This window comes from Streptomyces sp. NBC_00236 (assembly GCF_036195045.1).
Classification (GTDB): domain Bacteria; phylum Actinomycetota; class Actinomycetes; order Streptomycetales; family Streptomycetaceae; genus Streptomyces.
The window spans coordinates 970,433-1,028,103 of the sequence record NZ_CP108100.1 but is presented as its reverse complement, the minus strand read 5'-3'; the positions used below and the strand labels follow the sequence as shown (position 1 = coordinate 1,028,103).

The following is a 57,671-nucleotide window of genomic DNA, read 5'->3' as shown; positions in this document are numbered from 1 at the left end:
AGCAGACTTCCTGCTGTCCCGCGGATGCACGGCGATATTCATGGCGCCGGAGCGCAGAACCGCCAGCCTCTCGGCCAGCACCTCTTCGAGCTCCTCGCGTGTGCGCCGCTCCATGAGCATGTCCCAGTGCGTACGCGCAGGCTTGCCCTTCTTCTCCTCGGGGCCATCCCCGTCCACCAGGAGTGCCTGGGCGCCACACGCCTTGCACTCCCACTCCGGCGGAATTTCCGCCTCTACCGAGAACGGCATCTCAAATCGATGTCCGTTCTGGCATGCGTACTCCACCGCCTGGCGCGGGGCCAGATCGATGCCGCGGTCCGTCTCGTAGCTGGTAACCACGAGTCGCGTGCCGCGGAGAGCTCGCTCACTCATGAATCGTGCCTCCCGGGCTTGTCGCCCACAGGACAAATGTCGCTGTCGTCGTCATCCGGTCAACGTCCGGTCGGCGGCAAAGATTCCCGTTGCCGGTCATGCGTCGCCCGTCGTGCCGCTGCTTTTTCAGGTTTGCGAGTGTTGAAGTACCCGCCAATGCCCGGTTTGTCACATCTGGCGGAAGTTGTCACCCAACGGTTTGGATTCTTCCACTCGCAGTAACGGTCCTCCGGGCAGGCCAAAGGCGTACACTACCGGCCTTTCACTTCAACGTCTAAATCCGTTCGGGAACAGGGTTACCGGCAGCCGCCACGGCCTGCCGTACCGGCACCCTCGCGAGCAGCACGGAACCGACCACGAAGAAGACCACCAACGACATGATCGCATCCCGATAACTGCCGGTCAGCTGGTACGCGAGCCCGAACACCAGTGGCCCCAGCCAGCTCAGCCCGCGGTCGCTCATCTCGTACGCGGAGAAGTACTCCGCCTCCTTGCCGCGCGGCACCAGATGCGAGTAGAGGGACCGGGAGAGCGCCTGGCTGCCGCCGAGGACCAGGCCGATCGCCGCGGCCAGCGCGTAGAAGAAGACCGGCGAACCGGCGGGCAGGAAGTAGCCGGCGACGAGGATCAGCGTCCAGACCACGAGAGACGCGAGAATCGTGTGCTTCGCCCCGTACACCCGGGCCATGCGTCCCATGCCGAGCGCCCCGGCGACCGCCAGCACCTGGACCAGCAGGACGGCCGTGATCAGCGTCGTCTGGCTCAGGCCCAGTTCCTCGGAGCCGTACACGGACGCCTGGGAGATGACGGTCTGCACACCGTCGTTGTAGACGAGGTACGCCAGCAGGAACGAGAGCGTCAGCGGGTGGCGGCGCATGTCGCGCAGGGTCGCCCGCAACTGCCGCCAGCCGGATCCGACCGGCTCGGCGCCGGCCCCCTTCGTGCTCCGGTCCCGGAGCCGGCGCAGCGGAATGACGGTGAAGGCACCCCACCACACACCGGCCGAGGCCAGACAGATCCGCACGGCGTCCGACTCGGAGAGACCGAAGGAGTCGTGCCCCGTGTAGAGGACCAGGTTGAGGACGAGGACCAGTGCCCCGGACGTATAGCCGAACGCCCAGCCGCGTGAGGAGACCGCGTCCCGTTCGTCGGGCTCCGCGATCTGTGGCAGATAGGCGTTGTAGAGCACCATCGACACGGAGATCGAGGCGTTCGCCACGATGAGCAGGAAGGCGCCGAGCAGATAGCGGTCGCCGTCCAGGAAGAACATCGCAGCCGTCGCGGTCGCGCCCGTGTACGCCGCGGCTGCGAGCAGCGGCTTCTTGCGGCCCGTACGGTCGGCCGCGGCGGCCGCCATCGGCATCAGGATCACCGCGAGCACGAGGGAGGCCGAGATCGTGTAGGCGAACAGTGATCCGGCGCGGACCGGGATGCCCAGCGGATGGACGTAGCCGTCGGTGTCGGCGGCGGCCTTGGCGACGGACGTCAGATACGGGCCGAGGAAGACGGTGACGACGCTCGTCGAGTAGACGGAGCAGGCGAAGTCGTAGAAGTACCAGCCACGCTGCTGGCGGCGCCGCTCGTCGGGGCCGTCCGGCCCGGCCGTCCCGTCCGCCGGCTCGGCGGTGTCCGCGGTCTCGGCGCTCATGCGCACCCCTCGTCTCTCCCCGTGAAGACGTCGCCGGCCCGCGTCAGGCCCAGGCCCCCCGCTCGCTCAGCACCGTACGCAGCGTCTCGATGTGATCGGTCATGATGCCATCCACTCCGAGGTCCAGGAGCGCGGTCATCCGCTCCGGTTCGTTGACCGTCCACACGTGCACCTGGAGTCCGCGCGCGTGCGCCTCCCGTACGAAGCGCCGGTCGACGACCCGGACGCCGCCCTGGCTCTCCGGAACCTGTGCGCAGACCGCACCGGCGCGCAGGGCCGCCGGGATTCCGTACGAGCGCAGCCGCAGCCCCAGGACGCCCCGCACGCCGTAGGACGTGGCGAGCCGCGGGCCCGCGAGCCGGTGCGCCCTGGCCACCCGGGCCTCGGAGAAGGACCCGACGCACACCCGGTCCCAGGAGTCCGTCCGGCGGATCAGATCCACGAGCGGCACGAGGGCCGGCCCGGCCTTGATGTCCACGTTCCAGCGGGCCTCGGGGAACGCCTCCAGCAGTTCCTCGAACAGCGGCAGCGGCTCCTGCCCGGCCACCCGGGCCCGCCGTATCTCGCTCCACGGCAGCTCCGCTATCCGTCCCCGGGAATCGGTGAGGCGGTCCAGGGTGGGGTCGTGGAAGGCGACCAGCCGGCCGTCCGCCGAGGCGTGCACATCGGTCTCGAAGTACCGGTACCCGGCGTCGGCGGCCCGGCGGAACGCGGCCGCCGTGTTCTCGATCCCGTCCGCCGCCCCGCCCCGGTGGGCGAAAGCGAGAGGGGCGGGGTGGTCCAGATAGGGGTGGCGTACGGAAGTCACTGCGGCAGTATGGCCTGCCCGGATGTCCGGTCGGCGACCGTGGTGCCACCGTTGTCCGTGATCGTGAAGAAGCGCAGGAAGAACTGGGCGAGCGGGCCGATGGCCAGGGCGTACAGGACCGTGCCCGCGCCGAGGGAGCCGCCGAGCAGGAACCCGGTGACCACGACCGCGACCTCGATCGCCGTACGGACGAGCCGGATCGAGCGGCCGGTCCGCTGGTGCAGCCCGGTCATCAGCCCGTCGCGCGGCCCGGGACCGAACCGGGCAGCGATGTAGAGCCCTGTCGCCACACCGTTGAGGACGATCCCCGCCACCATCACCCCGGCCTGCGCCACGAGCCCGTGCACCTCGGGGACGAGGGCGAGCGTGCCGTCCATCGCGAGACCGACGGCGAAGACGTTCGAGACGGTGCCCAGGCCGGGACGCTGGCGGAGCGGGATCCAGAGGAGCAGCACGATCGCCCCGATGATGATCGAGACGACTCCGATGCTGATCCCGGTGCGCTCGGCGAGTCCCTGGTGCAGGACGCCCCAGGGCTCCAGGCCGAGTCCGGCGACGACCAGCAGGGCCGAGCTCGCCCCGTACAGCGCCAGGCCCGCGTAGAGCTGGATCAGCCGTCGGGTGAGGTGAGCCCCGCGCGGAACGGCGGTGATGGACAAGTGGTGCCCCCTGGTGTGGTGGTGGTGGACTGCTGCATGTCACTCTGTGGCAGGGGATTGGCTGCCAACTATGGCCAATCCGAGGAAGGTGGACTGATTCTCATGGCGCAGTGGACTTCGGCCGTCGGCGCGGCACAGCTCGCCCGGCAGCTCCACGCCCAGCAGCCCCGGCCCGCAGGCCCCGGCACCCGCAGGCCGCCCGCCTACCGTGCACTGGCCGACGGCATCCGGCTGCTCGTCCTCGAGGGCCGGGTCCCGGTCGCCGCCCGCCTCCCCGCCGAGCGCGAACTCGCGCTGGCCCTCTCCGTCAGCCGTACGACGGTCGCCGCGGCCTACGAGGCACTGCGGGCCGAGGGCTTCCTGGAGTCCCGGCGCGGGGCCGGCAGCTGGACGGCGGTCCCCGCGGGCAACCCGCTGCCCGCCCGCGGACTGGAACCGCTGCCGCCCGAGGCGCTCGGATCGATGATCGACCTGGGCTGCGCCTCGCTGCCCGCCCCCGAGCCATGGCTCACCCGGGCCGTCCAGGGCGCCCTGGAGGAGCTGGCTCCCTACGCACACACCCACGGCGACTACCCGGCCGGTCTTCCCGCGCTGCGGCAGATGATCGCCGACCGGTACACCGCGAGCGGCATCCCGACGATGCCCGAACAGATCATGGTCACGACCGGGGCGATGGGCGCGATCGACGCGATCTGCCACCTCTTCGCCGGCCGCGGCGAACGGATCGCGGTGGAGTCCCCGAGCTACGCCAACATCCTCCAGCTGATGCGGGAGGCGGGTGCCCGCCTCGTGCCGGTGGCCATGGAGGAGGGGCTCGGCGGCTGGGACATGAACCGGTGGCGCCAGGTGCTGAGGGACGCGGCGCCCCGGCTCGCGTACGTCGTCGCGGACTTCCACAACCCCACCGGCGCCCTGGCCGACGAGGCCCGCCGGCGCGCGCTGGTGGACGCCGCGCGTTCGGCCGGCACGGTCCTGGTGGTCGACGAGACGATGCACGAGCTGTATCTGGACGACGACGTGGACATGCCGCGCCGGGTCTGCGCCTTCGACCCCGCCGGCAGCACCGTCCTCACCGTCGGATCGGCCAGCAAGGCCTTCTGGGCGGGCATGCGTATCGGCTGGGTCCGTGCGGCTCCCGACGTGATCCGCAGCCTGGTGGCCGCCCGCGCCTACGCCGACATGGGGACCCCGGTCCTCGAACAGCTCGCCGTCAACTGGCTGATGCGGACCGGCGGCTGGGAAGAGGCCGTGCAGATCCGCCGGCAGCAGGCGCGGGACAACCGTGACGCGCTGGTCGCGGCGGTGCGCCGGGAGCTGCCGGACTGGGAGTTCGCCGTGCCGCGTGGCGGGCTGACCCTCTGGGTGCGCACCGGCGGGCTCTCCGGATCGCGGCTCGCGGTGGCCGGGGAGCGGGTCGGGGTGCGGGTGCCGTCCGGGCCCCGGTTCGGGGTCGACGGGGCCTTCGAGGGCTATGTACGGCTGCCGTTCACGGTCGGCGGCCCGGTCGCGGACGAGGCGGCCCAGCGGCTCGCCGCCGCCGCCCAGCTGGTCGGTTCGGGGGCGGGCGCGGGGGCGGAGGCGCCCCGGACGTTCGTCGCCTGAGCTGCCGCGTCACAGGACGAGGGGCCCGCGGATCAGTCGATCCGCGGGCCCCTCGTCATGGCCGGGTCAGTCGCTGAGCGCCAGGCCCTCGACGGCGACGGACGCCGTCACGGTGTCCGCCATCACGGGTTCGGGCCTGCTCGCCTCGACGGCGGTGCGCCGCTCGGGAAGCAGGTCGAGCACCGCCTGGCGCTGCGCCTCGCTCGTCGCGTCGTCGTACGGGTCGGGAGTGGCGGGCACCTGGATGCGCAGCACCTGGCCGGTGCCGAGCCGTGCGTACCCACGGCCGGGCGGGACATCCGGAGTGGGGGTGGTGTGCGGCTCCAGGCCGAGGACGGACTCGATCTGGCCGGGCGAGCAGTGGCCGAGCACGACCCGGGCCCTGGTGTGGGTCCGGACGGTGTCGCTCAGGCCGTCCAGGCTGTCGAACTGCTCGGTCATCACGACGGTGACGTTGGCGGCCCTGCCGTGGCGCAGGGGCACCTGGAGGAGCTCCTGCGGATCGGGGCCGCCGTCCGCGGCGGCGAGGTGGCCGAGCACGCTCGGCCGGTCCAGCAGGATCCAGAGCGGGCGCCTGATGTCCTCGGGCGCGGCCTGACCGGACTGCCGGGCCCGGTTGGCCTCGATCAGCCGGCGCTCCGTCTCGCTGGCCGCCCATTCCAGGGTGGACAGCGCCCCGGCCAGTCCGCATTCGACGGCCAGGACGCCCTCGCGGCCGGTGAAGCACGCGTACTCGCCGGTGCCGCTGCCTTCGACGATCAGGATGTCGCCCTGCTGGAGTGCCTGGAGAGCGATGGAGCGCAGGAGTGTGGTGGTGCCGCTGCCGGGCTGTCCGGCGATCAGCAGATGCGGTTCGGTGGAGCGTGCGCCGGTCCGCCAGACGACACCGGGCGCGTCGCGCGTCTCGTCGCCGTCGCTCACCGGCACGGTGCGCTGTACCGCGTCGTCGTCGGTGAACCCGAGGACCGTCTCGCCGGGGGCGGTGACGAAGCGCTGGGCGGTGAGGGTGGTGGGCAGGGCGTCGAGCACGTTCATGAGGAGCTGGTTGCCCTCCTCGTCCCAGCTGAAGAGGTACTCCCGGCCGCGGCCCGACTTGGCGTGCAGCAGCTGTTCGATCCGGGCGCGGGAGGCGGCCTCGCTGTCGGTGAAGTAGGCGGGGTAGGTCACCCGGAGACTGCTGACCCGGCCGTCTCCGTCGAACTCGTACCCGCTGAAGACCTTGTCCCAGTCGCCGCCGTGGGTGAACAGCGGACTGGGGTCGTCGGCCGTCGAGAAGTACGGCACGAGGGCCTCGTACAGAGCCTGCAGACGCCCCGTCTCCGCCTCGTCCGGGCCGGTCTTGACGGGGGTGCGTTCCCGTCCCTTCCACGCGGCGGCGCCCATCACCGCAACGAGGGCCAGCAGCGGCCCGTACGGGATGAGCGCGACCACGAGTACGCAGGCCGCGACGAGGAACAGCGTGGGACCACGCCGGTCCTTGGGCGTCGCGGCCCACTTCTGCCGTCCTGCACCGGCCAGCAGCCGCAGACCACGAGTGATCATGATCAGCGGATGGAGCACGTCGGTGGCGCTGTCGGCGGCCGTGCGCGCGAACTCTCGACTGCGAGCGATCGAAGCGCTGCCGCTGCTCAGAATGCGGGGGAGTGGTCGCCGGGCCACGTCGGTCTCCTGAAGGGGGTGGGAGCGGTAGCGGAAGATCAGAACTTGATCCCGCCCAAGAGGCCGGCGAGGCTCGCCCCGCCCGCGGTGATGCTCGGTGCGATGGCGGTGCCGGCCAGGTAGAAGCCGAACAGGGCGGTGACGAGGGCGTGCGACGCCTTGAGGCCGTCCTTCCTGAAGAACAGGAAGACGATGATGCCGAGGATGACGACGCCTGACATGGAAAGGATCATGAGTGGTTCTCCTGGTTGGGGGGACAGTCACCATGAGTCCTTCCAAGCTCACCGGAAGTATCTATATGATAAAAGCTGCAATTGGGTGAAAAGTCTGTTTTTTCACTTGACTGGCGTACAAGGGGGCGCCGTCGGGAGGGGTTTCGGGGGTCTGGTCCCTCCTCGTCGTCACTCGACGTGATCTTTTGCCATGGGTGGGCCCGGGCATGTGCGCCCCCGGGCAGTACCCTGTCGATTCACTCGTACGGCCCACGCGGCACGCGCCCCGGCAGGCCGGAACCAGCGCGAACGGTTACTGGAAGGCGGTCCCCCGATGAGCGAAACCCCTGATCCCGAGGTGGTCGAGCTGGCGACCAAGGTCTTCGACCTGGCGCGCCACGGCGACGCCGACGCCCTCGCGGCCTACGTCGACGCCGGCGTCCCGGCCAACCTCACCAACGACCGGGGCGACTCGCTGCTGATGCTCGCGGCCTACCACGGGCACGCCCCGGCGGTCGTCGCCCTGGCCGGCCGCGGCGCCGACCCGGACCGCGCCAACGACCGAGGGCAGACGCCGCTCGCCGGAGCCGTCTTCAAGGGCGAGGACGCGGTCGTCAGGGCCCTGCTCGACGCGGGAGCCGATCCGGCGGCCGGAACACCCTCCGCACTGGACACGGCGCGCATGTTCGGCAAGGCCGACCTGCTGGAACTCTTCGGCGCCCGTTGAAGGGGCTTCGCCGTAAATGTGGTCGCGGTGGCGAAATGGCTGGGTCATCATGACGTCGCGGGCCCGATTCGGGCCACCGACGAGAGGCAGGGAAGATGGTCTGCACCAGGCAGAAGACGGCGGTCGGCCGATCATGTTGCTGCGCGGTCTAGGGGGCGTTTCGTCCACATGGAACTGCACAGTCCCGGTTGCGTCGACAGCTTGATGTGAGGCTTTTCCCATGTTTGATCCGTTCATAGCGCCGAGCGGCACTCTGCTCGGCCTGCTGCAGAGGGGCCGCGGCGACGGCACGCTCCACGCACTCGCCGCACCACGCCCCGAGGCCCTGGCGGCTCTCAACCACTGCGTCCTGAGCGACCCGCGTCACGACTGGCAGGTGGAGAACCGCTCCCTCTACTACGCGCGCCTGTATCTCGACCTCGACGGCGGGATCGAGGAGATCGAACGGCACCTGTGCGACGCCGACGACCACCTCGACACGGACGACTCGCGGACCGGCCTCGCCCTGGCGGTCCTCGGCCACCTCGCCTCGTACGGCCGCGACGACGCCCTGGCCCTGCTGCGGCGCTACGCCGCGACCGGCTCCAACTGGGCCTGGGCCCTGGACGAGCTCGCGCTGCGTGACGACGACGCCGGGCTGCGGTCCCTCGCCGTGCCCGTGCTCGCCCGCTTCCCGGAGAACGCCGAGGGCCGTGCCGAGCTCGCCGCCACCGTGCGGGACGCCTACGAGCCCCGCCCCTGGCGGCTCTGGGCCGACGACCCGCGCCCATCGGTGGGCGCACGGGTGAGAGCCGCCTCCGAACAGGGCTCCTTCGACCGCTGGCAGCGGCAGATGCGACCCGGCGGTCCGCGCCCCGGCTGGGGCGTCCGGGCCGTCTTCGACTGGGCTCAGGAAGGCCTCGACCGAGGCAGCGTCCTGCACGTACCGGCCGCCCGCTGCCTCTCCGCGGTGGCGGGGCCCGAGGACCGGCCCGTGATCGTCGAGGCCGCCCGCAGCGGTTCCGACGGAGCCCGCTGCGCCGCGCTGCACTACCTCGCCGCCGAGGTCCGCGACCCGGTCGTCCTCGACCTGATCGAGGCCGCGACGCTCAGCGCGTCACCCACCGTCTCCGAAGCGGCCGTCGCCGCCTTCGAGCGGATGTGCGGCGAGGCGGCCGTGGAGCGTGCCCGCCGCTGGGCCCTGCGGCCCGACGCGCTCGGTGCCTCGGCGGCCGGCGTGCTGGCCTGCCGCGGCGGCGCACAGGACGCCCCGCTCGTCCTCGGCGCCCTGCGGGACGCCGTACGGGGCGAAGGACCGGACGCGCCCCGCCTGTGGACCCTGGTCGACGGCGCCGGCCGGCTCGGCATCGTCTGCGCCGCGCCCGTACTGCGGCACGTCTACCGCGAGACGTCCTCCTCGCACCTGCGGGGCAGGGCCGCCCGGGCCCTCGCCGCCACCGACCCCTCCTTCGCCACCGGATTCGCCGTCGAATGCCTGTGGGACTGCGAGGAGACGACCCGCGAGGTCGCCGCACGCCATGCGGAGACCGGTGACATCAGGGTGGCCGAGCGCCTGCGCAGGCTGGCCGCCGATCCGGCCGAGGAGGCCGAGGTCCAGTCGGCCGTACGCAGCAGGATCGGGCCGGACGCACCGGCGGTCTGACCAGGCCGGAGTCGCAGCCGGAGCCCGCACGACCGGGACACCGCGGGAGAGCGCAGCGCGTCGGGGGCGCGCCGCGCCGTGGAGCCCCGCACCGGACGCCCTCGCGTCCTGCGCGCCTCCCGAAGGGCCGCGCGCCACTATGGAGGAATGACCGGACGCTGGGAGTTCTGGATCGACCGGGGCGGCACGTTCACCGATGTGGTGGGCCGGGACCCCGACGGACGGCTGGTCACCCGCAAGCTCCTCTCGCACGACCCTGACCGCTACCGGGACGCCGCCGTCGCGGGGATCCGGCTGCTGCTGGGACTCGGGCCGGACGAAAAGGTCCCCGCCGACCGCGTCGCCGCCGTCAAGATGGGCACCACCGTCGCCACCAACGCCCTGCTGGAGCGGCGCGGGGAACCCACCGTCCTCGTCATCACCGAAGGCTTCCGCGACGCCCTGCGCATCGCCTACCAGAACCGTCCCCGGCTCTTCGACCGCCACATCCTGCTTCCGGAGGCCGTGTACGAGCAGGTGATCGAGGTCCCCGAGCGCGTCGACGCCCGGGGGCGGACCGTCGTTCCCCTGGACCGGGCAGCGGTGGCGGAGCGGCTGCGGGAGGCACGCGACGACGGACTGAGCAGCGCCGCCGTCGTCCTCATGCACGGCTACCGCCACCCGGACCACGAGAAGGCGGTCGCCGCCGAGGCCCGCGCGGCAGGGTTCACCCAGATCAGCTGTTCCCACGAGGTCAGCCCGCTGATCAAACTGGTGCCACGCGGCGACACCACGGTCGTCGACGCCTACCTCTCACCGATCCTGCGCCGGTACGTCGACACGATCGCCGCCGAACTCGACGGGATCCGGCTGATGTTCATGCAGTCCAACGGCGGTCTGCGCGAGGCAGCCCGCTTCCGCGGCAAGGACGCGGTCCTCTCCGGGCCGGCCGGTGGCGTCGTCGGCATGGCCCGCACCTCCGCGCAGGCCGGATACGACCGGGTCGTCGGCTTCGACATGGGCGGCACCTCCACCGATGTCTCGCACTACGCGGGCGAGTTCGAACGCGAACTCGGCACCGAGGTGGCGGGCGTGCGGATGCGCGCACCCATGATGAACATCCACACCGTCGCGGCCGGCGGCGGATCGGTCCTGCACTTCGACGGCCGGCGCTACCGGGTCGGCCCCGACTCGGCCGGAGCGGTGCCGGGCCCGGCCTGCTACCGCAGGGACGGTCCGCTGACCGTCACCGATGCGCAGGTGATGCTCGGACGGATCCAGCCGGCCCACTTCCCCGCCGTCTTCGGGCCGGACGGCGATCTGCCCCTCGACGCGGACATCGTGCGCAGACGCTTCGAGGAACTCGCCGACGAGGTCGCGCGGGCCACCGGAACCCGCCGTACGGCTGCCGGGACCGCCGCCGGATTCCTGGAGATCGCCGTGCTCAACATGGCGAACGCGGTCAAGAGGATCTCCGTGCAGCGCGGGCACGACATCACCCGGTACGCCCTCACCGGCTTCGGCGGCGCCGGCGGCCAGCACGTCTGCGCCGTCGCCGACGCCCTCGGCATCGACACGGTCCTCGTACCCCCGCTGGCCGGTGTGCTGTCCGCCTACGGCATCGGGCTGGCCGACGCGACCGCGATGCGCGAACAGTCTGTGGAGGCACCGCTCGACATCTCCGCCCGGGACCGCCTGGGCCAGGTCTGTGACGCGCTGGCCGCCCGCACCCGGGCCGAACTGCGCGCCGACGGCGTCCCCGACCGCGCCATCGGCACCCGGGCACGGGTGCTCCTGCGGTACGAGGGCACGGACGCGAGCCTCTCCGTGGACCTGGACACGGTGGCAGCCATGACCGAGGCGTTCACGGACGAGCACCGCGCCCGCTACGGCTTCGCGATGGACCGGCCGCTGGTCGTCGAGGCGGCATCCGTGGAGGCGACCGGTGCGGCGGGGGAGCATCCGGCGCCGAGGCCGTCCGGGCCGGAGCGGAGCGGGGCCACCGCGCCGCGACCCCACGACGCCGCGCGGATGTTCGCCGGAGGCGGCTGGCAGGATGCCGCCCTGCACCGACGGGCGGACCTGCGGACCACGGACACCGTGACCGGCCCGGCCGTCATCGCCGAGGACGGCGCGACCACCGTCGTCGACCCCGGCTGGCAGGCCGCGCTCGCGCCCTCCGGCCATCTGATCCTGACCCGGGCACGCCCGCGCCCCGCGAAGCAGGCCGTCGGCACCCGGGTCGACCCGGTCATGCTGGAGGTCTTCAACAACCTCTTCATGTCCATCGCCGAGCAGATGGGCGTGCGCCTGGAGAACACCGCCCACTCCGTCAACATCAAGGAGCGGCTCGACTTCTCCTGCGCCCTCTTCGACGCGGACGGCAACCTGATCGCCAACGCACCGCACATCCCGGTGCACCTCGGCTCCATGGGGGAGTCCATCAAGGAAGTGCTGAGCCGGAACCGCGGCACGATGCGGCCCGGCGATGTGTACGCCATCAACGATCCGTACCACGGCGGCACGCACCTGCCCGACGTGACCGTCGTGACGCCGGTGTTCGACGAGCGGGACGGCGCTCCTGACGCGCTGAGGTTCCTGGTGGCCTCGCGCGGTCACCACGCCGAGATCGGCGGCATCACGCCCGGCTCCATGCCGGCCTTCAGCCATACCGTCGACGAGGAGGGCGTGCTCTTCGACGACTGGCTCCTGGTGCGGGACGGCACCTTCCGTGAGGCCGCGACCCGAGAGCTGCTCGGCTCCGCCGCGTACCCCTCCCGCGACCCGGACACCAACCTCGCCGACCTGCGCGCCCAGATCGCCGCCAACGAGAAGGGCATCGCCGAACTGCGCCGCATGGTAGAGCAGTTCGGCCCCGACGTCGTCGACGCGTACATGGGCCATGTGCAGGACAACGCCGAGGAGTCCGTGCGCCGCATCGTCGCCGGGCTGCACGACGGCCACTGCCGGTACGAGACCGACAACGGGGCCGTGATCGAGGTGACGGTGACCGTGGACCGGGAGGCCCGCAGCGCGCTCGTCGACTTCACCGGCACCTCGCCGCAGCAGCCGGGCAACTTCAACGCGCCGAAGTCGGTGGTCATGGCCGCCGTGCTGTACGTGTTCCGGACCCTGGTGGCCGACGACATCCCGCTCAACAGCGGCTGCCTCACGCCCCTGGACATCAGGGTCCCGGAAGGCTCGATGCTGGCACCCGTCCACCCCGCGGCCACGGTCGCCGGGAACGTGGAGACCTCGCAGGCCGTCACGGGAGCGCTGTACGCCGCGCTGGGCGTCCAGGCCGAGGGCTCGGGCACCATGAACAACCTCACGTTCGGCAACGAACGGGTGCAGTACTACGAGACCGTGGCGAGCGGCTCGGGCGCGGGGGAGGACTTCGACGGCACCGACGCCGTGCAGACGCACATGACCAATTCGCGGCTCACCGATCCCGAGATCCTCGAATGGCGCTTTCCGGTGCTGCTCGAGAGCTTCCGGGTGCGCGAGGGAAGCGGGGGAGCGGGCCGCCGGCACGGCGGATGCGGCGTGGAACGCCGGATCCGTTTCCTCGAACCCGTCACGGTGGCCCTGCTCACCGGGCACCGCCGAGTCCCGCCGTACGGCATGGCGGGTGGCGGCCCCGGAGCCCTGGGCAGCCAGCACGTCGAACGCGCCGACGGCGGCCGCACCCCGCTGAAGGGCTGCGACACCGCAGAGCTGGAGGCCGGCGACGTACTGGTCCTGCGCACCCCGGGCGGCGGCGGGTACGGAGCCCCGGGCACGGCTGACGGCCGGGCCCGGGGTGGGCAGGGCGGCGAGGGGTACGGAGCCCCGGACACGACCGGCGACCGGGCTCACGGAGACTCCCACGGCGGGGCATGACCGACTCGGGGCAAGCGGCCGCTTCTGCGCCGTTTCGACCGTTGTCAGTCCGAGGACCTAATCTGTGCAGCGTGACTTCGCCTGCCTACACGGAAAACGCTGCGCCCCAGCTCAGCGCGGGGCCGCGGCCCGCACCGGGCCCGGCCGCCGACGAGGGGCTCTCGCGACGGCTGCGCGCGCTCGCCTGCACGGCGCCGCTGCACGACCTCGACGTGCGCAAGGCGAACCTCGCCGGTGAGTACACCGTGTACGCGATGGCCGAGGTCGCCCTCGCGGCCATCGACCACGTCACCCTCAACATGGACTTCGACACCGGGGCCGACCACGACCAGATAGTGGCCAGGCTGCTGCCCCGCGTCGCCGCCCAGGCCCCGAGCCGCCCCGTCGCCGAGCACGAACGGGTCGCCCGCTGGGTCCTGGAGAACCTGATCAACGTCGGCAGTGTGGACCGCGGCTTCCGGGCGGTCTACGGCACCTTCGGACCGGACGGCGTCTACGTCCGCCGGGACTACGACTTCAAGCTGATCGAGGAAGTCCCGGGATACGGCGGCAGCGTCTACCTGCGGGCCACCGACGAAGCGGTCAACGTCCTGGTCGGCGCGCTCGACACGGACGTCACCAGCGCCCAGATCGCCGCCGAGGTGAAACTGGAGGTCCTGATCAGCCGGGGCCGCCTCGCCGACGCCCAGCTCGCTGCCGAGCAGGCCCGCTACCGGACCGTTCAGTACGCGGAGACGCTCCGCAAGACGCTCGACGCGACCCGGCGCAACGTCCGCGCGGTCGACTGGCTCAACGCCGTGCCCGACATGATCGCCGAGGCACTCGACCACGTCGCCGACCGCTACCGCCACGAGAACGCCATCCTCACCAACATCCGCAAGGCACGGGACGAGGCCGAGGAACCCGAGCACAAGAGGCGCGCCGCCGAGCTCGTGGACATCGTCAAGGACTGCATCCGCCGCCACACCCAGCTCCAGTCCCGCCTCCTGGAGGCCGGACCGCTGTTCCGTGCCGAGCAGGACCGCCAGGCCTTCGCCGCACCGGCCGCCCGCACCGGCCTCGACCTCTACGGCCAGCTCCTGGCCCCGCTGCTGCCGCTCCCCGTCGAGCAGGCGATCCGGGCCACCGACGCGTTCTTCGCCCGGGGGACAGGCCTTCGCACCCCCACCTCGGTGCGGGTGGGCGACCTGGTCGACATGCTGCTCACCCCGCCGCTCGAACGGGAACACCTGGGCGCCGAGATGCCCGAACCCGATCTGATCGCGACGCCGGACGACAGCCGGTTCAGCGAGGAGCAACTGGCGTCGGCCATGGAACTGCTCGATCTGGAGCACGACGCCCCGCGCCGCCTCTCCGGTCTCCTCGCCGAGGCCCGGCGGCGCGACGCGGAACTGCCCTACCTGGTCGCCCTGCTCGCGGTGCACGCCGCCAGCCCCCCGGTCGGCACCGCCTACCGCCAGGGCGAGCGCCGCCTGCTGTTCTCCGTCGACGACGGCACCCAGCTCGACGACCCGGAGTTCGGCGGCGCCGACCTGATCGTGGGCACGGCCCTGCTGGACGCCGTGGGCATGGCGGCCGACCGCTCGGAGGCGACATGAGGACGCGTCACGCCCCGGCCGCCGCCGGGAGAACCGCCCCTTCGAAAACCGCCCCTTCGAGAGCCGGTTCTACGACAACCGCCCCCGCGAGAGCCGGCGCCCCAGCCGCACGTGCCCGGGCAGGCCACCCCGTACCGAAGAACTTCCGCAACGAGGAGCGACCGTCGTGAGCGACCACCGCGCAGAGCACACCGACGCGTGGAGCGACCCGGCAGCGCACCGGACCGCCGCGTACCCGACCGCCGCGCACCCGGCGGAGCGGACGGCGGCCGGATATCCCGCCGAGCGCCCGGCGGCGCCCGCCGCCCCTGCCGCGGTCACCCCGGCGGACGCGGCGGACGCCTCCCGGCTCGTCGCCTTCGGGCTCCAGCCGAAGCTGCTGCCCGCCCGTGATGCCGAGTACGCCGAACTGCTCCGCCGCTACCGGGAGGAGCCCGCCTTCGCCCGGCTCGCCGACGCCGTGGCCACCGGCCTCGGCCTCGTCGTGCTGGAGGTGTCCACCCGGGCCGGGATGGCCGTCACGGCGGGCGAGGACTCGGTCTTCGCCGTGCGCATGGGTGACTACGCACGGCGGGCCTCCTCGGACTCCGCCGACCGTTTCCTCCACGGCCTCGCGCACCTCGCCGTCGCGGCCATGGCCTTCCCGCGCCCCGAAGACCTCGCCGACGACGCGTACATTGGCCGGATCACCGTCAACGGCGTCGACGCCTTCGTGCGTCAGGCGTGCCACCGCCTGGAAGAGCGCGCCGACGAACACGGCGACAACACCGACCCGGCCAGTGACGCCCCCGGCCTGGAGGCGGGCTGGCGCATCTACTCCCGGCGCAGCGCCACCGGAGCGACGAAGGACGCACGGCGGCTGGCCGGATCCACCACCGGCATCGTCGGCAAGGCGGTGGCCTTCCTCACCGACTCCGGCTTCCTCCAGCGCACCGGGGACGACGCCGGAGGCGCCTTCCGCACCACGGCCCGCTACCAGCTCCAGGTCCGCGACATGGCGGGAAGCGCCGCCCTGGCCGAGCTCCTGGAACTGGGCGTGGTGCCGGTCACCGACGGCTCGGCCACGCTGCTCCCGCCGCCCGACCCCGACGACCTGGAGCTGGCGGCCGACGCCGGCCTGCCGTTCCACAGCTGACCGGTCCACCCCACCGGGCCGGCCACAGACCGGCCCCGCCAACGACGTCACCCTCCCGCTGCCTGAACGACGAGAGTCCGCCGCCATGTACGAGCTGTCCCGGGTCCGCCTCTACTCCATCGGGCCTGCCGGCGCGCGCTACGCCGACACCGTGCTCGACCTGCGCGGCGTCGGCGAGCCGGTGCCCCACCCTGCGCCGGCACAGGCGGAGTTCTTCGAGGAGGAGCCGGTCGGCCCGCCGCGCCGGCCCGCCCCCGCAGGCGTGCTCTTCCTGGAGAACGGCGGCGGCAAGTCCGTCCTGCTGAAGCTGATCTTCTCGGTCATGCTGCCCGGCCACCGCAACACCCTGGGCGGTGCGAGCTCGGGTGTCCTGCGCAAGTTCCTGCTCGCGGAGGACTGCGGACACGTCGCGCTGGAATGGCAGCACACGCTGACCGGTGAATGCGTGGTCGTCGGCAAGGTCAGCGAATGGCGCGGACGCCAGGTATCCAACGATCCCAGGAAGTTCGCCGAGGCCTGGTACTCCTTCCGCCCCGGCCCCGGACTCAGTCTCGACTCGCTGCCCGTCGCCGAGGCCACCTCGGTCGGCCGCCCCGCCGAAGGCGTCTCCGGAGCCCGCGGCAGGCGCCGCACCATGAAGGGCTTCCGCGACGCACTCACCGAGGCGGGCAAGTTCTACCAGCACCTCGACGTGCACTGGGAAGAGATCCACGACCGCTGGAACGAGCACCTCGGCGAGCTGGGCCTGGACCCCGAACTCTTCCGCTACCAGCGCGAGATGAACGCCGACGAGGGCGAGGCGGCCGGACTCTTCGCGGTGAAGAAGGACTCCGACTTCACCGACCTGCTGCTGCGCGCCGTCACCGACACCCGCGACACCGACGGACTCGCCGACCTCGTCAGCGGCTTCGGCAACAAGCTGGGCCGCCGCGCCGAACTCACCGCCGAGCGCGACTTCACGGCGGGCTCCGTCGATCTGCTCGGCCGGATCGTGGAGGCCGCGGAAGCTCGCGCCAGGACCCGCGACATCCACGCCGGTGCCGAGCGCCGCACCCGCACCCTGGCCCGTCGGCTCTCCGCCCGCGCCGGTCTGGAGCGCGGCCGGACCGCGGAGCTCGCCCAGCAGGTCACCGGCGCCGCCCACACCGTCACCGGTGCCGAGGAGACCCGCAGCCGCAGCGCGCTGATCGCCGCCGAACTCGCCTACCGGCACGCCTCCCTGGCGCTCACCGCCGCCGAGAGGAGCGCCGCCTCCCAGCGCCGCGAACTCGGTGACGCCCGTACCCTGCACTCCGCCTGGCAGGCAGCCGAGGCCGTGCTCCGCCACCGCGCCGCCGCGGACCGCTCCGCCCGCGTGGCCGTGGCCATCCGCGAGGCCGAGCGCGATGCCGCACCGGCCCTGGCCGCCCGGGCCACCGCCGCCGCCGATCTCGTACGGGCCCTCCACACCGCCGCCGAAGCGGGCGAGAACGTGGCCAACGAGGAGGAAGAGCGCTCCGACAGCCTCCAGACTGCGGGCGAGGCCGCCCACCGGGACGCCACCACCGCCGCCACCGAGGCCCAGCGCGCCCGCAGCGAGGCCGGCCATCTGCGCCAGCGCCTCGCCGAGGTGGAACAGGAGACCGCGGAAGCCGTCCGGGCGGGCTGGCTCGATGACACCGCGCCCAACGCGGACCCGGCCCGCGCCGCGCTCGCCGCGAACGACGCCGAGCACTCCGCGGTGGCCGCCTGGGACACCGCCCGCGACGCGGCCGGCGCCGCGGCGGACCGGGCACGGCAGGCCGCCGCCGACGAGAGCCGGGCCGAACTCGCCGCCGCCCGGGCCGCCGACGGCGCACGCGCCGCGGAACAGGCCTACGAGGCCGAGCTCAGGGCCGCCGAGTCCATCGCCGCAGAGCACCGCCTCGCCGACCTCCTGGGCCTGCCGGCCGCCGGAGGCGTTCCCCGGCCCCGGCAGAGCCCGCCCGGCGCACAGGACGGTGCCGAGGACCAGCAGCACGAAGAGGACCGCGAGCCCGGGGCCGCCGCGGACGGCGCCGAACCGGCCGCTCACGGAACCCGCACCGCCACCACCGCACCGCCGAGGCCCGCCGGACAGTCCCTCACCGCAGACGAGTTCGACCGCAACGCGGAGGAGCTGCGGGACCTCCTCGACCAAGGTGTGGCCGCAGCCGAGCGACGCCTGTTCGAACTGCGCACCGCCGCTGCCGACGACTCCCGCATCCTGGGCGCGCTCGGCGACGGCGGACTGCTGCCGCCGGGACCCGATGTGCTCGCCACCGTCGAATACCTCGGCGAACACGGCATTCCGGCCCTGCCCGGCTGGCGCTACCTCGCCCAGGCCGTCGACCCCGCCGATCACGCTGCCGTGCTCGCGGCCCGCCCCGAGCTCGTCGACGGCGTCGTCATCACGGACCCGGACGCGCACGCCCGTGCCCGTGAGGTGCTCGGCGCCGCCGCCCTGCTGCCGCGCTCCGCCGTGGCCGTGGGCACCGCAGCCGCCCTCCTCGCCCCCGTACCGGACCCCACCGCCGGATCCGCCGCGAGCGCCGACGGGGTCTTCCTCGTCCCGCCGAACCCGGCGATGCACGACGAGCACGCCGCCGACGAGGAACGACAGGCGCTCAGGAGCCGGACCGCGGCCCGCGACGAGGACATCCGCACGCTGGCGGCCCGCCTCACCGGGGACCGCTCACTCGCCGCCCGGATCGGCTCCTGGCGTGCGGACTGCCCGCCCGGCATGCTCACCGAACTCGCGGAAGCCGCCCGCACCGCCCGTGCGGCCGCCGCGACGGCCGAGGCCGCTCTCGCCGAGGCCCGTACGGTGCGGGCCGAGGCCGACGAGGCGGCGGCGGACACCGCCCGCGTCCGCGACGAACGCCAGGAGGCCGCCCAGCGCGCGCGCCGCGCCGCCGACGCACTCGCCGGACTCGCCTTCCGGCTCCGCGAACGGGCCGGCTGGCAGGTGAAGCTGCGCGAACTGGTCGACGAGGCGGCCGAGTCCGAGGCCCGTGCCACCGTCTGCCTCGAACGGGCCCGCGCCGCCGACGAGGACCGCAGGGCCGCCCAGCGCGCGGCCGACGACGCCCGACGCACCTCCCGCGCCCTGCGCGCCGAACGGGCCGAGATCGCCGGCGCCCCCGAACACCTCCCCGAGCCGGAGCCCGGCGCCCCGCGGCACACCCTGCCCGCCCTGCGCGAGGCCTACCGGGCCGCGTCCCAGCTCTACGAGAAGGTCGGCGTGGGCGCCGACCTGCGCGCCGAGCAGGCGCGCGCGGAGAGCGACGAGAGCGCCGCGCTCGCCGAACTCGACCGGCTCACCAACAAGGTCCGTACCCGGGCGGCGCAGCTCCTGGAAGGTACGGACGGCGCCGACGGGCCCTCCCGGCAGGCCGCAGCGGCCCGCGCCGAGTCCCTGGTCCAGCTCCTGGAGACGCGTGCCTCCGCCGCCAGCGAGCAGCTGGGCCGGCTGCGCGGCGAGGCCGAGCGGCTGGCCCCGGCCGACGGCGAGAGCCTGCACACCGAACTCGCCGGCGATCAGGTTCCCGCCGACGCCGAACAGGCGCAGGCGCTGCTGCGTACCGCGACGGGCGAGCTCGCCGCCGCGACCGCCGCACTGGACACCGCCCGCGCCGCCCACGCCGAGCTCCTCCACGCCCACCGCACCGCAGAGGACTCGGCAGGCGGCTTCGACGAGACCGCGGCCCTGCTGCGCGACCTCCTGCGGGACCACGGCGCCGAGGACGACCCCGAGACCCCCGAGCCGTACCCCGGCAGCCTGGAGGAGGCCCGGCAGTCCGCGGCCGAGGCCCGCCGTTCACTGCGTGGCTGCGCCGTCGACCTCTCCACCGCGGAAGCGGCCGTACGGGAGGCGAGCGACGTACTCGTCCGGCACGCCAACGCCACCCGCTACGAACAGGTCCGCACCCCGGCCCGCCAGCAGATCCGCGAACTCCCGGCCACGGCCCTGCCCGAGCACGCCCGGAAGTGGGCGACGGCGTTCGCACCCCGGCTGCGGGTCCTCACCGACGAACTGGCCCAGCTGGAGCGCAACCGCGACTCCATCGTCGACCGGCTGCGCGGCCTGGTGGACTCCGCGCTGACCACGCTCCGCTCCGCTCAGCGGCTCTCCCGGCTCCCGGAGGGCCTGGGCGAGTGGTCCGGCCAGGAGTTCCTCCGTATCCGCTTCGAGGAACCCGACCAGGCCACGCTCACCGAACGGCTCGGCGAAGTCATCGACGAGGCCACCAAAGCGGCACTGAAGAAGAACTCCGACCTGCGACGCGACGGGATGTCCCTGCTGCTGCGCGGCGTGCAGGCGGCGCTGGAGCCCCGCGGAATCGCCGTCGAGATCCTCAAGCCGGACGCGGTGCTGCGCGCAGAGCGGGTGCCGGTCGGGCAGATGGGCGACGTCTTCTCCGGCGGCCAGCTGCTCACGGCCGCCATCGCCCTGTACTGCACGATGGCCGCCCTGCGCAGCAACGACCGGGGCCGCGACCGGCACCAGCACCGCCATGCGGGGACCCTGTTCCTCGACAACCCCATCGGCCGTGCCAACGCCACGTATCTGCTGGAGCTCCAGCGTGCGGTCTCGGATGCGCTGGGCGTCCAGCTGCTCTACACCACGGGCCTCTTCGACACGACCGCACTGGCCGAATTCCCGCTGGTGATCAGGTTGCGCAATGACGCCGACCTGAGGGCCGGACTGAAGTACATCAGCGTCGAGGAGCATCTGCGCCCCGGACTGCCCCAGCAGGACCCGGGTGCCGAGACGGTGCACGGAGAGATCACCGCCACCCGCATGTTCAAGCGGTCCGCGCCGACGCCGGACGTACCGGCGGCCCGGACCGAGCGCGAATCCCGCACCACGGCGAACCTCGACACAGCCCCGTAGGGGAGAGCACCTCGATACCGCCCCGCGGACGGAAGGGGCCTGCCACGAGCCGGCCCCGCGGACGGAAGAAGCCGGGCGCGGGTCAGGCCTGAAGGAGCCGGGCGCGGGTCAGGCCCGGGAGAGACGGCGGCCCGCGTCCCGTCGTCGTATCCGTGCCGCTTCCCGCTCGGCGGTCCGCGCCGCCCGTCTGGCCCTGCGCCGCTCGCGGCGCAGCCGCCGGGCCGAACTGCTGGGCACCGACACCACGCCGTTGCGCTGATTCCACACCTGGCGGGTGACCCACACGTCCAGCACCGACCAGGTCGCGACCACCGTGCTGCCCACGCTGCTGAGCACCATCGGGAAGGCCAGCCACGAGGCGGTCAGCGAGGCCAGGAACGCGACCATCGCCTGGATCAGGGTCAGCGACGTGATGATGACGGCCCGCACGGCGGCCCGGCGCACGGGATCCGGCATCCGGCGGCGTGTGGCCGGCTCCTCGACCCAGAGCGGCTGCCGCGGCGCCTCCGGCCCGCCCCGCGTCGCCGAAGCCGCGGTGCCCGCCTCCTTCGCCGCCCGGGCCGGTGGCACCTCCACCGCGCCGTGACGCTCCTGCGTGTCCAACGACTTTCAACTCCCCACCGCTGTCCGACTTCAGGGTTGCTGCCCCGCATGCACCCTTTCTACGCGGACGGACCGTCCCGTCCTGCCTCAGTGCACTCCTGCAGCTCTCCTGCCCCCGTACAGACAGACGAGTGCCGAACGGTGAAGATTCCCCCGGATCGGCGCGGAGCGAAGAATTCCAGCCAACCGGCGGGGGGAGGAATATGCCGCTCTGATCGGCGTCTTCTGTCGCATTCGCGAATTTCATCTCCCGGAATACCGGGACAACTCATGGTCAACTCCCAGTAACGCGGCCGAAAATCGTCCGGACACGCCTTCGAGTTGTCTGTGTGTCGGTAGTAGGCTCGCGCCGTTTGTTGACGGAACACCATCCCCGCCCTGCGGGGCCGAGCTGGGGGAGGCCATGCGCTTTCGCGGAAAGTCCATCCGCAGGAAGATCGTGGCGTTGCTTCTGGTGCCGCTCGTCTCCCTCACCGCACTCTGGGGCTTCGCCACCTATCTGACCGGACGCGAGGCCGGCCAGCTGCTGAGTGCGAGCACCGTCGTGGAGAAGGTCGGCCACCCGCTGGAGGACACCGTCAGGGCCGTGCAGAACGAGCGCCGCCAGACCCTCGTCTTCCTTGCCGACCCGAGGGCCTCCGACGCCCTTCCGGTCCTGCGCACACAGCGCGCGGTCACCGACCGGGTCGTGGAGCGCGTCACGTCGAGTGCGCACCAGAAGGACATCCGCGACGCACTGCGCCCCGACGCCGAGACCCAGCTCGGCTCGATCCTCGGAGCGGTCGACGAACTCGACGCCCTCCGCGACTCCGTCGACCGGCGCACCATCGGCCGGGCCACAGCGATGGAGTACTACAACCGCCTCATCGACCCCTGCTACCGCTTCCTGACCGGACTCCACACGATGGAGAACGTGTCCATGGACAAGCAGGTCCGGGCGCTGGCCGGCGTGTCGCGCGCCCGCGAGATGCTCTCCAGGGAGGACGCGCTGGTCGCCTCCGGACTCCTGGCAGGGCGGTTCACCGCCGCCGAACTCCGGCAGATCTCCGACCTCGTGGCCAACCGGGGACTGCTGTACGAGATCAACCTCCAGGTCCTGCCCGCGTCCGAGCGGCGGCGCGTGGAGCAGTACTGGTCGGGCCCCGACAGCGAACCGCTGCGCACCGCCGAGAACAGACTCATCGCGCAGGGTCCCACCCGCGATTCCCGTGCCGTGGACGCCGCCCGCTGGCAGGAGGTCGCGCCGCCGGTCCTGGACCGGCTGGCCAACGACTCGACCGAGATGAACAACCGCTTCCAGGACCGGGGAAAGCCCGCCGGTTACGGCGTCCTGATCAAGGCGGGCGTCGCCGGCGTACTCGGATTCCTGGCCCTGCTCGTCTCCGTCTTCGTGTCCGTACGCATAGGCCGCGAGCTCGTCCGTGACCTCTCCCGGCTGCGCAAGGACGCCCACGAGGTCTCCGGCGTGCGGCTGCCGAGCGTGATGCGCCGCCTCGCCGCCGGCGAGCACATCGACGTCGAGACCGAGTCCCCGCACCTCAGTTACGAACGGGACGAGATCGGCCAGGTCGGGCAGGCGCTCAACACGCTCCAGCGCGCCGCGGTCGAGGCGGCCGTCAAACAGGCGGACATGCGGCGCGGCGTCTCCGAGGTCTTCGTCAACCTCGCCCGCCGCAACCAGGTGCTGCTGCACCGGCAGCTGACGCTCCTGGACACGATGGAGCGCCGCACCGAGAACACCGACGAACTCGCCGACCTGTTCCGCCTCGACCACCTCACCACCCGGATGCGGCGCCACGCCGAGGGGCTGGTGATCCTCTCCGGAGCCGCGCCCTCCCGGCAGTGGCGCAAGCCCATCCAGCTCATGGACGTGGTGCGGGCTGCCGTCGCCGAGGTGGAGGACTACGAACGGATCGAGGTCCGCCGCCTCCCGCGGATCGGAGTGGGCGGCCCCGCGGTCGCCGACCTCACCCACCTCATCGCCGAACTCCTGGAGAACGCCACGGTGTTCTCGCCCCCGCACACCGCGGTCCAGGTGCACGGCGAACAGGTCGCCAACGGCTTCACCCTCGAAATCCACGACCGCGGTCTGGGAATGCCCCCCGAAGTGCTCCTGGACGCCAACCTCCGGCTGGCGGAGACCCCCGAGTTCGAACTGTCCGACACCGACCGGCTCGGCCTCTTCGTCGTCAGTCGGCTGGCCCAGCGGCAGAACGTCCGCGTCTCGCTCCAGATCTCCCCGTACGGAGGCACCACCGCCGTCGTCTTCATCCCGGCGGCGCTGCTCACCGACGCCCCGGACTCGCACGGCACGGGATTCCGTCTCGACCGCAGGTCGGAGAAGGCGATCGCCAGCAGCAGGCCCGGCAGCGGCCAGAGGGACAACGGCGGGCCGGACACACCGGACCGCAGCCTCGCCGCCGCCCGGTCGCAGGAACGGCCGGGCAGCCTCTCACCGGTTCCCAGCGGGCTGATGGACCCGGCCCTGCTGGACGGCCCGGTCGAGCTCGAAGGACCGGTCGCCTCCCTGGACTTCGACCGTGACCCGCTCCTCGAAGCCGTCACAGGCCTGGGCACCGACCCCGCACTCGACGGCGTCTCCGACCTGGACGACACCGAGAGCGAACGCGGCGGCATCTTCCGCGCCCGCGAGTTCCGGCGCGAATCCGACCGCGAGCAGCACCAGCAGGCAGCCGACCGGGCGTCGGAGCCGGACGGTGTACGGGCCCTGCGCCCCGACGGCACGCGCCCGCTGCCCCGCCGCAAGCCGCCGACCCTGGTCACCGACCGCGGCGTCCGCGTCGACGAGAGCGGCCGCTCCCACCCCACGACCGGCGATCCGGAGCCCGCGCACACCTCGACCCGGTCCCGGGCCACCGGCCCCGTTCCGCACGAGGACCGGCGCCGCTCCGCGGAACCCCGGCGGTCCACGGGCTTCCGGACGCCGACCGGGCCCGCCGAAGCCCCGCGGCCCGCGCCTTCGGTGCCCGCGCCCCGGCCGTCCACCTCAGCCGTCCCGTCCTCGTCGCCCGAGGCCGACACCGTGGGCGGACTGCCCCGCCGCGTCCGTCAGGCCAGCCTCGCCCCCCAGCTGCGCGACGGCTCGGGCGTGCCCGGCCCGGACCGGGTGGAGAGCGTCGAGGACATCGAGCGGGACGCCGACGAGGTACGCGACCGCATGGCCTCGCTCCAGCGCGGCTGGCAGCGCGGACGCCTGCAGAACGCCGAGGACGTGACCGGCCCCGGTGATACAGCACAAGGAACCACTCCGGGAGGGGACGGTCCATGACCGCACCGAACGCCGCAGCACTCAACTCCGCACGTCAGGGGTCGGGTGAGCTCAACTGGCTCCTCGACGAACTCGTCGAGCGCGTCGCCAGCATCCGCAAGGCGCTGGTCCTCTCCAGCGACGGCCTCCCCACCGGCGCGTCGAAGGACCTGACCAGGGAGGACGGCGAACACCTGGCGGCCGTCGCCTCCGGATTCCACAGCCTCGCCAAGGGTGTCGGCCGCCATTTCGACGCGGGCCGGGTCCGGCAGACCGTCGTCGAACTCGACGAGGCGTTCCTGTTCGTCACGGCGGCCGGTGACGGCAGCTGCCTCGCCGTACTGGCCGACTCGGACTCGGACGTGGGGCAGGTGGCGTACGAGATGACGCTGATGGTCAAGCGCGTGGGCGCCCACCTGGCCAACGCTCCCCGGACGACCGGTCTGTCCTCCGGAGGGTGAGTGGACGGGATGAGCGCCGACACCTCGCGCACCCCCGGCGACCCGCAGTCCTCGCGCTGGTACGACGCCGACGCGGGGCCGGTGGTCCGCCCGTACGCGATGACGAGGGGACGCACCAGCAGCGCGTCCCGTCACCGCCTCGACCTGATCGCGATCGTCATGCCCGAACCCGCGGCCGACGACCCCGGCAGGGACCAGATGCTCTCCCCGGAGCACGTGGAGATCGTCGAACTCTGCAGTGAGATGCCCCAGTCGATCGCCGAGCTCGCCGCCGGTCTGGATCTCCCCGTCGGGGTGGTCCGGGTCCTGGTCGGCGATCTGGTGGAGGACGAGCTGGTGCACGTAACCCGTCCCGTTCCGCCGGCCGAGCTGCCGGACGTGAACATTCTTCGCGAGGTGATCAATGGTCTTCGGGCGCTCTAGCCGCAACAGGCGGCCCGTTGAGCCCGTCACCCTGAAAATCCTGGTGGCGGGCGGCTTCGGAGTGGGCAAGACGACCCTGGTGGGGGCGGTCAGCGAGATCAGACCGCTGCGTACGGAGGAGAGGCTGAGCGAGGCGGGACGTCCGGTGGACGACCTGGACGGTGTCGAGGCGAAGACCACGACGACGGTGGCGATGGACTTCGGGCGGATCACGCTGCGCGAGGACCTCGTGCTGTACCTCTTCGGAACCCCCGGACAGGACCGCTTCTGGTTCCTCTGGGACGAACTCGCCCAGGGCGCGCTGGGGGCGGTCGTGCTCGCGGACACCCGCCGGCTGGAGGACTGTTTCGCGGCGGTCGACTACTTCGAGCGCCGCGAGATCCCGTTCGCCGTGGCCGTCAACTGCTTCGAGGGCGCCGACCGGTTCCCCACCGAGACGGTGCAGGCGGCGCTGGACCTGGATCCACAGGTGCCGGTACTCATGTGCGACGCCCGGGACCGGTCGTCCGTGCGGGACGTCCTGGTGGCCGTCGTCGAACACGCGGTGGCCCGGGTGGACAAGCTCCGGGAGCCCGTTACCACGTAGAGCCGGCGGAACGCGGCACGTACCCCCGCCGACGAGGGTACGGGCCGCGCGTCCATGGGCGGCGGGGGAGCGGACCGTCCGCTACTCCTGCCAGCCGAGACTCCGCTCCACCGCCTTGCGCCAGTTGCCGTACTCGCGCTCGCGGTCCTCCGGGTCCATTCGCGGCTGCCACTCCACATCGCGCTGCCAGTGCGTCTTGAGCTCGTCGAGCCCCGACCACACCCCGGTCGCCAGCCCTGCCGCGTACGCCGCGCCCAGGCAGGTGGTCTCCGAGATCTTCGGGCGGATCACCGGAACGCCCAGCACATCCGCCTGGTGCTGCATCAGCAGATGGTTGGCCGTCATGCCGCCGTCCACCTTGAGCGTCGTGATCGGCACCCCGGAGTCCTGGTACATCGCGTCGACGACCTCACGCGTCTGCCAGCTGGTCGCCTCCAGGACGGCCCGTGCCAGATGTGCTTTGGTGACGTAGCCGGTCAGGCCGGTGATCACACCCCGGGCGTCGGAACGCCAGTAGGGGGCGAACAGCCCGGAGAACGCGGGCACGATGTACGCCCCGCCGTTGTCGTCCACGCTCGCGGCGAGGGTCTCGATCTCCGCCGCGCTCCCGATGATGCCGAGCTGGTCGCGGAACCACTGCACGAGCGCCCCGGTGATCGCGATCGACCCCTCCAGGCAGTAGACGGGCGGCTCGTCACCGATCCGGTAGCCGACGGTGGTGATCAGCCCGTTCTTGGACGGCACGGGGCGGTTGCCGGTGTTGAGCAGCAGGAAGCTGCCGGTGCCGTACGTGTTCTTGGCCGTACCCGGGTCGTAGCAGGCCTGGCCGAACACCGCGGCCTGCTGGTCGCCGAGTGCTGAGGCCACCGGCACTCCGGCCAGCGCTCCCACGGCCGTTCCGTACACCTCGGACGACGACCTGATCTCGGGGAGCACCGCTTCCGGGATGTTCATCGCGGCCAGGACCGCCGGGTCCCAGCGGAGCGTCTCCAGGTCCATCAGCATGGTCCGCGACGCGTTGGTCACGTCCGTGACGTGGACGCCGCCCGCCGTACCGCCCGTGAGGTTCCAGATCAGCCAGGAGTCCATCGTGCCGAACGCGATCTCGCCCCGCTCGGCCCGTTCGCGCAGCCCGGGTACGTGGTCCAGCAGCCAGGCCGCCTTGGGGCCGGAGAAGTAGCTGGCCAGCGGAAGACCCGTGGTGGCGCGGAACCGGTCCTGCCCGTCGGCGCCGCCGAGTTCGTGACACAGGGCCGCGGTACGGGTGTCCTGCCAGACGATCGCGTGGTGGACGGGAACCCCGGTGGCCCGGTCCCACAGCACCGTCGTCTCGCGCTGGTTGGTGATGCCGAGCGCGGTGAGCCGGTCCGCCCGCAGCCCGGCCCGGTCCAGGGCGCCGGTGACGACGGCCTGCACGGTGGTCCAGATCTCGGAGGCGTCGTGCTCCACCCAGCCGGGCCGGGGGAAGATCTGCCGGTGCTCGCGCTGGTCGACGGCGACGACGGCGCCGTCCTGGTCGAAGATGATGCAACGGCTGGAGGTGGTGCCCTGGTCGATGGCGGCGACATACCTGATCGTCATGACTCCCCTTGTCCATCGGGTGCTTGTGGCCGAGGCCTCAGAACGCGGCGTTGAACACGACACCGCCCAGCAGTCCGCCCAGGATCGGCCCCACGACCGGTATCCAGGCGTAACTCCAGTCGGACGTCCCCTTGTTCGGTATCGGAAGCAGCGTGTGCACCAGCCGGGGGCCGAGGTCCCGGGCCGGGTTGATGGCGTATCCGGTGGGGCCGCCGAGCGAGAGCCCGATGCCCACCACGAGGAGGGACACCAGGAGAACCGAGATCCCGGAGCCGTAGATCCCGGCCTCCGACCCCGCGACCGGGCCGATCCCGATGCCCGCGTTCTTCCCGAACGCCAGGATCGGCAGCACCAGGGCGGCCGTGGCGATGATCTCGGTGACGAGGTTGGCCACCGGATTGCGGATCTCCGGAGCGGTCGCGAAGATGCCGAGCGTGGGTCCTGACGTCTCCTTGTCGGCGTTGGCGCGGAACTGCGCGTAGTACGTCAGCCAGGCCAGCACCGCGCCGATGACGGCGCCCGTCAGCTGACCCGCGATGTAGAGCGGGACCTTGTCCCACTCGCCGGTGTCGACGGCGATGCCGACGGTCACCGCCGGGTTGAGATGGCCGCCCGACAACGGGGCGGACGTGTAGGCCCCGGCCAGTACCCCGAAGCCCCATCCGAAGGCGATGACGACCCAGCCCGCGGCCCTGGCTTTCGAGTGGTGGAGCGTGACGGCGGCGCAGACGCCCGCGCCGAAGAGGATCAGGATGGCCGTTCCGAGGACTTCCCCGGTGAAGATGTCTCCATTGCTCATGGCGCTCCCAGTGGTTGTCCGGCGGGTTTCGCCGGGCGCTTCCATGGCTGCGGAGGCCGAGGGCAGGGAGCATCCGTGCCCCGCCCGGCGACCGTGACGAGCGTGGGATCAGCCGGCCGCCGCGGTGTGGGAGGACGGCATCGGCTGGGAATGGAGTGTTCACCGTGCTTGATGGGTCGTCAAGCAGGCTGACAACAAACGCTGTTGGTTACCAGAGGTGGAATTTCAGCGCACCGCGACGACCGCGGAGCCATGACCGAACAGCCCCTGGTTCGCCGTGATCCCGACCCGCGCGCCCGGAACCTGGCGTTCCCCCGCCGTGCCGCGCAGTTGCCAGGTCAGCTCGCAGACCTGCGCGATGGCCTGGGCCGGCACCGCCTCGCCGAAGGAGGCGAGTCCGCCGCTCGGGTTCACCGGGACGCGTCCGCCGAGCGACGTCGCCCCGGAGCGCACGAGCGCCGCGCCCTCGCCGGGGGCGCACAGTCCGATGTCCTCGTACCACTCCAGTTCCAGCGCCGTGGAGAGGTCGTACACCTCCGCCAGGGACAGGTCCCCGGGGCCGATGCCCGCCTCCTCGTACGCGGCCCGGGCGATCGATCCCCGGAAACCCATGGGGGAGGGTTCCACGGCGACCGCGGAGTCCGTGGCGATGTCCGGCAGGTCGAGCACCGCTTTCGGGTACGTGGGCGTCACGGTCGACACGGCGCGGATGCGGACCGGGTCCGGCGTCCCGTGGCGCCGGGCGAAGTCCATGCTGGACAGCACCAGGGCCGCCGCGCCGTCGGAGGTGGCGCAGATGTCCAGCAGCCGCAGCGGATCGGCGACCACCGCGGAGGCCGCGACCTGCTCCGCGCTCACCGCGGCCCGGTAGCGGGCGTTCGGGTTCAGGGCGCCGGCCGCCGCGTTCTTCACCTTGACCAGCGCGAAGTCCTCCGGAGTGTCGCCGTGCAGCGCCATCCGGCGGCGGGCGTACAGCGCGAAGTACGCGGGATTGGTCGCACCGAGCACCCGGAACCTCAGCCAGTCCGGATCGTCCGGCCGCTCCCCGCCCGCCGGTGCGAAGAACCCCTTGGGCGCCGCGTCCGCGCCCACCACGAGCACCACGTCCGCCATGCCGGCCAGGATCTGCGCCCTGGCGGTGTTCACCGCCTGGGCGCCCGACGCGCAGGCCGCGTACACGCTGGTCACGCGGGCGCCCTGCCAGCCGAGCGCCTGGGCGAACGTCGCCCCGGCCACGTATCCCGGATAACCGCCCCGCACGGTGTCGGCGCCGACCACCGACTGCACGTCCCGCCACTCGACGCCCGCGTCCGCGAGCGCGCTGCGGGCCGCCACCGTGCCGTACTCCACGAAGCCGCGGCCCCATTTGCCCCAGGGATGCATCCCGGCCCCGAGGACGGCCACGTCCCCGCTCATGCCGCACCCCCCGCGGAGCCGGCGGCGACCGGCCGCCAGTGCCAGGTGGTCCGCACCACGCCGTCGTCACCGGGGCCGGAGTCCATCACCCCCGGCACGGCCTCCACGGCCATCCCGACCGCGAGATCCCCCACGCCGACGCCGGGTGCGGCCTGTCCGAGCACGACCATCCGCTCGGCCGCCAGCTCCACCGCCACCAGCGTGTACGGCTTCCAGGGCGCGTCCGGATCCGAGAGGTAGGGCGCGGGCGGCCGGTAGCGGCCGTCGGTGTACGACCAGACCGTGCCGCGCCGGGACAGTGGCACCTCGACGAGCTCGCCGCCGGTACAGCCCGGATTGCGGCAGAGCCCCTTCTGGGGCGGGAAGAAGACCGACGAGCAGAGCGGGCAGCGGGTGCCCAGCAGCCGGAAGTCCTCCTCCGTACCGTCCTCGGTGAACCACCCGGCCACCACAGGTATGCGCTTGCGCGGCAAAGCCCCTCCCGGCACTGGATCTGACGGAACGTCAGAAGTGTGCCACGGTCAGCTGTTGTCGGCGAGCCACTTGGCAGCGGTCTCCGCGAGCTCGTGGTCGCGGCCGGCCAGCATCATCCCGATCATCTGCGCGTCACCGCGCAGGGACCAGGCGGGATGACCGAACGTGGCCGGGTTGTTCTTCTCGATCAGGAAATGGGCGGGCCAGGCGGTCCCGTACCCGATCAGCGGCAGCGCGGCCATGTAGCGCTTCCGGCCGCGCGCCAGTCCGTAGGCGGTGATCGCGAGACCGGTCAGGGTGCCGGCGAGATGGACCCAGCGGGTCGCGGCCCGGGAGTGCATCGCGACGTAATAGGGCCAGAACTCTTCATACGAATCGAACGTCTGTTGTGACATACGGGCACCGTAATGGCTGGATCGGCAACCGGATACGGCCGATCCGCGTCCGAGAAGAAGAGCGGGCGGCCGGAACCCACGGGGGTGGTCCCGGCAGCCCGCTCGTTCTCCTTCCCGACGCGCCCCTCGGTGGCGGGCGACGCACGTGCTTCCCCGACGCGCCCCCTCAGTGGCCGGCGACGGACCTGCGGGCCACCGGGAAGTCGAAGTAGGTGTCCGGAAAGAGCTCCGGCTTGAAGGTGTAGTGCCACCACTCCTCGGCGAGGTTCACGAATCCGGCGTCGGTGAGCGTCTTCTTGAGGAACTGGCGGTTGGCGCGCTGCACGCCCTGGATCCGCGGGTCGTCGGTGTGCGAGAGCGTGTCGAAGCAGTCGAATCCGGTGCCCATGTCGACCGAGTTGTCCGGAAAGCGTTCGGCCTGCGGGGCGTAGCACGGCACCAGCTTCTCGCCCGGACGGTACGGCCTGGTCGGCAGGGCCGGCAGACGCACCAGGGTCAGGTCCACCGTGCTGCCGCGACTGTGTCCGGACTTCTCGGCGATGTAACCGTCCGCGAACAGACGGGTCTTGTCGACCTGCGGGTAGAACTCGGTCTTCATCGTCTCGTCGTCGAGGTCCTTCGCCCACCGCACGAAGTGATCCACGGCCCGCTGCGGCCGGTAGCAGTCGTACACCTTCAGCGAGTACCCCTGGGCCAGCAGCCGGACCTGGGCCCGGTGCAGGGCCTCGGCCGCCGGCCGGGTCAGGATGCACAGCGGCTGGCGGTACCCGTCCACCGGGACACCCATGAAGTCGTGCCCGGTGGGGTAGCGCATCTCCTGGATGATCGTGGGATCGACCGTGCGCAGCGCGACGAAGTCCCCGGGAGCCTTCGGCTCGGGCTTCGCCTGCGCCGAGGGGGCGGCGGCGGTGACGGCGAGCAGCGTGGCGGCGGTCGCTGCGAGGACGCGGAGAACGGAACCCATACCTGTCATGAGCACATCGTCCACTAGTCCGGCCGTCCAGGGCGGGTGATCGGATACAGTCCGCGCGTGGCCGTGACGAGAAAGACGGAGAAGCCCGTGAAGGACTCCCACTGCGGCAGTTGCGGAGCGCCGTACACCGCGTTGCCGCACCCCGGTGCCTGGCCCCGCGTCTGCACCGCCTGCGGAGCCACCGCCTACCGCAACCCACTGCCGGTCGCCGTAGCCCTGCTGCCCGTCACCGCCGACGACCGCACCGGACTCGTCGTCATCACCCGCACCATCGAACCCTGCCTCGGCGGCACCGCCCTCCCCGGCGGCTTCATCGACCACGACGAGGACTGGAAACACGCGGTCGTACGCGAACTCCGTGAGGAGACCGGCATCGAGGCGGACCGCGACGACGTACGCCTTGCCGACGCCCTCAGCGCCCCCGACGGCCACCTCCTCCTGTTCGGGCTGCTCCCCGCACGGCCGGCCGCCGCGCTCCCGCCGTCCGTACCGACCGACGAGACCTCCGGATACGGAGTGCTGCGGAGCCCCGAAGCGCTTGCCTTCCCCCTGCACACCGAGGCCGTCCGCGCCTGGTTCGCCGGCCGCTACCGCTGACCGCGCTCCCGGCGGCTCAGAGTCCCCGTACCCGGACCGGACAGTCCACCAGCCCCTCCTCACCGTCCCGCTCCACCACGACCCGCCCGCCCACGAGCCGGGTCGTGTACCGCTCGACCACCACCGGCGCCCAGCCGTCACCCCCGTCACGGACCACGTAGCCGCCCCCGCCCGCACCCTCCACCGGAGCCCACACCTCCAGTTCGAGCCCGCCGCCCGCACCCCGCACCGGAACCACCGCACCGGCCCGCGCCAGCACCGGCACCCGCGACAGCGGCGCGCCGACCACCACCTGCCCCGGCCCCTCGTACACCGCACCACTCACCGTGTCGTACCAGCGCCCCGCCGGCAGCCGCACCGACCGCTCCTCGACACCCGGCTCCAGCACCGGCGCCACCAGCAGCGCGTCACCCAGCAGGAACGCGTCCTCGCACTCCCGCAGCGCCCGGTCGCCGGGCGCCGCCCACCACAGCGGACGCACATACGGAGCCCCGGTCACCCGGGCCATGTGCGCCAGCGTCACCCAGTACGGGTGCAGCCGCTCCCGCTCCGCCAGCACCTCCCGCGCACCGTCGAGCACCCGCGGCCCGAACTCCCACGGCTCCCGCCGCCCCGCGTCGATCGCCGCATGCGTGCGGAACAGCGGAAGATACGCCCCCAGCTGGAACCACCGCAGATACAGCTCGGGCGACGGCGAACCGTCGAACCCGCCCACATCCGGCCCCGAATACGGCACCCCGCACAGCCCGAGACCCAGCACCAGCGCCAGCGAGGCCCGCAGCCCCGGCCACCCGGTCGCCACATCACCGGACCACGTGCCCCCGTACCGCTGCATCCCGGCCCACCCGGACCGTGAGAACAGGAACGGCCGCTCGTCCGGACGCAGCCGGAGCAGCCCCTCGTACCCGGCACGCGCCATCGCGAGGCCGTACACGTTGTGGGCCTCCCGGTGATCGCCGCCGCGCCCCTCCAGCGAGTGCCGTGACGAACGGGGCAGCGTCGGCTCACCGAACGCCGCGAACGACACCGGCTCGTTCATGTCGTGCCAGACACCGGAGAACCCCTGTGCGAGGCGTTCCTCGTACAGGCCGCCCCACCACTCGCGCACCTGCGGATCGGTGAAGTCCGGATACACGCACTCACCCGGCCACACCTCCCCGCGAACCGTCCGCCCGCGCGCGTCCCGGACGAACGCGCCCGAAGACCCCACCGCGGTCCCGGTGTCGAAGACCGCGTTCCCCGGCACCGCCGCCACCGCCGGGTCCACGATCGACACCAGCCGCACCCCGTCATCGCGCAACTCCTTCGCCAGCCCCGGCAGATCGGGGAACCGCTCGCGGTCCACCGTGAACACCCGGTGCGCGTCGAAGTGGTCGATGTCGAGATGGAGCACCGACAGCGGCAGCCCCCGCTCCCGGTACCCCGCGACGACCCGACGCACCTCCCGCTCGCTCCCGAACCCCCACCGCGCATGCTGCGGACCCAGCGCCCACGACGGAGGCACCGCCGGCGCGCCCGTCAGCGCCGACCACGCCTGGAGCACCCGGGCCGGCGTCCCCACCACCACCCAGCAGCGCAGCGGGCCCCCGTCGACCCGCACCTCGGACGTACCCGGCCGGTCATGGCCGGAGCCCGCCCCCTCCTCGCCCTCGCGCAGCGCCACCCGGCCCGCCCAGGAGTTGTCGTGGAACATCAGATGCGTCCCCGCGTCCGAGACCACCAGCTGCACCGGCATCGTCAGATACAGCGGATCGTCCCCGGGCCCGAACCGTCCGCCCGGATCGGTGTTCCACAGCCCGTACACGCCGTCCCGGAGCCGTGGGCCCGCGGCCCGCCCGCCCAGCCCGAAGAACCGCGCGTCCGCCGGGACCTCGGACCGCTGCACCCATCGCACGGGCCCACCGGCCACCGGCTCCCACCACCGGGGCGGCAGCTCCCGCCTGAGCACCACCCCGCCCGGGGTCCGCAACTCCACCGCACCGTGCCGCGACACCACCACGGTCAGCCGCTCCGACACCACCTGCCAGCCGCCGTCCTTGTCCGGCTCCAGCACCGCCCGGGGATCGGCATCGGGCGCGGACCCCGGCAGTGCGTAGGACGGCACGGGCTCCGCCCCGTCCCACCCCCAGAAGACCGCTCCGCCCACCGCCACACGGATGCGCAGCTCCGAACGGGCGAACCTCACCACACCGCCGCCCGCCCCGGGCTCCGCCCCCACCACGGCTCCCGGCACCCGCGCCCGTTCCGGACCGCGCGCAGGCGACGCCCGCGCATCCGCCCGGGCCCGCCGCCACGCCGAGCGCACCGTACGCAGCCCCTGCTTCGAACCGACCAACTTCACCGAGCGCACCAGGTCACGACCGTCCATGCAGCTCACCCTGCCATCCGCTGATCCGGCAACGGGTTCTGTTCAACTTCCGTTCACCCGTGGCCGGCGCGGACGGCCGGGGACGGAGTGTGGCCGCACCACATATCGGGTGGCACGGCCGTGGCCGGGCAACCCTGGTGCGAAAGACGATCACATGGCATCGTCCGTGGAGCCGCCTCACGCGCACACCCCAGCCCGTGCGCGCGACACACGCACACACCGCGTACCCGTACAGCCAGGGAGCCGCCCCATGACCTCAGCAGCCCACGAAGCCCCTCTGTGGCAGCCCGGCCCGGACCGCATCGCGGCCGCGGCCGTCACCCGCTTCCAGAGCTGGGCTGCCGAGCACCACGGAGCACCGGCCGAGGGCGGCTACGCGAGCCTGCACCGCTGGTCGGTCGACGAGCTCGACACCTTCTGGAAGGCCGTCGCGGAATGGTTCGACGTCCGGTTCTCCACCCCGTACGAGACCGTCATCGGCGACCGCACCATGCCCGGCGCCGCATGGTTCCCCGGCGCCACCCTCAACTACGCCGAGCACGCGCTGCGCACCTCCGAGGACCCCCTGCGCGCCGACGCCCCCGCACTTCTCCACGTCGACGAGAGCCACACCCAGGTCCCCGTCTCCTGGTCCACGCTGCGCCGCCAGGTCGGCGCGCTCGCCGCCGAACTCCGCACCCTCGGCGTCACCCCCGGCGACCGGGTCAGCGGCTACCTCCCCAACATCCCGCAGGCGGTCGTCGCCTTCCTCGCCACCGCGGCCGTCGGCGGCGTCTGGACCTCCTGCGCCCCCGACTTCGGCGCCCGCAGCGTCCTCGACCGCTTCCAGCAGGTCGAACCCGTCGTCCTGTTCACCGTCGACGGCTACCGCTACGGCGGCAAGGAGCACCACCGCGCGGACACCGTCGCCGAACTGCGCCGCGAACTGCCCACCCTGCGCGCCGTCGTCCACATCCCGCTGCTCGGCACCGAGGCGCCCGAAGGCGCCCTCGACTGGTCCGCCCTCACTGCTGCGGACACCGATCCTGTCTTCGAACAGGTCCCCTTCGGCCACCCCCTGTGGGTCCTCTACTCCTCCGGAACCACCGGCCTCCCCAAGGCCATCGTCCAGTCCCAGGGCGGCATCCTGCTCGAACACTTCAAGCAGATCGGCCTGCACTGCGACCTCGGACCGGAGGACCGCTTCTTCTGGTACACCTCCACCGGCTGGATGATGTGGAACTTCCTCGTCTCCGGCCTCCTCACCGGCACCACCCTCGTGCTGTACGACGGAAGCCCCGGCTACCCGGACGTCAGCGCCCAGTGGCGCGTCGCCGAACAGACGGGCGCCACCCTCTTCGGTACCTCCGCCGCGTACGTCATGGCCTGCCGCAAGGCCGGCATCCACCCGGGGCGGGACTTCGACCTCTCCCGCATCCAGTGCGTCGCCACCACCGGATCCCCGCTCCCGCCCGACGGATTCCGCTGGCTCCACGACGAAGTGGCCGACGACGTGTGGATCGCCTCCGTCAGCGGCGGCACCGACGTCTGCAGCTGCTTCGCCGGAGCGGTCCCCACCCTCCCCGTCCACATCGGCGAACTCCAGGCCGCGTGCCTCGGCACGGACCTCCAGTCCTGGGACCCCGCGGGCCAACCCCTGACCGGAGAGGTCGGCGAACTCGTCGTCACGAAGCCCATGCCGTCCATGCCGATCCGCTTCTGGAACGACCCCGACGGCAGCCGCTACCGCGAGAGCTACTTCGAGACGTACCCGGGCGTATGGCGCCACGGGGACTGGATCACGATCACCGACCGCGGATCCGTCGTCATCCACGGCCGCTCCGACTCCACCCTCAACCGGCAGGGCGTCCGCATGGGCTCCGCGGACATCTACGAAGCCGTCGAGCGCCTCCCCGAGATCCGCGAGTCACTCGTCATCGGGCTGGAGGAGCCCGACGGCGGCTACTGGATGCCCCTGTTCGTGCACCTCGCCGAAGGCGCAGCACTCGACGACACCCTCCGCGACAGCATCAAGCGCACCATCCGCGAGAACCTCTCACCGCGCCACGTCCCGGACGAGGTCATCGAGGTCCCCGGCATCCCGCACACCCTCACCGGCAAGCGCATCGAGGTTCCGGTCAAGCGCCTCCTCCAGGGAACCGCCCTGGCCAAGGCGGTCAATCCCGGCTCGATCGACAACCTGGAACTCCTCCACTTCTACGAGGAGCTGGCCCGCAAGCGCCGCTGACCGCGGCCACTGTCAGTGCCCATGATTACGCTGAGTGAGCAATGTTCGACAGCGCACTGGGGGAATCATGGCGCAGACCAGGAACAACCGGGCAACCGTCCGCGGCCGGACCGGCACCACCATGCGACGCACGCTGCGCCGCGAAGCACCGACCACCATCGGCCTCCTGACCGATGAGCAGGACTTCGCGGCGATGCGGCGCTATCGCACCTTCACCTTCGACGACCACAGCGTCTACCTGCGGCAGGTGGAGGGCCTGCTCCGGACGTTCGCCGCACAGGGCATGCACACGACGGTCGCCCTCTTCGACCCGGAGGAGTACGCGGAGTTCTGCGCCGAATCGGGAATCGCACCCGACACCCCGGCCGGGCGCAGCCGGTTCACGGCGGAGGTCGCGGCCTGCGGCGCCACCGTCGCCTACACCGGACAACCCATCGACACCCTGATCCCGCTCCTGGTCGCCCGGGCGGTCCGGCAGGCCACGTGGGAGTACGCCACGATGCTCCTGTCCGGGCTCGGGGACTGCGCGGACTGCGGGCAGGACATCGGCCGCGCCGCCTTCGACCGCGCGTCCCACCTCCTGCTGCGCACTCTGGAAGCGGCCGGCCCCGGCACCCACCACCTGGTCTGCAGCACTCCCACGGAGAACGAGCAACTGCTCGCCGCCCTGCACACCGAGCGCGACACCACCGGCCCCGCGCACCTCGACTCGGCGGAAGGCGCCGAGTTCGTGACCGTGCTGGCCGTCGGCATCGCCCTCGAAAGCCATGGGGGAGTCGTCCTGCGGACAAGCACCCCTGGGGCCGCGGACCGGGTCCATGGCTGGCGCCTCACCGGGGGCAGCCTCGTCCCGCTCACCGCGGGGGAGGTGTTCAGCGCCTACTGCACCGACGCCGACACCGGTGAACCCGTCTCCCCCGAATCCGGAGTGGAGTACTGCGCGGGCTTCGACATCGGTGCAGACGAGCCGGAGGCCCACCGCTGACAGCCGGAAGGGGCTCCCCGCCATGGTGGCGGGAAGCCCCTTCTCACACGTCGCAGGACCCTGAGGGCCTGCGTGATGTCCTACTCGCCCGACAGCACCGCCTGCGCGGCAACGCGCGCTTCCTCGGCGGAGTCCGCCGCACGCGCGGCCGACGCGGCACGCTCGCACTGGGCGAGCGTGTACTTCGCCAGCGTGCTGCGCACATAGGGAATGGACGCGGCACCCATCGACAGCGACGTCACACCCAGACCGGTCAGCACACAGGCGAGCAGCGGATCGGAGGCGGCCTCACCACAGACACCGCAGCTCTTGCCCTCTGCCTTGGCGGCATCGGCGGACATCGCGACCAGATCGAGCAGCGCGGGCTGCCACGGGTCCTGAAGCCGGGACACCGCACCCACCTGTCGGTCAGCGGCGAAGGTGTACTGAGCCAGGTCGTTGGTGCCCAGCGACAGGAACTCCACCTCCTGCAGCACCGAGCGCGCCCGCAGTGCGGCCGACGGGATCTCGACCATCGCACCGAACTTCGCCTGCAGCCCGGCCGCACGGCACGCGTCGGCGAAGGCCTTGGCATCCGCACGGTCCGCGACCATGGGAGCCATGACCTCGAGGTAGACGGGAAGCCCCTCGGCCGCCTTCGACAGAGCGGTCAGCTGCGTCTGCAGCACGTCAGGGTGATCCAGCAGGCTGCGCAGCCCGCGCACGCCGAGCGCCGGATTCGGCTCGTCGGCCGGAGTCAGGAAGTCCAGGGGCTTGTCCGCCCCGGCATCCAGCACCCGCACCACGACCCGGCCCTCGGGGAAGGCCTCCAGCACCGCACGGTATGCGGCGATCTGCTTCTCCTCGGACGGTGCCTGCTTGCTGTCGTCCAGGAAGAGGAACTCGGTACGGAAGAGACCGACACCTTCTGCGCCCGCCTCGAGCGCCGCCGGCACATCGCCGGGGCCGCCGACATTGGCGAGCAGCGGCACCTTGTGCCCGTCGGAGGTCGCGCCGGGACCGGTCGACGCCGACAGTGCCGCCTTGCGCGCGGCGGCGGAACTCTCCAGCTCCGCCCGCTTCTCGGCGGTCGGCTCGACGAAGATCTCGCCGGTGCTGCCGTCCACGGCGATCACCGTCCCCTCGGCCAGTTCGCCGGCACCGGGGAGCGCAACGACCGCGGGCACACCGAGTGCCCGCGCCAGGATCGCGCTGTGGCTGGTCGGCCCGCCCTCCTCGGTGACGAAGCCGAGCACCAGAGTGGGGTCGAGCAGCGCCGTGTCGGCCGGAGCCAGATCGCGTGCGATCAGCACGTACGGCTCGTCGCTGTCCGGCACACCCGGCATGGGCACGCCGAGCAGGCGGGCCACGATGCGGTTGCGCACGTCGTCGAGGTCGGCGACGCGGCCGGCCAGGTACTCACCGGCACCGGCGAGCAGCGCGCGGTACGAGGCGAACGCGTCGTACACACCGCGTTCGGCGGTACTGCCGACGGCGATACGCCGGTCCACATCGGCCATGAGTTCGGGGTCCTGGGCCATCATGGCCTGGGCCTCCAGCACGTGCTGGGCCTCGCCCCCGGCCAGGTTGCCGCGCGCGATGAGGTCGGCCGCCACGGCCTCCACAGCCTGCCGGGCCCGCCCCTGCTCGCGCTCGGCCTCCTCGGCCGGAATCTGCTTGGCCGGCGGTTCGAGCACTGCTGTGCCCATGTGCCGTACCTCGCCGATCGCCACACCGTGGCTCACGCCTACGCCTCGCAGCGTTGTCTGCATTGCACCCGTCTCCGGTTGTGCGGCGGCCGAAGCCCCCGCGGTGGATATCCAGTCGGCTGTCACTGCGCCGAACGCGTTACTGCCAGCCGAACAGCGTGTCGCCGACCTTCACGTCGCCGTCCTCGATGACCTCGGACAGCGAATCGGCAGTCGCCTCCAGTGCCACGACGGGGCACACCGGCGACTTGCCGGCCGCCTCGACGGCAACCGGGTCCCACCGGACGATGCCCTGGCCACGAGTGACGGTGTCGCCCTTGTTCACGAGCAGCTCGAAGCCCTCGCCGTTGAGCTGGACCGTGTCGATGCCGAGGTGGGTCAGTACCCCGTGGCCCTCGCTGTCCACGACCACGAAGGCGTGCGGGTGAAGGGAGACGACGATCCCGTCGACGGGCGAGACGGCCTCGGACGGCTCGCGCAGGGGGTCGATGGCGGTGCCGGGACCCACCATCGCACCGGAGAAGACCGGGTCGGGTACCGCAGCGAGCCCGATGGCACGTCCGGCAAGAGGGGACGTCACAGTGGTCATGGGGAGCCTCCCAGAGTGGAGCTTCAATGGCGCCGCCGCGGCTGGTCGGAGGACGGCGTACTGCTCAGCAGCGTAAGTCATAAGAAGTCCCGGTTCCGCCCGAGTCCTGGTGGTTCGAGGACCTAGGGGTGTACCGGCAACGATTTGCCTCGACTCCCGGCAGCCTGTACTGTCGTACTCCTGCCTGGCCCCAACGCGACATTGAGTCGGGGGTCGGCGGCGACTATCAAGCCCAAACCCTAACCCGATATCGGGCAGCCGCATGCCTGCGGGGCCCCGGTCAACGGGTACGGAAAGGCCTGATAGTGTCTGGCTCGCCGGAAAGGGAAAAGCGAAAGCGAATTCCCCAAAGGCGGGAAATGCGAGACCCGTTTCGACCGGGAATCGGACACGAAAGAGTCTGATAGAGTCGGAAACGCAAGACCGAAGGGAAGCGCCCGGAGGAAAGCCCCAGAAAATGTTCTGCGGGTGAGTACAAAGGAAGCGTCCGTTCCTTGAGAACTCAACAGCGTGCCAAAAGTCAACGCCAGATATGTTGATACCCCGACCTGTTTCGGCAGGTTCGAGGTTCCTTTGAAAGTCCTAACAAGTCTTCGGGCTTGGTAGGCAATGCACACAGCGAGGACATAGCGAACGGCCGGTCATATTCCGACCTGGTCGTTCCGCTCTCGTGGTGTCTACCCGATTACGGGAAAACATTCACGGAGAGTTTGATCCTGGCTCAGGACGAACGCTGGCGGCGTGCTTAACACATGCAAGTCGAACGATGAAGCCTTTCGGGGTGGATTAGTGGCGAACGGGTGAGTAACACGTGGGCAATCTGCCCTTCACTCTGGGACAAGCCCTGGAAACGGGGTCTAATACCGGATAATACTTTCCCTCTCATGGGGGAAGGTTAAAAGCTCCGGCGGTGAAGGATGAGCCCGCGGCCTATCAGCTAGTTGGTGGGGTAATGGCCTACCAAGGCGACGACGGGTAGCCGGCCTGAGAGGGCGACCGGCCACACTGGGACTGAGACACGGCCCAGACTCCTACGGGAGGCAGCAGTGGGGAATATTGCACAATGGGCGAAAGCCTGATGCAGCGACGCCGCGTGAGGGATGAAGGCCTTCGGGTTGTAAACCTCTTTCAGCAGGGAAGAAGCGAAAGTGACGGTACCTGCAGAAGAAGCGCCGGCTAACTACGTGCCAGCAGCCGCGGTAATACGTAGGGCGCAAGCGTTGTCCGGAATTATTGGGCGTAAAGAGCTCGTAGGCGGCTTGTTGCGTCGGTTGTGAAAGCCCGGGGCTTAACCCCGGGTCTGCAGTCGATACGGGCAGGCTAGAGTGTGGTAGGGGAGATCGGAATTCCTGGTGTAGCGGTGAAATGCGCAGATATCAGGAGGAACACCGGTGGCGAAGGCGGATCTCTGGGCCATTACTGACGCTGAGGAGCGAAAGCGTGGGGAGCGAACAGGATTAGATACCCTGGTAGTCCACGCCGTAAACGTTGGGAACTAGGTGTTGGCGACATTCCACGTCGTCGGTGCCGCAGCTAACGCATTAAGTTCCCCGCCTGGGGAGTACGGCCGCAAGGCTAAAACTCAAAGGAATTGACGGGGGCCCGCACAAGCAGCGGAGCATGTGGCTTAATTCGACGCAACGCGAAGAACCTTACCAAGGCTTGACATCGCCCGGAAAGCCGTAGAGATACGGCCCCCCTTGTGGTCGGGTGACAGGTGGTGCATGGCTGTCGTCAGCTCGTGTCGTGAGATGTTGGGTTAAGTCCCGCAACGAGCGCAACCCTTGTTCTGTGTTGCCAGCATGCCCTTCGGGGTGATGGGGACTCACAGGAGACTGCCGGGGTCAACTCGGAGGAAGGTGGGGACGACGTCAAGTCATCATGCCCCTTATGTCTTGGGCTGCACACGTGCTACAATGGCCGGTACAATGAGCTGCGATGCCGCGAGGCGGAGCGAATCTCAAAAAGCCGGTCTCAGTTCGGATTGGGGTCTGCAACTCGACCCCATGAAGTCGGAGTTGCTAGTAATCGCAGATCAGCATTGCTGCGGTGAATACGTTCCCGGGCCTTGTACACACCGCCCGTCACGTCACGAAAGTCGGTAACACCCGAAGCCGGTGGCCCAACCCCTTGTGGGAGGGAGCTGTCGAAGGTGGGACTGGCGATTGGGACGAAGTCGTAACAAGGTAGCCGTACCGGAAGGTGCGGCTGGATCACCTCCTTTCTAAGGAGCATCTAGATTCCGCAAGGAATCCAGAGCCACTACGCCGGCAAATGTTCGGCGGTGGTTAGCTCATGGGTGGAACGTTGACTATTCGGCACGACAGGTTGTTTTCACTAGTACTGCTTCGGCGTGGAACGTGAGGGTGATCGGTCGGGTCGGGCACGCTGTTGGGTATCTGAAGGTACGGCCGTCATGGTCGTCCTTCGGTTGCCGGCCCCAGTGAACTCATCCGGTAAGGGTGGGGTGATGGGTGGCTGGTCGTTGTTTGAGAACTGCACAGTGGACGCGAGCATCTGTGGCCAAGTTTTTAAGGGCGCACGGTGGATGCCTTGGCACCAGGAACCGATGAAGGACGTGGGAGGCCACGATAGTCCCCGGGGAGCTGTCAACCAAGCTTTGATCCGGGGGTTTCCGAATGGGGAAACCCGGCAGTCGTCATGGGCTGTCACCCGCTGCTGAACACATAGGCAGTGTGGAGGGAACGAGGGGAAGTGAAACATCTCAGTACCCTCAGGAAGAGAAAACAACCGTGATTCCGGGAGTAGTGGCGAGCGAAACTGGATCAGGCCAAACCGTATGCGTGTGATACCCGGCAGGGGTTGCGCATGCGGGGTTGTGGGATCTCTTTTTCATGGTCTGCCGGCCGTGAGACGAGTCAGAAACCGTTGATGTAGGCGAAGGACATGCGAAAGGTCCGGCGTAGAGGGTAAGACCCCCGTAGCTGAAACATTAACGGCTCGTTTAAGAGACACCCAAGTAGCACGGGGCCCGAGAAATCCCGTGTGAATCTGGCGGGACCACCCGTTAAGCCTAAATATTCCCTGGTGACCGATAGCGGATAGTACCGTGAGGGAATGGTGAAAAGTACCGCGGGAGCGGAGTGAAATAGTACCTGAAACCGTGTGCCTACAAGCCGTGGGAGCGTCGCGCATCGAGCTTGCTCGGTGCGTCGTGACTGCGTGCCTTTTGAAGAATGAGCCTGCGAGTTTGCGGTGTGTTGCGAGGTTAACCCGTGTGGGGAAGCCGTAGCGAAAGCGAGTCCGAGTAGGGCGATTTAGTAGCGCGCTCAAGACCCGAAGCGGAGTGATCTAGCCATGGGCAGGTTGAAGCGGAGGTAAGACTTCGTGGAGGACCGAACCCACCAGGGTTGAAAACCTGGGGGATGACCTGTGGTTAGGGGTGAAAGGCCAATCAAACTCCGTGATAGCTGGTTCTCCCCGAAATGCATTTAGGTGCAGCGTCGTGTGTTTCTTGCCGGAGGTAGAGCACTGGATAGGCGATGGGCCCTACCGGGTTACTGACCTTAGCCAAACTCCGAATGCCGGTAAGTGAGAGCACGGCAGTGAGACTGTGGGGGATAAGCTCCATGGTCGAGAGGGAAACAGCCCAGAGCATCGACTAAGGCCCCTAAGCGTACGCTAAGTGGGAAAGGATGTGGAGTCGCAGAGACAACCAGGAGGTTGGCTTAGAAGCAGCCACCCTTGAAAGAGTGCGTAATAGCTCACTGGTCAAGTGATTCCGCGCCGACAATGTAGCGGGGCTCAAGCGTACCGCCGAAGTCGTGTCATTCACACATATAGGGCCAACGCCTGTGTGGATGGGTAGGGGAGCGTCGTGTGCCGGGTGAAGCAGCCGCGGAAGCGAGTTGTGGACGGTTCACGAGTGAGAATGCAGGCATGAGTAGCGATACACACGTGAGAAACGTGTGCGCCGATTGACTAAGGGTTCCTGGGTCAAGCTGATCTGCCCAGGGTAAGTCGGGACCTAAGGCGAGGCCGACAGGCGTAGTCGATGGACAACCGGTTGATATTCCGGTACCCGCTTTGAAACGCCCAATACTGAATCAGGCGATGCTAAGTCCGTGAAGCCGGCCCGATCTCTTCGGAGTTGAGGGTAGTGGTGGAGCCGACGAACCAGACTTGTACTAGGTAAGCGATGGGGTGACGCAGGAAGGTAGTCCAGCCCGGGCGGTGGTAGTCCCGGGGTAAGGGTGTAGGCCGTGTGGTAGGTAAATCCGTCACACATTAAGGCTGAGACCTGATGCCGAGCCGATTGTGGTGAAGTGGATGATCCTATGCTGTCGAGAAAAGCCTCTAGCGAGTTTCATGGCGGCCCGTACCCTAAACCGACTCAGGTGGTCAGGTAGAGAATACCGAGGCGTTCGGGTGAACTATGGTTAAGGAACTCGGCAAAATGCCCCCGTAACTTCGGGAGAAGGGGGGCCATCACTGGTGAGGGAACTTGCTTCCTGAGCTGGGGGTGGCCGCAGAGACCAGCGAGAAGCGACTGTTTACTAAAAACACAGGTCCGTGCGAAGCCGTAAGGCGATGTATACGGACTGACGCCTGCCCGGTGCTGGAACGTTAAGGGGACCGGTTAGCTGACTTTCGGGTCGGCGAAGCTGAGAACTTAAGCGCCAGTAAACGGCGGTGGTAACTATAACCATCCTAAGGTAGCGAAATTCCTTGTCGGGTAAGTTCCGACCTGCACGAATGGCGTAACGACTTCTCGACTGTCTCAACCATAGGCCCGGTGAAATTGCACTACGAGTAAAGATGCTCGTTTCGCGCAGCAGGACGGAAAGACCCCGGGACCTTTACTATAGTTTGATATTGGTGTTCGGTTCGGCTTGTGTAGGATAGGTGGGAGACTTTGAAGCGGCCACGCCAGTGGTTGTGGAGTCGTCGTTGAAATACCACTCTGGTCGTGCTGGATGTCTAACCTGGGTCCGTGATCCGGATCAGGGACAGTGTCTGATGGGTAGTTTAACTGGGGCGGTTGCCTCCTAAAGAGTAACGGAGGCGCCCAAAGGTTCCCTCAGCCTGGTTGGCAATCAGGTGTTGAGTGTAAGTGCACAAGGGAGCTTGACTGTGAGACCGACGGGTCGAGCAGGGACGAAAGTCGGGACTAGTGATCCGGCAGTGGCTTGTGGAAGCGCTGTCGCTCAACGGATAAAAGGTACCCCGGGGATAACAGGCTGATCTTCCCCAAGAGTCCATATCGACGGGATGGTTTGGCACCTCGATGTCGGCTCGTCGCATCCTGGGGCTGGAGTCGGTCCCAAGGGTTGGGCTGTTCGCCCATTAAAGCGGTACGCGAGCTGGGTTTAGAACGTCGTGAGACAGTTCGGTCCCTATCCGCTGTGCGCGTAGGAATATTGAGAAGGGCTGTCCCTAGTACGAGAGGACCGGGACGGACGAACCTCTGGTGTGCCAGTTGTCCTGCCAAGGGCATGGCTGGTTGGCTACGTTCGGAAAGGATAACCGCTGAAAGCATCTAAGCGGGAAGCCTGCTTCGAGATGAGTATTCCCACCCTCTTGAAGGGTTAAGGCTCCCAGTAGACGACTGGGTTGATAGGCCAGATGTGGAAGCCCGGTAACGGGTGGAGCTGACTGGTACTAATAGGCCGAGGGCTTGTCCTCAGTTGCTCGCGTCCACTGTGTTAGTTCTGAAATAACGAACGGCCGTGTTTATTTCCGGTGTTGGTTAATTTCATAGTGTTTCGGTGGTCATTGCGTTAGGGAAACGCCCGGTTACATTCCGAACCCGGAAGCTAAGCCTTTCAGCGCCGATGGTACTGCAGGGGGGACCCTGTGGGAGAGTAGGACGCCGCCGAACTCCTTTTGAATAGTTAAGCCCCGTGCCCTTGTGGCACGGGGCTTTTCTGCGTTCCGCCGAGGCTTCTGACACCCCTGTGCACGAGCCGGCCGTGGCTGAGGGTAGGGTCAGGGGGCATCATTGGCACGTTCTTCACAGGAGGCCCCCGGGTGGAGGTTCAGGAGACTCGCGTTCAGACGGACCGGGTACTCACCATCCCCAACATCCTCAGCATGGCTCGCCTCGTTGGCGTACCCGTCTTCCTGTGGCTGATTCTCCGCCCCGAGTTCGGCGGCCCCAAGAGCGACGGCTGGGCGCTGCTGGTGCTGATGTTCAGCGGTGTGAGTGACTACCTCGACGGTAAGCTCGCGCGTCGCTGGAACCAGATCAGCAGCCTCGGACGGCTGCTTGACCCGGCTGCCGACCGTCTCTACATTCTGTCCACGCTTGTCGGGCTGACCTGGCGGGAGATCCTTCCGCTGTGGCTCACCGCCGCACTCCTGGCCCGGGAACTGATGCTTCTCGTGATGGTGGGAATCCTGCGCCGTCACGGCTATCCGCCACCTCAGGTGAACTTCCTGGGGAAGGCGGCGACGTTCAACCTGATGTACGCATTTCCCTTGTTGCTGCTCAGTGACGGAAGTGGTTGGCTGGCATGGCTGGCCACTGTTTTCGGATGGGCGTTCGCAGGATGGGGTACAACGCTCTACTGGTGGGCAGGGATCCTCTATGTGGTTCAGGTCCGCCGGCTGGTCAAGGCGGATGCAGTAGCCGATTGAGCTCGTTGAAGCGGTGCCGCGCAACGTGGCCGGCCCGCGGCTGATGACACAGATGCTGCCCCGACGGGCGAAGTCGGCTAGACCGTCGTCTCTTCAAGGAGGACGTTTCCGACATGAAGGCCGTCGTGATGGCAGGTGGTGAAGGCACTCGCCTTCGCCCCATGACCTCAAGCATGCCCAAGCCGCTCCTGCCCGTAGCCAATCGGCCGATCATGGAGCATGTGCTTCGCCTGCTCAAACGGCACGGGCTCAATGAGACGGTCGTGACCGTCCAATTCCTTGCCTCGCTCGTGAAGAACTACTTCGGAGACGGCGAAGAGCTCGGGATGGAGCTCAGCTACGCAAACGAGGAGAAACCGCTCGGTACCGCGGGCAGTGTGAAGAATGCCGAAGAGGCGTTGAAGGACGACACCTTCCTCGTGATTTCCGGCGACGCGCTGACCGACTTCGACCTCACCGACCTCATCGCCTTCCACAAGGAAAAGGGCGGACTGGTCACGGTCTGTCTCACCCGCGTGCCGAATCCCCTTGAATTCGGTATCACCATCGTGGACGAAGCGGGCCAGGTCGAGCGCTTCCTGGAGAAGCCGACCTGGGGCCAGGTCTTCTCGGACACCGTCAACACGGGCATCTATGTCATGGAGCCCGAGGTCTTCAACTACGTCGAGGCCGATGTCTCCGTCGACTGGTCCGGTGATGTCTTCCCGCAGCTCATGAAGGAAGGCAAGCCCATCTACGGCTATGTCGCCGAGGGCTACTGGGAGGACGTCGGCACGCACGAGAGCTACGTGAAGGCCCAGGCGGACGTACTCGAACGCAAGGTTGACGTCGAGATCGACGGCTTCGAGATCTCCCCGGGCGTGTGGGTGGCCGAAGGCGCCGATGTGCACCCCGACGCGGTACTGCGGGGGCCCTTGTACATCGGGGACTACGCCAAGGTCGAGGCCGGGGTGGAGATCCGCGAGCACACGGTCATCGGATCGAACGTCGTCGTGAAGAGCGGCGCCTTCCTCCACAAGGCCGTGGTGCACGACAACGTGTACATCGGTGATCACAGCAATCTGCGCGGCTGCGTGATCGGCAAGAACACCGACATCATGCGTGCCGCCCGGATCGAGGACGGCGCGGTCATCGGCGACGAGTGCCTGGTCGGCGAGGAATCGATCATCCAGGGCAACGTCCGCGTCTACCCGTTCAAGACGATCGAGGCCGGCGCGTTCGTCAACACCTCGGTGATCTGGGAGTCGCGTGGACAGGCCCACCTCTTCGGCGCGCGGGGCGTTTCGGGAATCCTGAACGTCGAGATCACGCCGGAGCTGGCGGTGAGGCTCGCCGGAGCGTATGCGACGACGCTCAAGAAGGGCTCCACGGTCACCACCGCACGTGACCACTCCCGTGGCGCCCGGGCGCTGAAACGCGCGGTCATCTCGGCCCTTCAGGCCAGTGCCATCGACGTCCGGGACCTCGAGAACGTCCCGCTGCCCGTGGCCCGCCAGCAGACCGCACGCGGCAGCGCCGGCGGCATCATGATCCGTACCTCGCCGGGTGTGCCCGACTCCGTCGACATCATGTTCTTCGACGAGCGGGGAGCGGACCTCTCCCAGGCCCGTCAGCGAAAGCTGGACCGGGTGTACGCCCGGCAGGAGTACCGACGGGCGTTCCCCGGTGAGATCGGTGACCTGCACTTCCCGTCCAGTGTGTTCGACTCGTACACGGGATCCCTCCTGCGCAACGTGGACACTGCGGGGATCTCCGACGCCGGACTCAAGGTGGTCGTCGACGCGTCCAACGGCAGCGCGGGGCTGGTGCTGCCCAGCCTGTTGGGACGGCTCGGTGTGGATGCGCTGACCATCAACCCCGGCCTGGACGAGTCCAGGCCGACCGAGTCGGCCGAGACCCGGCGGTCCGGGCTGGTGCGGCTCGGGGAGATCGTCTCCTCGGCGAGGGCCGCGTTCGGCGTCCGGTTCGACCCGGTCGGCGAACGGCTCTCGCTGGTCGACGAGCGGGGCAGGATCGTGGAGGACGACCGGGCCCTGCTGGTCATGCTCGACCTCGTGGCCGCGGAGCGCCGTAGCGGCAGGGTGGCGCTGCCCGTGACCACGACCCGTGTGGCCGAACAGGTCGCCGCGTACCACGGCACCCAGGTGGAGTGGACGACGACCTCGCCCGACGACCTGACCCGGGTGGGGCGCGAAGAAGGCACCATCTTCGGTGGAGACGGCCGTGGCGGCTTCATCGTTCCCGAATTCAGCAGCGTGTTCGACGGCTCCGCCGCGTTCGTGCGCCTCATCGGACTGGTGGCCAGGACGCAGCTCACGCTCAGCCAGATCGACGCACGGATCCCGCGCGCCCATGTGCTGCGGCGCGATCTGGCGACCCCGTGGGCTGTCAAGGGACTGGTGATGCGCCGGGTGGTGGAGGCCGCGGGGGACCGCAACGTCGACACGACGGATGGTGTGCGCGTGGTCGAGGCGGACGGGCGCTGGGTGATGGTGCTGCCGGACCGGGCCGAAGCCGTCACCCATCTGTGGGCGGAGGGGCCGGACGACGCCTCTGCCCAGGCGCTCCTGGACGAATGGTCCGCGATCGTCGACAGCGCAGGTCAGTGAGGTGACCGGAGGCCGGGTCGGGCGACAGGCGCCGCCCCGGCCTCCGGTCCCTGCCCGGCCCTCACGGTGCGGCTGAGGGATCCGCCAGGCCGCTGCCCACGCAACGGTGGGGCCATTCGGCGGTAGCCGCCGCGACATGCGACGATGTGCGGCATGTCGCAGCACCCCCCCGATCGGAGTACCACCTCCCCGCCGCCGCGCCCCGACGCGTCCATGTCGCTGCTGACCAATGTGATGGACCACAGCCTGGACGACGGATATGCCGAGGCATCGGCCCGTCGCAAGGCGGACGGGCGTACGGGGATGCCCCGGACCGTCAAGGCGAAGCTCGGCTTCGCGGCGTGCCTCGTGCTGGCGGCGCTCGTCGTGACGCTCGGTGCCGCGCAGGCGCGGGTCGCCGCGCCGGTCCTGGCCAAGGAGCGCGAGGAGCTCATCGACCGGATCGACGGGGAGACGTCCGCGGCCGACACCCTCGAAGCACAGGTGGAGGAGATCCGCGACGACGTGGGCAGGCGCCAGCGCAAGGCGCTGGAGGAGCACGGTGGTGACCAGACCGAACTGGTGGCCCTGCTCTCCGGGGCGACACCGGTGCAGGGTCCCGGGGTGAAGCTTGTCGTCGACGACGCGAAGGACACCGACCAAGGCGGTGGCGGACCGCGCGAAAGCAGCGGATTCTCCGACACGGGGCGGGTCCGCGACCGGGACATGCAGCGGGTCGTCAACGGCCTGTGGCAGTCCGGCGCCGAGGCGATCGCCATCAACGGACAGCGTCTGACGGCCCTGTCGGCGATCCGCGCCGCGGGCGACGCCATACTGGTCGACAACAAGCCGCTCGTGCCGCCGTACACGGTGCTCGCGGTGGGGGACGGGAAGAAGCTCGGCGCCGCCTTCCAGGACAGTGCCGACGGCCAGTACCTGCAGGCGCTCAAGGACACCTTCGACATCCGGACCAGCATCTCCGTCCAGGACAAGGTGAGCCTTCCGGCCGCGCCGAGCCTGATCGTACGGACAGCAGAGCCTTACAAGGCCGCAGACACCGGCAGTGGTGCGGCAGACACAGGGAAGGGCACATCGTGATCGCCGTACTGGGCCTCGTCGTGGGAGTCGTGGTCGGACTGTTGGTCCGGCCCGAAGTGCCGGCGGTGGTCGAGCCCTACCTCCCGATCGCGGTGGTTGCCGCTCTCGACGCCGTCTTCGGTGGTCTGCGGGCCATGCTCGACGGGATCTTCGTGGACAAGGTCTTCGTGGTCTCGTTCCTCTCGAACGTGGTCGTGGCCGCACTGATCGTCTTCCTGGGCGACAAGCTGGGCGTCGGCGCGCAGCTCTCCACCGGCGTGGTCGTCGTCCTCGGCATCCGGATCTTCTCCAACGCGGCCGCGATCCGCCGGCACGTCTTCCGGGCGTGACGCCGATGAGTGACGGCGCATTCAACGAGGAGCACCACGAGCCCGGAGGGCAGGCCAAGCCTGCTCCCGAGGAGCTGACCGGTCGCCAGCGGCTGATCGCGGGAATCTGGCCGCCCCGGGTCACCCGGGCCCAACTCATCGTCGCGGTACTGCTGTTCGTCCTCGGTCTGGGGCTTGCCATCCAGGTGCGGTCGAACAGCGACAACAGCGCGTTGCGCGGCGCCCGTCAGGAGGACCTGGTCCGCATCCTCGACGAGGTGGACGACCGTACGCAGCGGCTGGAGGACGAGAAGCAGCGCCTCGTCGACCAGCGCACGGAGCTGGAGAACAGCTCCGACCAGGCGGAAGAGGCGCGGAAGCAGACGGTCGAGAAGGAGCGCCAACTCGGTATCCTCGCGGGTACGGTGGCGGTGCACGGCCCCGGTATCACCCTCTCGATCAACGACCCCGCCGACGCGGTGCAGGCCGACATGCTGCTCGACGCCCTCCAGGAGCTCCGGGCGGCCGGTGCCGAGGCCATCGAAGTCAACGGTGTGCGCGTGGTGGCCAATACGTACTTCTCCGGCGACGGAGGGGCCGTGAAGGTCGACGGCCACAAGATCACCGCTCCGTACGTCTTCACGGTCATCGGCAAGCCGCAGGATCTGGAACCGGCGCTGAACATCCCCGGCGGTGTGGTGCAGACGCTGGAGAAGGAGCAGGCCACCGTGCACGTGTCGCGGTCCGACGACATCGTCATCGACGCCTTGCGACCGGCGGAGCGGCCTGACTACTCTCGGTCGTCGACCCAGTGAACCCGGGACGTATGTGTGCCGGGGGACTCGGGCAGGAGGTTGCGGGGGGTCGCCGCATCGTAATGGTGGTGCGTGGTGGAAACTGTCGAGTGGATACGGACGTTGTGAAGGTGTCCGGGTCGGCAGGTGTGTTCATTCAGGGTTCGTCCTGCCCCACGGGCGGGTCTGTTTCGGTCAAGGGGAATCGCCCGTGAAGTTGTTTGGGAAGTTGTTCGGCAAGAGCGCTCGCGATGAAGCCGCACGCCATCGCGCACCGCGCCATGGCCAGACGGAGGAGCAGGGCGGCGAGCGCCCGCTCTTCCGCGATCAGGTGGCCGGTGTGGGGGGTGACAATTCGGGCGGTTCCGGCGCGTCGTCTGTTGACCCTGCCGGTCCCGGCCGCATAGGTTTCGGAGAACCGTCAACCTCAAGTACGGGTGGAGGGTTCGCCCCGAGGCAGGAGGCTTCGTCCATGCCGGTCTGTACGAGGTGCGGGCACCGCAACGCCGAGGCGAGCCGGTTCTGTTCCAACTGCGGTGCGCCGCTGCGGGGCGGTGTTCCCGAGCGGGCCTCGGAGACGACGTCGACCATCTCCATCTCGGGCCTCGAGGCCTACGAGGCGGAGGCGACCGGACAGACGTCGGTGCCGTCGCTGTCGCCCGAGGCCCAGGCGGCCGTGGACGCCCTGCCGCTCGGCTCGGCGCTCCTGGTGGTGCGACGGGGGCCGAACTCGGGCAGCCGCTTCCTTCTGGACAGCGAGCTGACCACGGCCGGCCGCCACCCGCAGAGCGACATCTTCCTCGACGACGTGACGGTTTCGCGTCGGCACGTGGAGTTCCGCCGGGGCACCGACGGCAGCTTCACCGTGGGGGATGTGGGCAGCCTCAACGGCACCTACGTCAATCGTGAGCGCATCGACTCCGTCGCGCTGTCCAACGGCGACGAAGTGCAGATCGGCAAGTACCGGCTGGTCTTCTACGCAAGCCAGCGCGGCATCTGACCCGGCCCCCGACTCGGTCGGGGGAACCCCCAGGAAGGTCCATGCTGAGAACACCGACGGGCGGTGCCGGACACGGCACCGCCACCGCCGACGACCGCCCGATGAGCATCGGCACGGTGCTCCTGCAACTGCGGGACGAGTTTCCCGAAGTCACCATCTCCAAGATCCGATTCCTGGAGGCCGAGGGGCTCGTAGAACCGCAGCGGACCCCTTCCGGTTACCGGAAGTTCCGTCCGGACGACGTCGAGCGGCTGGCTCAGGTCCTCCGGATGCAGCGGGACCACTATCTTCCGCTGAGGGTCATCCGGGAGCACCTGGACGCTCTCGCCCGGGGCGAGCAGGTGACCCTGCCGGCTCCGGGCGGTGAGCCGGACACGGCCGACCACGGCTGGAGCGGCGCACCAGGCCGGGCCACCGCTGCCCGCATCGGCCGTGCCGAGCTCCTCGCGGCCGCGGAGGTGACCGAGAGCGACCTCGATGCCTGGGAGTCGTACGGTCTGGTCGCGCCGTCGCCGGAGGGCGGCTACGACGCCGCGACGGTCACCATCGCCAGGCTTGTGGCGGATCTGGGGCGATTCGGTCTCGAACCGCGTCATCTGCGTGCGATGCGAGGGGCCGCCGACCGGGAGGCCGGGCTGATCGAGCAGGTCGTCGCGCCCCTGCGCCGACACCGGAATCCGCAGACCAGAGCACATGCGGAGGCCACCGCGAAGGAGCTTGCAGAGCTGTCCGTACGGCTGCACTCGGCCCTCGTCCAGAGCGCTCTGCGGATCCGTCTCCACTGATCGAGGTGGGGCCCGACTACCCAAACCTGCCGAGCACGTCCTAGGGTTGCTGTGTGAACGAGCTCGACGTTGTGGGTGTCCGGGTGGAAATGCCCTCCAACCAACCGATCGTGCTCCTGCGTGAAGTGGGAGGCGACCGGTACCTCCCCATTTGGATCGGTCCTGGTGAGGCGACCGCGATCGCCTTCGCCCAGCAGGGCATGGCTCCTGCCAGGCCGCTGACCCATGATCTCTTCAAGGATGTGCTCGAGGCCGTGGGCCAGGAGCTCACCGAGGTCCGGATCACGGATCTGCGCGAAGGGGTCTTCTACGCGGAGCTGGTCTTCGCCAGTGGAGTCGAAGTGAGCGCGCGGCCTTCCGATGCCATAGCGCTCGCCCTGCGCACCGGCACGCCGATCTACGGCAGTGACGGGGTGCTCGACGATGCGGGAATCGCGATTCCCGACGAGCAGGAGGACGAGGTGGAGAAGTTCCGCGAGTTCCTCGACCAGATCTCGCCGGAGGACTTCGGTACGAACAGCCAGTGACGTCCCAAGGGGACCCCGCCAGCGCATCCGAGAAGCCTTTCCCGGTCGTGAGTCACGGGAAACCACCCTCAGGGTGATTATCACTCGGCGTGCCGAGTGTGGCGATCGTTGACGCACCCCGGGTGACTGCCTACCTTCGAGTGGGCAGGTCAAGGACGGAGGTCGGCGTGAGAAGCAGCGGCGACGGTACGGCAGTGGGTGGGCCGTATCCGCAGCAGGGGAGTACAGCCGGCCACACCATCAGGCAACCGGCTGCGCCGGATGCGGTGGCGGGGGACGGCGTGAAATCGGCCGACGAGATCGGTTACCGAGGGCCGACGGCATGCGCGGCGGCGGGGATCACCTACCGGCAGCTCGACTACTGGGCCCGCACGGGCCTGGTGGAGCCGAGCGTCCGCCCGGCCTACGGGTCGGGCACACAGCGGCTCTACAGCTTCCGGGACGTCGTCCTGCTGAAGATCGTGAAGCGTTTCCTCGATACCGGGGTCGCCCTTCAGAACATCCGCACCACCGTGCAGCATCTGCGGGCCCGCGGCTTCCAGGATCTCGAGCGCATGACGCTGATGAGTGACGGAGCGACCGTGTACGAGTGCTCCTCGCCCGCGGAGGTCGTCGAACTGCTCCAAGGGGGCCAGGGGGTCTTCGGCATCGCCGTAGGGGTGGTGTGGCGGGACGTGGACGCCGCGCTCTCGCAGCTGCACGGCGAGCGGGTGGACACGGGCGAGACGCTGATCGGGAACAACCCCACCGACGAGCTGGCCCGCCGCCGCAACCGGGCGGGCTGACCGGGTGGGAGGGCGGCCGCGCCCCGGGAAACCGGGGTGCGCCGGCCCCTGTGACAGGGCGACTGTCAGTGCCGTAGGGCACCATCGATTGATGTGAGAGCCGCGCCCACCATCCTGCATCTGGACATGGATGCCTTCTACGCGTCCGCGGAGCAGGCGGCGAAGCCGAGCCTGCGGGGCAAGCCGGTCGTGGTGGGCGGACTCGGCCCTCGTGGAGTCGTCGCCACCGCCTCCTACGAGGCACGTCGGTTCGGGGTGCATTCGGCGATGCCGATGGCGCAGGCCAGAAGGCTGGCGCCGAACGCGGCCTACCTGGTGCCGCGCTTCACGCTCTACCGGACCGTGAGCGACCAGGTCATGGAGCTGCTGGGCCGCCTCTCGCCCCTGGTGGAGCCGCTCAGCCTCGACGAGGCCTTCGTCGACCTGGAGGCGGGCGGGACCGCGGACGACACGGCCTCGGCCATGGAGATCGGCGAGCAGCTGCGCGCGGCGATCGAGGCGGTCACGGGGCTCAGCGGCTCGGTCGGCCTCGCGGGCTCCAAGATGCTGGCGAAGATCGCCTCCGAGGAGGCCAAACCCAACGGGATCCTGCTGATAGAGCCGGGCACGGAGCGCGCGCTGCTCGCACCCATGCCGGTGCGCACCCTGCCCGGCGTGGGCCCCGCCACCGCTGACCATCTCCGCCGCGCCGGGATGACCACGGTCAACGACCTCGCCGAGGCGGGCGAGGCGGAGCTCGTAAGGCTGCTGGGCAAGGCGCACGGCGCCTCCCTGCACCGCATGGCGTCCGGGCACGACGACCGGCCGGTGGTCGCCGAGCGCGATGCCAAATCGGTCTCCGTCGAGGACACCTTCGACACGGATCTCCACGACCGGGTCCGGGTGCGGACCGAGGTGGAGCGACTGGCCGACCGCTGCGTCCACCGGCTGAGGGCCGCCGGACGGTCAGGACGCACGGTGGTGCTGAAGGTGCGGCGCTACGACTTCTCGACGCTCACCCGTTCGGAGACGCTCCGCGGGCCCACGGACGACCCCTCGGTCGTGAGAGAGGCCGCTGCGCGGCTCCTGGAGGCGGTGGACACGACCGGGGGCGTGCGCCTGCTCGGCGTCGGCGTCACCGGCCTCGCCGACTTCACCCAGGAGGATCTGTTCGCCCAGGCAGCCGGTGAGCGGATGGCCGCCGAGCTCCCGGACGTCGCGGCGCCGGGCGCGCACGCCGACGCGGACGACGGAGGGCCGGAGAGCGAGGAACCCGCGCACGAGAGCCCGGAGCAGCTTGCCGCACGGCGCTGGCCGGCCGGGCACGACGTACGTCACGAGACGTACGGGCACGGCTGGGTGCAGGGAAGCGGGGTCGGCCGGGTGACGGTGCGGTTCGAGGAGCCGGAATCGGCGCCCGGCAGGGTCCGCACGTTCCGTATCGACGATCCGGAACTGCAGCCCGCCGATCCGCTGCCGCTCGTGCGGAACCCGGTGGACTACTCGTCCTGGCCGGCCAGCTTGCCGAAGTCACGGTCCGCAGCGCTCTCGACGGGTGCCGCCGAGTCCAGACCGTAGTGCCGGTAGAGCTGGAGCTCCTGTTCCGGCGAGAGATGGCGGCCGACCCCGAAGTCGGGTGCGTCCTTGATCAGGGCACGGTCGAAGGGGATGCGCAGCGTGTCCTCGACGAATTCGCTGGGCTCCAGCGGGACGAAGGCGTCCCGGCTGAACAGTCCGGTACGCACGGCCGCCCATTCGGGCACACCCGTCGCGTCGTCGAGGTACACCTCGTCCACGGTTCCGATCTTGGTGCCCTTGCGGTCGAACGCCTTGCGGCCGATCAGGCTGCGCGGATCGATGTCGGTCTGCACGGTCCCTCCCACGGGTCGTGGCTGCTCCACAGGCACTACAGAAGTGCAGATTCGTGGCGTCGGCCACTCGAGATCTCCTTCGCATACCCCGCTGGTAGGCTGGCCATGGCTGCTGACCCCGTGCGGGAGAGTCCTCCGGAGGAAAACCGGAGGGCGCCGAAGGAGCAAATCCTCCCCGGAATCTCTCAGGCCCCCGTACCGCACGGACGAGGTCACTCTGGAAAGCAGGGCGGGTTCCGCACGGCCACGGCCGGGCCGGAACCCATCCTCACCGACGGTGAAAGCCGGTGCGCCCCGTGGGCACCGGTGAAGCTCTCAGGTTGAGATGACAGAGGGGGAGGCCGTTCGGGCACCCCGCGCCGTGGTGCCCCTCGCAGGTCGTGACAGACCAGGAGGCCTCCATCATGACCCCCCGTCGCACTTCGCTCTCCCAGCTGGAACAGGGAATCCCGTTCGAGCAGCGCCACATCGGTCCCGATGCCGAGGCACAGGCGAAGATGCTCGCCCAGGTCGGTTACGGCTCGCTCGTCGAGCTCACCGCCGCCGCGGTGCCCGATGTGATCAGGAGTGCCGAGGCCCTGAACCTGCCGGCCGCCCGGACCGAGGCCGAGGTCCTCGCCGAGCTACGCCTGCTCGCCGACCGCAACCAGGTCCTGGCCCCGATGATCGGGCTCGGCTACTACGGGACGTTCACCCCGCCGGTGATCCTCCGCAACGTGATGGAGAACCCCGCCTGGTACACGGCCTACACGCCGTACCAGCCCGAGATCTCCCAGGGGCGCCTCGAAGCCCTCCTGAACTTCCAGACCATGGTCGCCGAGCTCACCGGGCTGCCCACCTCCGGCGCCTCGCTGCTCGACGAGGGCACCGCCGCGGCCGAGGCCATGGCACTGGCCCGGCGCGTCGGCAAGGTCAAGAACGGCGTCTTCCTGGTCGACGCGGACACCCTCCCGCAGACCGTCGCCGTCATCGAGACGCGTGCCGAGCCGACCGGTGTCGAGGTCGTCGTCGCCGACCTCACCGACGGGATCCCGGCCGAGCTCGCCGAGCGCGGCGTCTTCGGCGTGCTGCTGCAGTACCCGGGCG

General features: G+C 70.0%; 42 protein-coding genes, 3 rRNA genes and 1 riboswitch (2 of these 46 running past the window's edge). Of the genes, 28 read left to right on the top strand and 17 right to left on the bottom strand.

Annotation, left to right across the window (positions count from 1 at the left end; genetic code table 11):
* From OG446_RS04475 to yczE, 4 genes are all read right to left on the bottom strand, one after another.
* A protein-coding gene (locus tag OG446_RS04475) for an RNA polymerase-binding protein RbpA (RefSeq protein ID WP_003959706.1) crosses the window boundary here: on the bottom strand, positions 1–372 show its 5' portion. It extends 3 nt beyond the left edge of the window; 372 of the gene's 375 nt are visible here — the first part of the coding sequence; the start codon lies at positions 370–372; its stop codon lies beyond the left edge, outside the window.
* A 274-nt stretch (positions 373–646) separates the two neighbouring features.
* Complete coding sequence (locus tag OG446_RS04470; RefSeq protein WP_328892803.1) at positions 647–2,020, bottom strand: MFS transporter; 1,374 nt, start codon at positions 2,018–2,020, stop codon at positions 647–649.
* 43 nt (positions 2,021–2,063) lie between these two features.
* On the bottom strand, positions 2,064–2,828 hold the full coding sequence (locus tag OG446_RS04465) for a glycerophosphodiester phosphodiesterase (protein WP_328892802.1): 765 nt from the start codon (positions 2,826–2,828) through the stop codon (positions 2,064–2,066).
* Positions 2,825–3,487 (bottom strand): membrane protein YczE, encoded by a 663-nt coding sequence (yczE, locus tag OG446_RS04460; RefSeq protein WP_328892801.1) that lies wholly within the window; start codon positions 3,485–3,487, stop codon positions 2,825–2,827. Before yczE ends, OG446_RS04465 begins: the two co-directional genes overlap by 4 nt.
* Positions 3,488–3,589: 102 nt before the next feature.
* On the opposite strand from yczE, the gene OG446_RS04455 reads away from it, so the two are divergent.
* Positions 3,590–5,089: an SCO1417 family MocR-like transcription factor gene (locus OG446_RS04455; RefSeq protein WP_328892800.1), complete on the top strand. Its 1,500-nt coding sequence runs from the start codon at positions 3,590–3,592 to the stop codon at positions 5,087–5,089.
* A 66-nt stretch (positions 5,090–5,155) separates the two neighbouring features.
* Here OG446_RS04455 and OG446_RS04450 read toward each other — a convergent pair whose 3' ends face one another.
* Together OG446_RS04450 and OG446_RS04445 are read right to left on the bottom strand one after the other, a co-directional pair.
* Positions 5,156–6,748 carry a hypothetical protein gene (locus tag OG446_RS04450; protein ID WP_328892799.1) on the bottom strand — a complete coding sequence of 531 codons (1,593 nt, stop codon included), beginning with the start codon at positions 6,746–6,748 and terminating at the stop codon, positions 5,156–5,158.
* Between the two features lie 38 nt (positions 6,749–6,786).
* Positions 6,787–6,981 (bottom strand): hypothetical protein, encoded by a 195-nt coding sequence (locus tag OG446_RS04445; protein ID WP_018103962.1) that lies wholly within the window; start codon positions 6,979–6,981, stop codon positions 6,787–6,789.
* Positions 6,982–7,294: 313 nt separating this feature from the next.
* On the opposite strand from OG446_RS04445, the gene OG446_RS04440 reads away from it, so the two are divergent.
* The 6 genes from OG446_RS04440 (at position 7,295) to OG446_RS04415 (ending at position 20,817) form a co-directional block, all read left to right on the top strand.
* Positions 7,295–7,687 carry an ankyrin repeat domain-containing protein gene (locus OG446_RS04440; RefSeq protein ID WP_326664424.1) on the top strand — a complete coding sequence of 131 codons (393 nt, stop codon included), beginning with the start codon at positions 7,295–7,297 and terminating at the stop codon, positions 7,685–7,687.
* A gap of 220 nt (positions 7,688–7,907) precedes the next feature.
* A complete protein-coding gene (locus OG446_RS04435; RefSeq protein ID WP_328892798.1) occupies positions 7,908–9,329 on the top strand; it encodes a HEAT repeat domain-containing protein in 1,422 nt (473 codons plus the stop codon).
* 147 nt (positions 9,330–9,476) lie between these two features.
* Entirely contained in the window at positions 9,477–13,190 is a 3,714-nt protein-coding gene (locus OG446_RS04430) for a hydantoinase B/oxoprolinase family protein (RefSeq protein WP_328892797.1), read from the top strand.
* 71 nt (positions 13,191–13,261) lie between these two features.
* Positions 13,262–14,788 (top strand): hypothetical protein, encoded by a 1,527-nt coding sequence (locus OG446_RS04425; RefSeq protein ID WP_326664427.1) that lies wholly within the window; start codon positions 13,262–13,264, stop codon positions 14,786–14,788.
* Between the two features lie 166 nt (positions 14,789–14,954).
* The gene (locus tag OG446_RS04420; RefSeq protein WP_328892796.1) at positions 14,955–15,923 is read left to right on the top strand and encodes a hypothetical protein; all 969 of its coding nucleotides are present in this window, start codon (positions 14,955–14,957) and stop codon (positions 15,921–15,923) included.
* 85 nt (positions 15,924–16,008) lie between these two features.
* The gene (locus OG446_RS04415; RefSeq protein ID WP_328892795.1) at positions 16,009–20,817 is read left to right on the top strand and encodes a hypothetical protein; all 4,809 of its coding nucleotides are present in this window, start codon (positions 16,009–16,011) and stop codon (positions 20,815–20,817) included.
* Positions 20,818–20,925: 108 nt separating this feature from the next.
* On the opposite strand, the gene OG446_RS04410 is transcribed toward OG446_RS04415, so the two are convergent.
* Positions 20,926–21,420: a hypothetical protein gene (locus OG446_RS04410; protein WP_328892794.1), complete on the bottom strand. Its 495-nt coding sequence runs from the start codon at positions 21,418–21,420 to the stop codon at positions 20,926–20,928.
* 403 nt (positions 21,421–21,823) lie between these two features.
* On the opposite strand from OG446_RS04410, the gene OG446_RS04405 reads away from it, so the two are divergent.
* Genes OG446_RS04405 through OG446_RS04390 form a run of 4 tightly spaced genes read left to right on the top strand, consistent with a single transcriptional unit; the run spans position 21,824 to position 26,158 of the window.
* On the top strand, positions 21,824–24,709 hold the full coding sequence (locus tag OG446_RS04405; protein WP_328892793.1) for a sensor histidine kinase: 2,886 nt from the start codon (positions 21,824–21,826) through the stop codon (positions 24,707–24,709).
* Complete coding sequence (locus OG446_RS04400; RefSeq protein ID WP_219568140.1) at positions 24,706–25,149, top strand: roadblock/LC7 domain-containing protein; 444 nt, start codon at positions 24,706–24,708, stop codon at positions 25,147–25,149. The genes OG446_RS04405 and OG446_RS04400 overlap by 4 nt, the downstream gene beginning before the upstream one ends.
* Before the next feature lie 9 nt (positions 25,150–25,158).
* A complete protein-coding gene (locus OG446_RS04395) occupies positions 25,159–25,572 on the top strand; it encodes a DUF742 domain-containing protein (protein ID WP_328892792.1) in 414 nt (137 codons plus the stop codon).
* On the top strand, positions 25,553–26,158 hold the full coding sequence (locus OG446_RS04390) for a GTP-binding protein (RefSeq protein ID WP_328892791.1): 606 nt from the start codon (positions 25,553–25,555) through the stop codon (positions 26,156–26,158). The genes OG446_RS04395 and OG446_RS04390 overlap by 20 nt, the downstream gene beginning before the upstream one ends.
* Positions 26,159–26,239: 81 nt before the next feature.
* Here the strand turns inward: OG446_RS04390 and glpK are convergent, their stop codons facing one another.
* The 6 genes from glpK to OG446_RS04360 all read right to left on the bottom strand — a co-directional run bounded on the left by glpK (position 26,240) and on the right by OG446_RS04360 (position 31,787).
* Entirely contained in the window at positions 26,240–27,739 is a 1,500-nt protein-coding gene (glpK, locus tag OG446_RS04385) for a glycerol kinase GlpK (protein WP_328892790.1), read from the bottom strand.
* Between the two features lie 37 nt (positions 27,740–27,776).
* Entirely contained in the window at positions 27,777–28,538 is a 762-nt protein-coding gene (locus OG446_RS04380) for an MIP/aquaporin family protein (RefSeq protein ID WP_328892789.1), read from the bottom strand.
* 225 nt (positions 28,539–28,763) lie between these two features.
* Entirely contained in the window at positions 28,764–29,954 is a 1,191-nt protein-coding gene (locus OG446_RS04375) for a lipid-transfer protein (protein WP_328892788.1), read from the bottom strand.
* Positions 29,951–30,427 (bottom strand): Zn-ribbon domain-containing OB-fold protein, encoded by a 477-nt coding sequence (locus OG446_RS04370; protein WP_328892787.1) that lies wholly within the window; start codon positions 30,425–30,427, stop codon positions 29,951–29,953. Before OG446_RS04370 ends, OG446_RS04375 begins: the two co-directional genes overlap by 4 nt.
* Before the next feature lie 48 nt (positions 30,428–30,475).
* Positions 30,476–30,823: a DUF962 domain-containing protein gene (locus tag OG446_RS04365; protein ID WP_328892786.1), complete on the bottom strand. Its 348-nt coding sequence runs from the start codon at positions 30,821–30,823 to the stop codon at positions 30,476–30,478.
* A 166-nt stretch (positions 30,824–30,989) separates the two neighbouring features.
* On the bottom strand, positions 30,990–31,787 hold the full coding sequence (locus tag OG446_RS04360) for a M15 family metallopeptidase (RefSeq protein ID WP_389261080.1): 798 nt from the start codon (positions 31,785–31,787) through the stop codon (positions 30,990–30,992).
* A gap of 96 nt (positions 31,788–31,883) precedes the next feature.
* On the opposite strand from OG446_RS04360, the gene OG446_RS04355 reads away from it, so the two are divergent.
* Positions 31,884–32,393: an NUDIX domain-containing protein gene (locus OG446_RS04355; RefSeq protein ID WP_328898189.1), complete on the top strand. Its 510-nt coding sequence runs from the start codon at positions 31,884–31,886 to the stop codon at positions 32,391–32,393.
* 16 nt (positions 32,394–32,409) lie between these two features.
* On the opposite strand, the gene OG446_RS04350 is transcribed toward OG446_RS04355, so the two are convergent.
* Complete coding sequence (locus OG446_RS04350; RefSeq protein ID WP_328892784.1) at positions 32,410–34,761, bottom strand: glycoside hydrolase family 31 protein; 2,352 nt, start codon at positions 34,759–34,761, stop codon at positions 32,410–32,412.
* A 250-nt stretch (positions 34,762–35,011) separates the two neighbouring features.
* Here OG446_RS04350 and OG446_RS04345 point away from each other — a divergent pair, with 250 nt between their 5' ends.
* Together OG446_RS04345 and OG446_RS04340 are read left to right on the top strand one after the other, a co-directional pair.
* Complete coding sequence (locus OG446_RS04345) at positions 35,012–36,988, top strand: acetoacetate--CoA ligase (RefSeq protein ID WP_328892783.1); 1,977 nt, start codon at positions 35,012–35,014, stop codon at positions 36,986–36,988.
* A gap of 67 nt (positions 36,989–37,055) precedes the next feature.
* On the top strand, positions 37,056–37,973 hold the full coding sequence (locus OG446_RS04340; RefSeq protein ID WP_328892782.1) for a hypothetical protein: 918 nt from the start codon (positions 37,056–37,058) through the stop codon (positions 37,971–37,973).
* A gap of 80 nt (positions 37,974–38,053) precedes the next feature.
* Here the strand turns inward: OG446_RS04340 and ptsP are convergent, their stop codons facing one another.
* Together ptsP and OG446_RS04330 are read right to left on the bottom strand one after the other, a co-directional pair.
* The gene (gene ptsP / locus OG446_RS04335) at positions 38,054–39,724 is read right to left on the bottom strand and encodes a phosphoenolpyruvate--protein phosphotransferase (RefSeq protein ID WP_328892781.1); all 1,671 of its coding nucleotides are present in this window, start codon (positions 39,722–39,724) and stop codon (positions 38,054–38,056) included.
* Positions 39,725–39,800: 76 nt separating this feature from the next.
* Positions 39,801–40,250: a PTS sugar transporter subunit IIA gene (locus OG446_RS04330; protein ID WP_328892780.1), complete on the bottom strand. Its 450-nt coding sequence runs from the start codon at positions 40,248–40,250 to the stop codon at positions 39,801–39,803.
* Positions 40,251–40,948: 698 nt separating this feature from the next.
* Between OG446_RS04330 and OG446_RS04325 the strand changes: the two genes are divergently transcribed.
* From OG446_RS04325 to OG446_RS04265, 13 genes are all read left to right on the top strand, one after another.
* Positions 40,949–42,474, top strand: a 16S ribosomal RNA gene (locus tag OG446_RS04325).
* Between the two features lie 297 nt (positions 42,475–42,771).
* Positions 42,772–45,896 (top strand): 23S ribosomal RNA (locus tag OG446_RS04320).
* Positions 45,897–45,975: 79 nt separating this feature from the next.
* Positions 45,976–46,092, top strand: a 5S ribosomal RNA gene (rrf, locus tag OG446_RS04315).
* Together the 16S, 23S and 5S rRNA genes form the textbook arrangement of a ribosomal RNA operon.
* Before the next feature lie 149 nt (positions 46,093–46,241).
* A complete protein-coding gene (locus tag OG446_RS04310) occupies positions 46,242–46,850 on the top strand; it encodes a CDP-alcohol phosphatidyltransferase family protein (protein WP_328892779.1) in 609 nt (202 codons plus the stop codon).
* 113 nt (positions 46,851–46,963) lie between these two features.
* A complete protein-coding gene (locus OG446_RS04305) occupies positions 46,964–49,459 on the top strand; it encodes a mannose-1-phosphate guanyltransferase (RefSeq protein WP_328892778.1) in 2,496 nt (831 codons plus the stop codon).
* A 153-nt stretch (positions 49,460–49,612) separates the two neighbouring features.
* Positions 49,613–50,536: a DUF881 domain-containing protein gene (locus tag OG446_RS04300; RefSeq protein WP_328892777.1), complete on the top strand. Its 924-nt coding sequence runs from the start codon at positions 49,613–49,615 to the stop codon at positions 50,534–50,536.
* Positions 50,533–50,865 (top strand): small basic family protein, encoded by a 333-nt coding sequence (locus OG446_RS04295; RefSeq protein ID WP_003970459.1) that lies wholly within the window; start codon positions 50,533–50,535, stop codon positions 50,863–50,865. The genes OG446_RS04300 and OG446_RS04295 overlap by 4 nt, the downstream gene beginning before the upstream one ends.
* A 5-nt stretch (positions 50,866–50,870) precedes the next feature.
* Entirely contained in the window at positions 50,871–51,659 is a 789-nt protein-coding gene (locus OG446_RS04290; RefSeq protein ID WP_328892776.1) for a DUF881 domain-containing protein, read from the top strand.
* A 190-nt stretch (positions 51,660–51,849) separates the two neighbouring features.
* A complete protein-coding gene (locus OG446_RS04285; protein WP_328892775.1) occupies positions 51,850–52,638 on the top strand; it encodes an FHA domain-containing protein in 789 nt (262 codons plus the stop codon).
* A gap of 41 nt (positions 52,639–52,679) precedes the next feature.
* The gene (gene ftsR, locus OG446_RS04280; protein WP_328892774.1) at positions 52,680–53,423 is read left to right on the top strand and encodes a transcriptional regulator FtsR; all 744 of its coding nucleotides are present in this window, start codon (positions 52,680–52,682) and stop codon (positions 53,421–53,423) included.
* Between the two features lie 53 nt (positions 53,424–53,476).
* Positions 53,477–53,950: a bifunctional nuclease family protein gene (locus OG446_RS04275; RefSeq protein WP_006123076.1), complete on the top strand. Its 474-nt coding sequence runs from the start codon at positions 53,477–53,479 to the stop codon at positions 53,948–53,950.
* 167 nt (positions 53,951–54,117) lie between these two features.
* The gene (locus tag OG446_RS04270) at positions 54,118–54,735 is read left to right on the top strand and encodes a MerR family transcriptional regulator (protein ID WP_326664475.1); all 618 of its coding nucleotides are present in this window, start codon (positions 54,118–54,120) and stop codon (positions 54,733–54,735) included.
* Between the two features lie 93 nt (positions 54,736–54,828).
* Positions 54,829–56,292, top strand: a complete 1,464-nt coding sequence (locus tag OG446_RS04265) for a DNA polymerase IV (protein ID WP_328892773.1) — start codon at positions 54,829–54,831, stop codon at positions 56,290–56,292.
* On the opposite strand, the gene OG446_RS04260 is transcribed toward OG446_RS04265, so the two are convergent.
* The gene (locus tag OG446_RS04260) at positions 56,214–56,585 is read right to left on the bottom strand and encodes a PRC-barrel domain-containing protein (RefSeq protein WP_328892772.1); all 372 of its coding nucleotides are present in this window, start codon (positions 56,583–56,585) and stop codon (positions 56,214–56,216) included. The genes OG446_RS04265 and OG446_RS04260 overlap by 79 nt on opposite strands.
* Before the next feature lie 113 nt (positions 56,586–56,698).
* Positions 56,699–56,796: riboswitch (glycine riboswitch) on the top strand.
* Positions 56,797–56,989: 193 nt separating this feature from the next.
* Between OG446_RS04260 and gcvP the strand changes: the two genes are divergently transcribed.
* Positions 56,990–57,671, top strand: partial view of an aminomethyl-transferring glycine dehydrogenase gene (gene gcvP, locus OG446_RS04255; protein WP_328892771.1) — the 5' portion only. Its footprint extends 2,204 nt past the window's final position; the window shows 682 of its 2,886 coding nt (coding positions 1–682); the start codon lies at positions 56,990–56,992; the stop codon falls past the right edge of the window.

Bases quoted from the DNA above. Each gene is read 5' to 3' on its own strand.
- OG446_RS04470 (WP_328892803.1), bottom strand. From the start codon at position 2,020: ATGAGCGCCGAGACCGCGGACACCGCCGAGCCGGCGGACGGGACGGCC.
- OG446_RS04455 (WP_328892800.1), top strand. From the start codon at position 3,590: ATGGCGCAGTGGACTTCGGCCGTCGGCGCGGCACAGCTCGCCCGGCAG.
- OG446_RS04445 (WP_018103962.1), bottom strand. From the start codon at position 6,981: ATGATCCTTTCCATGTCAGGCGTCGTCATCCTCGGCATCATCGTCTTC.
- OG446_RS04440 (WP_326664424.1), top strand. From the start codon at position 7,295: ATGAGCGAAACCCCTGATCCCGAGGTGGTCGAGCTGGCGACCAAGGTC.
- OG446_RS04435 (WP_328892798.1), top strand. From the start codon at position 7,908: ATGTTTGATCCGTTCATAGCGCCGAGCGGCACTCTGCTCGGCCTGCTG.
- OG446_RS04430 (WP_328892797.1), top strand. From the start codon at position 9,477: ATGACCGGACGCTGGGAGTTCTGGATCGACCGGGGCGGCACGTTCACC.
- OG446_RS04415 (WP_328892795.1), top strand. From the start codon at position 16,009: ATGTACGAGCTGTCCCGGGTCCGCCTCTACTCCATCGGGCCTGCCGGC.
- OG446_RS04405 (WP_328892793.1), top strand. From the start codon at position 21,824: ATGCGCTTTCGCGGAAAGTCCATCCGCAGGAAGATCGTGGCGTTGCTT.
- OG446_RS04400 (WP_219568140.1), top strand. From the start codon at position 24,706: ATGACCGCACCGAACGCCGCAGCACTCAACTCCGCACGTCAGGGGTCG.
- OG446_RS04395 (WP_328892792.1), top strand. From the start codon at position 25,159: ATGAGCGCCGACACCTCGCGCACCCCCGGCGACCCGCAGTCCTCGCGC.
- OG446_RS04390 (WP_328892791.1), top strand. From the start codon at position 25,553: ATGGTCTTCGGGCGCTCTAGCCGCAACAGGCGGCCCGTTGAGCCCGTC.
- glpK (WP_328892790.1), bottom strand. From the start codon at position 27,739: ATGACGATCAGGTATGTCGCCGCCATCGACCAGGGCACCACCTCCAGC.
- OG446_RS04380 (WP_328892789.1), bottom strand. From the start codon at position 28,538: ATGAGCAATGGAGACATCTTCACCGGGGAAGTCCTCGGAACGGCCATC.
- OG446_RS04375 (WP_328892788.1), bottom strand. From the start codon at position 29,954: ATGAGCGGGGACGTGGCCGTCCTCGGGGCCGGGATGCATCCCTGGGGC.
- OG446_RS04365 (WP_328892786.1), bottom strand. From the start codon at position 30,823: ATGTCACAACAGACGTTCGATTCGTATGAAGAGTTCTGGCCCTATTAC.
- OG446_RS04360 (WP_389261080.1), bottom strand. From the start codon at position 31,787: ATGGGTTCCGTTCTCCGCGTCCTCGCAGCGACCGCCGCCACGCTGCTC.
- OG446_RS04350 (WP_328892784.1), bottom strand. From the start codon at position 34,761: ATGGACGGTCGTGACCTGGTGCGCTCGGTGAAGTTGGTCGGTTCGAAG.
- OG446_RS04345 (WP_328892783.1), top strand. From the start codon at position 35,012: ATGACCTCAGCAGCCCACGAAGCCCCTCTGTGGCAGCCCGGCCCGGAC.
- OG446_RS04340 (WP_328892782.1), top strand. From the start codon at position 37,056: ATGGCGCAGACCAGGAACAACCGGGCAACCGTCCGCGGCCGGACCGGC.
- ptsP (WP_328892781.1), bottom strand. From the start codon at position 39,724: ATGCAGACAACGCTGCGAGGCGTAGGCGTGAGCCACGGTGTGGCGATC.
- OG446_RS04330 (WP_328892780.1), bottom strand. From the start codon at position 40,250: ATGACCACTGTGACGTCCCCTCTTGCCGGACGTGCCATCGGGCTCGCT.
- OG446_RS04305 (WP_328892778.1), top strand. From the start codon at position 46,964: ATGAAGGCCGTCGTGATGGCAGGTGGTGAAGGCACTCGCCTTCGCCCC.
- OG446_RS04300 (WP_328892777.1), top strand. From the start codon at position 49,613: ATGTCGCAGCACCCCCCCGATCGGAGTACCACCTCCCCGCCGCCGCGC.
- OG446_RS04290 (WP_328892776.1), top strand. From the start codon at position 50,871: ATGAGTGACGGCGCATTCAACGAGGAGCACCACGAGCCCGGAGGGCAG.
- ftsR (WP_328892774.1), top strand. From the start codon at position 52,680: ATGCTGAGAACACCGACGGGCGGTGCCGGACACGGCACCGCCACCGCC.